The 57,671-nt window shown below is 45.5% G+C and carries 62 protein-coding genes (2 of these 62 only partly in view); 52 read left to right on the top strand and 10 right to left on the bottom strand.

The genetic code is table 11. From position 1 onward, the window contains the following. Positions 1–432, bottom strand: the 5' portion of a protein-coding gene (locus KNQ05_RS03050) for a Cof-type HAD-IIB family hydrolase (protein WP_088837470.1). 345 nt of this gene lie to the left of the window's left edge; 432 of the gene's 777 nt are visible here — the first part of the coding sequence; it begins with the start codon at positions 430–432; its stop codon lies beyond the left edge, outside the window. Between the two features lie 171 nt (positions 433–603). On the opposite strand from KNQ05_RS03050, the gene KNQ05_RS03055 reads away from it, so the two are divergent. Then, complete coding sequence (locus tag KNQ05_RS03055) at positions 604–822, top strand: DNA-dependent RNA polymerase subunit epsilon (RefSeq protein ID WP_088837469.1); 219 nt, start codon at positions 604–606, stop codon at positions 820–822. Further along, positions 819–2,486 carry a ribonuclease J1 gene (rnjA, locus tag KNQ05_RS03060; RefSeq protein ID WP_088837468.1) on the top strand — a complete coding sequence of 556 codons (1,668 nt, stop codon included), beginning with the start codon at positions 819–821 and terminating at the stop codon, positions 2,484–2,486. Before KNQ05_RS03055 ends, rnjA begins: the two co-directional genes overlap by 4 nt. Positions 2,487–2,545: 59 nt before the next feature. Here rnjA and def read toward each other — a convergent pair whose 3' ends face one another. Beyond that, the gene (gene def / locus KNQ05_RS03065; RefSeq protein ID WP_029330958.1) at positions 2,546–3,085 is read right to left on the bottom strand and encodes a peptide deformylase; all 540 of its coding nucleotides are present in this window, start codon (positions 3,083–3,085) and stop codon (positions 2,546–2,548) included. Between the two features lie 378 nt (positions 3,086–3,463). Between def and pdhA the strand changes: the two genes are divergently transcribed. The 4 genes from pdhA to lpdA all read left to right on the top strand — a co-directional run bounded on the left by pdhA (position 3,464) and on the right by lpdA (position 8,336). Next, the gene (pdhA, locus tag KNQ05_RS03070) at positions 3,464–4,546 is read left to right on the top strand and encodes a pyruvate dehydrogenase (acetyl-transferring) E1 component subunit alpha (RefSeq protein WP_026827895.1); all 1,083 of its coding nucleotides are present in this window, start codon (positions 3,464–3,466) and stop codon (positions 4,544–4,546) included. A 3-nt stretch (positions 4,547–4,549) separates the two neighbouring features. Beyond that, a complete protein-coding gene (locus tag KNQ05_RS03075; RefSeq protein ID WP_088837467.1) occupies positions 4,550–5,527 on the top strand; it encodes an alpha-ketoacid dehydrogenase subunit beta in 978 nt (325 codons plus the stop codon). Between the two features lie 97 nt (positions 5,528–5,624). After that, complete coding sequence (locus KNQ05_RS03080; protein ID WP_214804402.1) at positions 5,625–6,920, top strand: dihydrolipoamide acetyltransferase family protein; 1,296 nt, start codon at positions 5,625–5,627, stop codon at positions 6,918–6,920. Between the two features lie 3 nt (positions 6,921–6,923). Further along, positions 6,924–8,336 (top strand): dihydrolipoyl dehydrogenase, encoded by a 1,413-nt coding sequence (gene lpdA, locus KNQ05_RS03085; RefSeq protein WP_088837466.1) that lies wholly within the window; start codon positions 6,924–6,926, stop codon positions 8,334–8,336. 164 nt (positions 8,337–8,500) lie between these two features. Here lpdA and KNQ05_RS03090 read toward each other — a convergent pair whose 3' ends face one another. Continuing rightward, a complete protein-coding gene (locus tag KNQ05_RS03090) occupies positions 8,501–9,988 on the bottom strand; it encodes an aminotransferase class I/II-fold pyridoxal phosphate-dependent enzyme (protein WP_088837465.1) in 1,488 nt (495 codons plus the stop codon). A 132-nt stretch (positions 9,989–10,120) separates the two neighbouring features. Between KNQ05_RS03090 and KNQ05_RS03095 the strand changes: the two genes are divergently transcribed. The 3 genes from KNQ05_RS03095 to KNQ05_RS03105 all read left to right on the top strand — a co-directional run bounded on the left by KNQ05_RS03095 (position 10,121) and on the right by KNQ05_RS03105 (position 11,763). Beyond that, positions 10,121–10,393 (top strand): UPF0223 family protein, encoded by a 273-nt coding sequence (locus tag KNQ05_RS03095; protein WP_029330953.1) that lies wholly within the window; start codon positions 10,121–10,123, stop codon positions 10,391–10,393. A gap of 280 nt (positions 10,394–10,673) precedes the next feature. After that, a complete protein-coding gene (locus KNQ05_RS03100; RefSeq protein ID WP_029330952.1) occupies positions 10,674–10,862 on the top strand; it encodes a hypothetical protein in 189 nt (62 codons plus the stop codon). 121 nt (positions 10,863–10,983) lie between these two features. Beyond that, complete coding sequence (locus tag KNQ05_RS03105; RefSeq protein WP_088837464.1) at positions 10,984–11,763, top strand: inositol monophosphatase family protein; 780 nt, start codon at positions 10,984–10,986, stop codon at positions 11,761–11,763. Positions 11,764–11,780: 17 nt separating this feature from the next. Here KNQ05_RS03105 and KNQ05_RS03110 read toward each other — a convergent pair whose 3' ends face one another. Further along, complete coding sequence (locus tag KNQ05_RS03110; protein ID WP_157898488.1) at positions 11,781–11,951, bottom strand: DUF5325 family protein; 171 nt, start codon at positions 11,949–11,951, stop codon at positions 11,781–11,783. Between the two features lie 185 nt (positions 11,952–12,136). Here KNQ05_RS03110 and typA point away from each other — a divergent pair, with 185 nt between their 5' ends. The 3 genes from typA (at position 12,137) to KNQ05_RS03125 (ending at position 15,545) form a co-directional block, all read left to right on the top strand. Then, positions 12,137–13,984 carry a translational GTPase TypA gene (gene typA / locus KNQ05_RS03115; protein WP_029330949.1) on the top strand — a complete coding sequence of 616 codons (1,848 nt, stop codon included), beginning with the start codon at positions 12,137–12,139 and terminating at the stop codon, positions 13,982–13,984. A gap of 28 nt (positions 13,985–14,012) precedes the next feature. Continuing rightward, a complete protein-coding gene (locus tag KNQ05_RS03120) occupies positions 14,013–14,366 on the top strand; it encodes a YlaH-like family protein (RefSeq protein ID WP_088837463.1) in 354 nt (117 codons plus the stop codon). 126 nt (positions 14,367–14,492) lie between these two features. Continuing rightward, positions 14,493–15,545: a PQQ-dependent sugar dehydrogenase gene (locus KNQ05_RS03125; RefSeq protein WP_157898487.1), complete on the top strand. Its 1,053-nt coding sequence runs from the start codon at positions 14,493–14,495 to the stop codon at positions 15,543–15,545. A 75-nt stretch (positions 15,546–15,620) separates the two neighbouring features. On the opposite strand, the gene KNQ05_RS03130 is transcribed toward KNQ05_RS03125, so the two are convergent. Continuing rightward, positions 15,621–15,824: a YlaI family protein gene (locus KNQ05_RS03130; protein ID WP_088837461.1), complete on the bottom strand. Its 204-nt coding sequence runs from the start codon at positions 15,822–15,824 to the stop codon at positions 15,621–15,623. A 120-nt stretch (positions 15,825–15,944) separates the two neighbouring features. On the opposite strand from KNQ05_RS03130, the gene KNQ05_RS03135 reads away from it, so the two are divergent. Both KNQ05_RS03135 and KNQ05_RS03140 read left to right on the top strand, forming a co-directional pair. Then, the gene (locus KNQ05_RS03135) at positions 15,945–16,397 is read left to right on the top strand and encodes a PNPOx family protein (RefSeq protein WP_088837460.1); all 453 of its coding nucleotides are present in this window, start codon (positions 15,945–15,947) and stop codon (positions 16,395–16,397) included. 39 nt (positions 16,398–16,436) lie between these two features. After that, the gene (locus KNQ05_RS03140; protein WP_088837459.1) at positions 16,437–17,753 is read left to right on the top strand and encodes a PhoH family protein; all 1,317 of its coding nucleotides are present in this window, start codon (positions 16,437–16,439) and stop codon (positions 17,751–17,753) included. 64 nt (positions 17,754–17,817) lie between these two features. Here KNQ05_RS03140 and KNQ05_RS03145 read toward each other — a convergent pair whose 3' ends face one another. Further along, a complete protein-coding gene (locus KNQ05_RS03145; protein ID WP_214765245.1) occupies positions 17,818–18,279 on the bottom strand; it encodes a hypothetical protein in 462 nt (153 codons plus the stop codon). Between the two features lie 122 nt (positions 18,280–18,401). Here KNQ05_RS03145 and KNQ05_RS03150 point away from each other — a divergent pair, with 122 nt between their 5' ends. From KNQ05_RS03150 to KNQ05_RS03165, 4 genes are all read left to right on the top strand, one after another. Further along, complete coding sequence (locus KNQ05_RS03150; RefSeq protein ID WP_029330942.1) at positions 18,402–18,680, top strand: Fpa/YlaN family protein; 279 nt, start codon at positions 18,402–18,404, stop codon at positions 18,678–18,680. 69 nt (positions 18,681–18,749) lie between these two features. Beyond that, positions 18,750–20,027 (top strand): FtsW/RodA/SpoVE family cell cycle protein, encoded by a 1,278-nt coding sequence (locus tag KNQ05_RS03155; RefSeq protein WP_088837457.1) that lies wholly within the window; start codon positions 18,750–18,752, stop codon positions 20,025–20,027. After that, the gene (locus KNQ05_RS03160) at positions 20,014–23,448 is read left to right on the top strand and encodes a pyruvate carboxylase (protein WP_214765242.1); all 3,435 of its coding nucleotides are present in this window, start codon (positions 20,014–20,016) and stop codon (positions 23,446–23,448) included. Before KNQ05_RS03155 ends, KNQ05_RS03160 begins: the two co-directional genes overlap by 14 nt. Before the next feature lie 113 nt (positions 23,449–23,561). Further along, positions 23,562–24,920 (top strand): cryptochrome/photolyase family protein, encoded by a 1,359-nt coding sequence (locus KNQ05_RS03165; protein ID WP_088837455.1) that lies wholly within the window; start codon positions 23,562–23,564, stop codon positions 24,918–24,920. Positions 24,921–25,006: 86 nt separating this feature from the next. Here KNQ05_RS03165 and KNQ05_RS03170 read toward each other — a convergent pair whose 3' ends face one another. Then, positions 25,007–25,888 carry a COX15/CtaA family protein gene (locus KNQ05_RS03170; protein ID WP_029330938.1) on the bottom strand — a complete coding sequence of 294 codons (882 nt, stop codon included), beginning with the start codon at positions 25,886–25,888 and terminating at the stop codon, positions 25,007–25,009. 324 nt (positions 25,889–26,212) lie between these two features. Here KNQ05_RS03170 and cyoE point away from each other — a divergent pair, with 324 nt between their 5' ends. The 9 genes from cyoE to KNQ05_RS03215 all read left to right on the top strand — a co-directional run bounded on the left by cyoE (position 26,213) and on the right by KNQ05_RS03215 (position 33,504). After that, positions 26,213–27,145 carry a heme o synthase gene (gene cyoE, locus KNQ05_RS03175; protein WP_088837454.1) on the top strand — a complete coding sequence of 311 codons (933 nt, stop codon included), beginning with the start codon at positions 26,213–26,215 and terminating at the stop codon, positions 27,143–27,145. 61 nt (positions 27,146–27,206) lie between these two features. Further along, a complete protein-coding gene (coxB, locus tag KNQ05_RS03180; protein ID WP_088837453.1) occupies positions 27,207–28,238 on the top strand; it encodes a cytochrome c oxidase subunit II in 1,032 nt (343 codons plus the stop codon). A gap of 33 nt (positions 28,239–28,271) precedes the next feature. Beyond that, entirely contained in the window at positions 28,272–30,140 is a 1,869-nt protein-coding gene (gene ctaD, locus KNQ05_RS03185; RefSeq protein WP_201302332.1) for a cytochrome c oxidase subunit I, read from the top strand. A gap of 1 nt (position 30,141) precedes the next feature. Then, positions 30,142–30,771 carry a cytochrome (ubi)quinol oxidase subunit III gene (locus tag KNQ05_RS03190; protein WP_088837451.1) on the top strand — a complete coding sequence of 210 codons (630 nt, stop codon included), beginning with the start codon at positions 30,142–30,144 and terminating at the stop codon, positions 30,769–30,771. Position 30,772: 1 nt separating this feature from the next. Then, on the top strand, positions 30,773–31,102 hold the full coding sequence (locus KNQ05_RS03195) for a cytochrome C oxidase subunit IV family protein (RefSeq protein WP_088837450.1): 330 nt from the start codon (positions 30,773–30,775) through the stop codon (positions 31,100–31,102). 131 nt (positions 31,103–31,233) lie between these two features. Further along, entirely contained in the window at positions 31,234–32,139 is a 906-nt protein-coding gene (gene ctaG / locus KNQ05_RS03200) for a cytochrome c oxidase assembly factor CtaG (RefSeq protein ID WP_088837449.1), read from the top strand. Between the two features lie 21 nt (positions 32,140–32,160). Next, positions 32,161–32,622 carry a DUF420 domain-containing protein gene (locus KNQ05_RS03205; protein WP_029330931.1) on the top strand — a complete coding sequence of 154 codons (462 nt, stop codon included), beginning with the start codon at positions 32,161–32,163 and terminating at the stop codon, positions 32,620–32,622. Between the two features lie 13 nt (positions 32,623–32,635). Next, entirely contained in the window at positions 32,636–33,241 is a 606-nt protein-coding gene (locus KNQ05_RS03210; RefSeq protein WP_088837448.1) for an SCO family protein, read from the top strand. Then, positions 33,238–33,504, top strand: a complete 267-nt coding sequence (locus tag KNQ05_RS03215; protein WP_353048584.1) for a hypothetical protein — start codon at positions 33,238–33,240, stop codon at positions 33,502–33,504. Before KNQ05_RS03210 ends, KNQ05_RS03215 begins: the two co-directional genes overlap by 4 nt. Positions 33,505–33,769: 265 nt before the next feature. Here the strand turns inward: KNQ05_RS03215 and KNQ05_RS03220 are convergent, their stop codons facing one another. Continuing rightward, the gene (locus tag KNQ05_RS03220) at positions 33,770–34,120 is read right to left on the bottom strand and encodes a YugN family protein (protein WP_029330928.1); all 351 of its coding nucleotides are present in this window, start codon (positions 34,118–34,120) and stop codon (positions 33,770–33,772) included. Between the two features lie 110 nt (positions 34,121–34,230). Then, a complete protein-coding gene (locus KNQ05_RS03225) occupies positions 34,231–34,998 on the bottom strand; it encodes an ATP-grasp domain-containing protein (RefSeq protein ID WP_251132448.1) in 768 nt (255 codons plus the stop codon). 101 nt (positions 34,999–35,099) lie between these two features. On the opposite strand from KNQ05_RS03225, the gene KNQ05_RS03230 reads away from it, so the two are divergent. The 5 genes from KNQ05_RS03230 to KNQ05_RS03250 are packed head-to-tail and all read left to right on the top strand — an operon-like array spanning position 35,100 to position 37,934. Further along, positions 35,100–35,540, top strand: coding sequence for a YlbF/YmcA family competence regulator (locus KNQ05_RS03230; protein ID WP_029330926.1), 441 nt, complete (start codon positions 35,100–35,102; stop codon positions 35,538–35,540). Positions 35,541–35,565: 25 nt separating this feature from the next. Next, the gene (locus KNQ05_RS03235; RefSeq protein ID WP_088837445.1) at positions 35,566–35,823 is read left to right on the top strand and encodes a YlbG family protein; all 258 of its coding nucleotides are present in this window, start codon (positions 35,566–35,568) and stop codon (positions 35,821–35,823) included. 55 nt (positions 35,824–35,878) lie between these two features. Beyond that, a complete protein-coding gene (gene rsmD, locus KNQ05_RS03240; protein WP_088837444.1) occupies positions 35,879–36,448 on the top strand; it encodes a 16S rRNA (guanine(966)-N(2))-methyltransferase RsmD in 570 nt (189 codons plus the stop codon). Next, the gene (gene coaD, locus KNQ05_RS03245; RefSeq protein ID WP_088837443.1) at positions 36,445–36,939 is read left to right on the top strand and encodes a pantetheine-phosphate adenylyltransferase; all 495 of its coding nucleotides are present in this window, start codon (positions 36,445–36,447) and stop codon (positions 36,937–36,939) included. Before rsmD ends, coaD begins: the two co-directional genes overlap by 4 nt. Next, entirely contained in the window at positions 36,936–37,934 is a 999-nt protein-coding gene (locus tag KNQ05_RS03250) for a SepM family pheromone-processing serine protease (RefSeq protein WP_214765236.1), read from the top strand. Before coaD ends, KNQ05_RS03250 begins: the two co-directional genes overlap by 4 nt. Here KNQ05_RS03250 and KNQ05_RS03255 read toward each other — a convergent pair. Beyond that, positions 37,907–39,058: a tRNA(Met) cytidine acetate ligase gene (locus tag KNQ05_RS03255; protein ID WP_088837441.1), complete on the bottom strand. Its 1,152-nt coding sequence runs from the start codon at positions 39,056–39,058 to the stop codon at positions 37,907–37,909. The two genes, KNQ05_RS03250 and KNQ05_RS03255, sit on opposite strands and share 28 nt — an antisense overlap. Positions 39,059–39,213: 155 nt before the next feature. On the opposite strand from KNQ05_RS03255, the gene KNQ05_RS03260 reads away from it, so the two are divergent. From KNQ05_RS03260 to KNQ05_RS03355, 20 genes are all read left to right on the top strand, one after another. Continuing rightward, entirely contained in the window at positions 39,214–39,738 is a 525-nt protein-coding gene (locus KNQ05_RS03260; RefSeq protein ID WP_088837440.1) for a YceD family protein, read from the top strand. A gap of 45 nt (positions 39,739–39,783) precedes the next feature. Further along, a complete protein-coding gene (gene rpmF / locus KNQ05_RS03265; RefSeq protein ID WP_012370841.1) occupies positions 39,784–39,957 on the top strand; it encodes a 50S ribosomal protein L32 in 174 nt (57 codons plus the stop codon). A gap of 89 nt (positions 39,958–40,046) precedes the next feature. Beyond that, positions 40,047–40,868, top strand: coding sequence for a ketopantoate reductase family protein (locus KNQ05_RS03270; RefSeq protein WP_214765230.1), 822 nt, complete (start codon positions 40,047–40,049; stop codon positions 40,866–40,868). Beyond that, positions 40,865–41,221, top strand: coding sequence for a DUF3397 family protein (locus KNQ05_RS03275; protein ID WP_214765228.1), 357 nt, complete (start codon positions 40,865–40,867; stop codon positions 41,219–41,221). The genes KNQ05_RS03270 and KNQ05_RS03275 overlap by 4 nt, the downstream gene beginning before the upstream one ends. Positions 41,222–41,246: 25 nt before the next feature. Beyond that, positions 41,247–42,806: a bacillithiol biosynthesis cysteine-adding enzyme BshC gene (bshC, locus tag KNQ05_RS03280; protein ID WP_214804406.1), complete on the top strand. Its 1,560-nt coding sequence runs from the start codon at positions 41,247–41,249 to the stop codon at positions 42,804–42,806. A 161-nt stretch (positions 42,807–42,967) separates the two neighbouring features. Next, on the top strand, positions 42,968–43,906 hold the full coding sequence (gene rsmH, locus KNQ05_RS03285) for a 16S rRNA (cytosine(1402)-N(4))-methyltransferase RsmH (protein WP_029330916.1): 939 nt from the start codon (positions 42,968–42,970) through the stop codon (positions 43,904–43,906). A gap of 13 nt (positions 43,907–43,919) precedes the next feature. Further along, a complete protein-coding gene (gene ftsL / locus KNQ05_RS03290) occupies positions 43,920–44,306 on the top strand; it encodes a cell division protein FtsL (RefSeq protein WP_088837436.1) in 387 nt (128 codons plus the stop codon). After that, positions 44,303–46,441 (top strand): penicillin-binding transpeptidase domain-containing protein, encoded by a 2,139-nt coding sequence (locus KNQ05_RS03295; protein WP_088837435.1) that lies wholly within the window; start codon positions 44,303–44,305, stop codon positions 46,439–46,441. The genes ftsL and KNQ05_RS03295 overlap by 4 nt, the downstream gene beginning before the upstream one ends. 106 nt (positions 46,442–46,547) lie before the next feature. Next, the gene (locus KNQ05_RS03300; protein WP_214801897.1) at positions 46,548–47,867 is read left to right on the top strand and encodes a UDP-N-acetylmuramoyl-tripeptide--D-alanyl-D-alanine ligase; all 1,320 of its coding nucleotides are present in this window, start codon (positions 46,548–46,550) and stop codon (positions 47,865–47,867) included. Positions 47,868–47,889: 22 nt separating this feature from the next. After that, complete coding sequence (gene mraY, locus KNQ05_RS03305) at positions 47,890–48,852, top strand: phospho-N-acetylmuramoyl-pentapeptide-transferase (RefSeq protein ID WP_088837433.1); 963 nt, start codon at positions 47,890–47,892, stop codon at positions 48,850–48,852. Between the two features lie 37 nt (positions 48,853–48,889). Continuing rightward, positions 48,890–50,236, top strand: a complete 1,347-nt coding sequence (murD, locus tag KNQ05_RS03310) for a UDP-N-acetylmuramoyl-L-alanine--D-glutamate ligase (protein WP_214765222.1) — start codon at positions 48,890–48,892, stop codon at positions 50,234–50,236. Next, positions 50,233–51,327, top strand: coding sequence for an undecaprenyldiphospho-muramoylpentapeptide beta-N-acetylglucosaminyltransferase (murG, locus tag KNQ05_RS03315; protein ID WP_088837431.1), 1,095 nt, complete (start codon positions 50,233–50,235; stop codon positions 51,325–51,327). The genes murD and murG overlap by 4 nt, the downstream gene beginning before the upstream one ends. 59 nt (positions 51,328–51,386) lie before the next feature. Beyond that, positions 51,387–52,160 (top strand): cell division protein FtsQ/DivIB, encoded by a 774-nt coding sequence (locus KNQ05_RS03320; RefSeq protein WP_088837430.1) that lies wholly within the window; start codon positions 51,387–51,389, stop codon positions 52,158–52,160. Between the two features lie 228 nt (positions 52,161–52,388). Continuing rightward, positions 52,389–53,693: a cell division protein FtsA gene (gene ftsA / locus KNQ05_RS03325; protein ID WP_214765220.1), complete on the top strand. Its 1,305-nt coding sequence runs from the start codon at positions 52,389–52,391 to the stop codon at positions 53,691–53,693. A gap of 43 nt (positions 53,694–53,736) precedes the next feature. Next, the gene (ftsZ, locus tag KNQ05_RS03330; RefSeq protein ID WP_029330907.1) at positions 53,737–54,897 is read left to right on the top strand and encodes a cell division protein FtsZ; all 1,161 of its coding nucleotides are present in this window, start codon (positions 53,737–53,739) and stop codon (positions 54,895–54,897) included. 80 nt (positions 54,898–54,977) lie between these two features. Next, complete coding sequence (pgeF, locus tag KNQ05_RS03335) at positions 54,978–55,751, top strand: peptidoglycan editing factor PgeF (protein ID WP_214801894.1); 774 nt, start codon at positions 54,978–54,980, stop codon at positions 55,749–55,751. Continuing rightward, positions 55,741–56,412 carry a YggS family pyridoxal phosphate-dependent enzyme gene (locus tag KNQ05_RS03340; RefSeq protein ID WP_088837427.1) on the top strand — a complete coding sequence of 224 codons (672 nt, stop codon included), beginning with the start codon at positions 55,741–55,743 and terminating at the stop codon, positions 56,410–56,412. Before pgeF ends, KNQ05_RS03340 begins: the two co-directional genes overlap by 11 nt. Positions 56,413–56,442: 30 nt before the next feature. Then, entirely contained in the window at positions 56,443–56,937 is a 495-nt protein-coding gene (locus tag KNQ05_RS03345) for a cell division protein SepF (protein WP_029330904.1), read from the top strand. Positions 56,938–56,939: 2 nt separating this feature from the next. Next, positions 56,940–57,212, top strand: coding sequence for a YggT family protein (locus KNQ05_RS03350; protein ID WP_088837426.1), 273 nt, complete (start codon positions 56,940–56,942; stop codon positions 57,210–57,212). After that, positions 57,212–57,671: the 5' portion of a YlmH family RNA-binding protein gene (locus KNQ05_RS03355; RefSeq protein ID WP_029330902.1), read on the top strand. It continues 314 nt past the right edge of the window; only the first 460 of its 774 coding nucleotides appear in the window; it begins with the start codon at positions 57,212–57,214; the stop codon falls past the right edge of the window. The genes KNQ05_RS03350 and KNQ05_RS03355 overlap by 1 nt, the downstream gene beginning before the upstream one ends.

Below are 57,671 nucleotides of genomic sequence, written 5' to 3' on the forward strand. Positions count from 1 at the left end.
GATATCGTGCGTCTCGTAAGCTTCTTCATTATAAGCAGGGAGGGGAATATCGAGCGCGCCGAGTGACGTCGCGACGGTATCGTCTGTTTGACGCGTCGTGAAGCCTTGTTTCTCGCCGAGATAAACAAGTGTGTGCCCATTCTCTTTTGCACGTGATGTTAAATGTTTCAAATCATCGACGGGTTGCGGACGTTTATAGATGACTTTATTTTGATGAACGACGATTTGACCGTTGTAGCCAATGACCGTATCGATGCCGAGTTGCTCACGGACGCCTGACAGCATTGCAGGACCACGCCCGGTCGCGATGGCGACGTAAACGCCGTTTTCCTGTAGTTGTTTGATTGCCTGTTTTGTCGATTCCGGTATGAAATGACCATCGTGAAGCAAGGTTCCATCGATATCGAAAAAGACGACTTTTTGATTTGCCATGGTTTCACCTTCTCTATTTAATTGGCTGAATAGCCGTTTACAAATGAAAGTATAGCATAGCGCCTAGGTTCAAGCAGATATCAGTTGTTGAATAAGGATGAAAAAATGAACCGTTTTCGTGTATACTAATCTAAGGACAAAAAACAATGGACTGATAAGGAGTTGCTAAGTATGATTTTTAAAGTATTTTATCAACCGCTTCGTTCGGAAGCACCAGTAAGAGAACGGACAGAGGTTATGTATGTTGAAGGAGAGAGCATTCGTGACGTGCGAACATCGATTGATCATCTCATCAAAGACATTAATGTTGAATTCATCCGCGAAGTAAGTGGAGAATTCCTTGAGTACGAAAAACAAAGTGTTGACTACAAGGTAGCGACGTTCGCATGAAGTTCGTCAAAAACCACCAAGCAGCCGTATTCGCACTCGGCGGTTTAGGAGAAATCGGGAAGAACACATATGTGGTTCAATTCCAAGATGAAATCATCGTCATTGATGCAGGGGTCATGTTCCCAGAAGATGAATTGCTCGGAATCGATTATGTTATTCCAGATTACACGTATTTAATCAAAAATAAAGATAAAGTCAAAGGTGTGTTCATTACACACGGACACGAAGATCATATCGGCGGACTTCCTTTCTTATTAAAACAAGTGAACTTACCGATTTATGCGGGGAAAATTGCCCTTGGTTTAATCAAGGTCAAATTAGAAGAGCATGGTTTATTACGGACGGCGGAACTTCATGAAATTGATGAGGACTCGATCATCAAGTTCCGGAAGACAAGTATTTCATTCTTCCGGACGACACACTCGATTCCAAATTCGTTCGGTGTCGTCGTAAAAACGCCACAAGGCAATATCGTCCATACGGGGGACTTTAAGTTCGACTTCACACCAGTTGGGGAGCCTGCTGACTTAGCGAAGATGGCAGAACTCGGGAAAGAAGGCGTACTTTGTCTCTTATCTGACTCGACGAATGCTGAAGTTGAAGGATTTACAATGAGTGAACGGGTTGTCGGTGAAACGATTTCGGATGTTTTCCGGAAAGCGGATGGACGAATCATCTTTGCGACGTTCGCCTCGAACATTTATCGTCTCCAACAAGTCGTCAATGCCTCAGTCGAAGCAGGACGGAAAATCGTCGTCTTCGGTCGAAGCATGGACAAGGTCATGATGATTGGACAAGAGCTTGATTTCATCAAGGCACCTAAAGGAACAATCATCGAACCGAATGAAATGAAACGGTATAAATCGAATGAAATTACGATTCTTTGTACAGGTTCGCAAGGAGAGCCGATGGCAGCGTTAAGCCGAATCGCGAATGGGACACACCGTCAGATTTCAATCATTCCCGATGATTTGGTCATCTTCTCATCTTCACCGATCCCAGGAAACGTTGTTTCGGTCGGAAAAACAATCAACCAGCTGTATAAAGCAGGGGCAGACGTGATGTATGGTAAGCTCAACGATATCCATACGTCAGGTCACGGTAGTCAGCAAGAGCAACTCTTGATGCTGCGCCTACTTAAGCCGAAGTACTTCATGCCGATTCATGGTGAATACCGTATGTTGAAAAAACACATGTCGCTTGCGATGGATGCGGGTGTTCCGGAAGAGAACTGTTTCGTCATGGATAACGGTGAAGTCTTAGCACTCGATGCCAATGCAGCAGCGATCACTGGTAAAATCCAGGCGAATGCGGTATACGTCGATGGAAAAGGGATTGGAGATATTGGAAACATCGTGTTACGCGATCGTCGTATTCTTTCGGAAGAAGGACTTGTCGTCGTCGTCGTCACACTCGACTCGAAAACAAACCGTCTTGTTTCTGGACCGGACATCATTTCTCGTGGATTCGTCTACATGCGTGAATCAGGCAACTTAATTAAAGATGCCGAGCGCTTGTTGAAACGTTCGTTAGAACAATCATTAACGAACCGAAACACGAAGTGGACAGATATCAAACAAGTCATCAACGATACATTAACACCTTATTTGACTGAAAAAACACAACGTCATCCGATGGTCATGCCGATCATTATGGAAGTTTAACGAAAAAAGCCATTTCCTGAATCAGGAAATGGCTTTTTTGTTTCAAGGCGTGGAAGAGCTCATGTGGCAGGTCCATATTCCTTGAATGGTTCTTTTTTATCGATTCGATCGTAAAACATGATGCCGTCTAAATGGTCATATTCATGCTGGCAAACGATGGCTTTCATACCTTTTAATCTTAATTTTACAGGAATTCCGTTATGATCGATGCCAGTAAGGGTAATACGCATATAGCGTGGCACGTGACCTTCGACTTCACGGTCGACGGATAGGCAGCCTTCACCACCAGTTAAAAACGTCTGTTCGACAGAGTGGCTGATGATTTTCGGATTATAGATTCCGAACTCTAAAAGATCGTCGCCGTCTGGAAGTCGAATCGCGAACATCCGCTTATTGACACCGATTTGAGGAGCAGCAAGACCTATCCCGCTACGCAAATCGTACTTTTCAGCTATTTCATCATCTTGACTGTTAGCAAGAAACTCGCGCATCAAGCGCATCGTTTCTTTATCTTCCTCACTGAGTGGGAAAGTAACTTCCACCGATCGTTCGTGAAGCGTCGGAACTTCTTCGCGTACGATTTCATTCATGGTGATCATGAACAACACCCCTTTCATCTATAAAAATTATAGCACAAGCGAAAGGGGAAATTCATAACTAACACAGTTACAAATAGTTGAATAGTACAGAAGGAGAAACAGAAGGTTTTTGTGAAAGGCGTCACAAATGACGGTCGTAAAAAAAAATAAAACATTTCCTTTGATTTTATAGGCGTTACAGTTTTATACTTGTAACGTAATGAACAAGACATCAAATCGTGTCGAGTCATGTTAATACAGTTTACTCAACTGAATAGGTACACAGATATATGTTCAAGAAAGGTCACACGGGACTTCGATTTTTGAACACTATTGGTATGTGGGCAAATCAGTCAGAGGAATATTTCGCTGAGCACAGTGAAAGGATGAGGTGAAAAGATGAACTTAAACATGTTTAAAAACGTGGAAGAAAACTTTGAAACGTTCCGCATTCTTGACGAGAAAGGTGAAGTCGTCAACAAAGACGCTATGCCGGATCTCTCAGATGAAGAATTAACGGAATTAATGCGTCGTCTCGTATACACACGTATCTGGGACCAACGTGCAATCTCACTCAACCGTCAAGGACGTCTTGGTTTCTATGCTCCAGTAGCAGGACAAGAAGCGTCAATGATCGGAACACAATTCGCACTCGATAAGGATGACTGGATTCTTCCTGGATACCGTGATATTCCACAGATGGTCTTCCATGGCTTCCCACTCTACAAAGCATTCTTGTTCTCACGTGGACACATCACAGGCGGTAAGATTCCTGAAGGTGTGAACGTCTTAATGCCACAAATCATCATCGGCGCACAAATCGTTCAAGCTGCCGGTGTTGCACTCGGTCTTAAGAAAAGTGGTAAAGAGCAAGTAGCAATCACATATACAGGTGATGGCGGTTCTTCACAAGGTGATTTCTACGAAGGAATGAACTTTGCTGGAGCATTCAAAGCCCCTGCAATCTTCGTTGTCCAAAACAACCGTTTCGCAATTTCGACGCCGGTTGAAAAACAATCAATGGCAAAAACAATTGCACAAAAAGCGGTCGCTGCCGGCATCAACGGTATTCAAGTTGACGGTATGGACGTTCTCGCAGTTTACGCTGCAACGAAACAAGCACGTGTCGAAGCACTCAACGGTGTACCGACATTGATCGAAACACTCACGTACCGTTACGGACCACACACACTCGCTGGTGATGATCCGACACGTTACCGTACAAAAGATATGGATGATGAGTATCAAGCTCAAGATCCACTCGTTCGTTTCCGTGCGTTCATGGAAACAAAAGGTCTTTGGAACGAAGACAAAGAAAACGAAGTCATCGAGCAAGCAAAAGCTGATGTGAAAGAAGCACTTGCACAAGCTGACAAAGAACCAAAACAAAAAGTTACTGACTTCATCAACGTGATGGCTGAAAAGTTACCACAAAACCTGCAAGAGCAGCTTGATGAGTATACAGCAAAGGAGTCGAAATAACCCATGGCACAAATGACGATGATCCAAGCGATCACTGACGCAATGCGCGTCGAGATGAAACGCGACGAGCAAGTTCTCTTGTTCGGTGAAGACGTCGGTAAAAACGGTGGGGTATTCCGTGCGACAGAAGGTCTTCAAGATGAATTAGGCGAAGACCGCGTCTTCGATACACCACTCGCCGAGTCAGGTATTGGTGGTCTTGCAGTCGGGTTCAGCTTGACTGGTTTCCGCCCAATCATGGAAATCCAATTCTTCGGTTTCGTTTTCGAAGTGTTCGATTCAGTAGCAGCTCAGCTCGCGCGTCTACGTTACCGTTCAGGTGGTACGTACAGTGCACCAGTTACAATCCGTTCACCATTCGGTGGTGGCGTTAAGACACCAGAACTTCACGCGGATAACTTAGAAGGATTGATGGCTCAGTCACCAGGACTTAAAGTCGTCATCCCGTCAACTCCGTACGATGCAAAAGGTCTTTTGATCGCGTCAATCCGCGATAACGACCCAGTCGTTTTCCTTGAGCACATGAAACTCTACCGTTCATTCCGTGGCGAGGTTCCTGAAGGGGACTACACGGTCGAACTCGGTAAAGCAGACATCAAACGTGAAGGTACAGACGTTACAATCGTCACGTACGGCGCGATGGTCCACGCTTCACTTAAAGCAGCTGAGGAACTTGAAAAAGAAAACATCAGCGTCGAAATCATCGACTTGATGACAATCAGCCCAATCGATATCGATACAATCGTTGCGTCAGTTAAGAAAACGAACCGTGTCGTTGTCGTTCAAGAAGCTCAAAAACAAGCAGGTGTGGCTGCAATGGTCGCAACTGAAATTCAAGAGCGTGCAATTCTTGATCTTGAAGCACCGATTCTTCGTGTAACGGCTCCAGATACAATCTTCCCATTCGCACAAGGTGAAGACGTCTGGATTCCAGACCACAAAGATATCGTTGAAAAAGTAAAAACAGTTTACAATTTCTAAGCGTGATTCGGAAAAAGGAGAGGGGAAATTCTCTCCTTGCTTCCGTTTTAAAGATAACAATTGACTAGAAGAGTGAAATAAAAGGAGGCATATTCAAATGGGTTTATTTGAATTCAAATTGCCGGATATCGGTGAGGGTATTCACGAAGGCGAAATCGTAAAGTGGTTCGTAAAAGCGGGCGACACAGTAAAAGAGGACGACGTTCTTCTTGAAGTTCAAAACGATAAAGCGGTCGTTGAAATCCCGTCACCAGTTGATGGTACAGTCAAAGAAGTAAAAGTAGACGAAGGTGTCGTTGCTGTTGTTGGTGACGTATTAATCTCATTCGACGTCGAAGGTGAAGGTTCAGCTCCTTCTGAAGAAGCAGCTCCTGAACAACCTAAAGCAGAAGAAAACGCAAAAGATGTCCAAGACACGGATCAAAAAGTCGAAGACAAGCCGACTGAAGTTCAAATCCACAAATCAGAACGTGTCATCGCGATGCCTTCTGTCCGTAAATATGCACGTGAAAAAGGCGTCGACATCCGTGAAATTCAAGGTTCTGGAGACAACGGTCGCGTCGTTAAAGAAGACATCGATGCATTTGCAAACGGTGGTCAATCTTCTACTGCACCAGCTTCAGAAGAAAAAGCATCTGCACAAGCATCTGCTCCTAAAGCTGAAGTGAAACCGTATGTTGCTGCTCAACCTGAGCTTGAAACACGCGAAAAAATCAAAGGTATTCGTAAAGCGATTTCGAAAGCAATGGTCAACTCGAAACATACGGCACCACACGTAACACTTATGGACGAAGTCGATGTAACGAACCTCGTGGCACTCCGCAAAAACTTCAAAGAAGTTGCTGCAGCACAAGGTACGAAATTGACTTACCTTCCGTTCGTCGTTAAAGCATTGACTGCGGCTGCTAAAAAGTACCCGACTATCAACGCTTCAATCGATGATGCTAACGAAGAAATCGTCTACAAAAACTACTTCAACATCGGTATCGCAGCGGATACAGATAACGGACTTGTCGTACCTGTCGTCAAAGACGCAGATCGCAAATCAATCTTCTCACTCGCTGATGATATCAATGATTTAGCTGGTAAAGCACGTGATGGTAAACTTTCTGGTGAAGAGATGAAAGGCGGATCGATCACAATCACAAACATCGGTTCTGCTGGCGGACAATGGTTCACACCTGTCATCAACCACCCGGAAGTTGCAATCCTCGGTATCGGCCGTATTGCTGAAAAAGCAGTCGTTAAAAACGGTGAAATCGTTGCAGCACCAGTACTTGCACTTTCATTCAGCTTTGACCACCGTCTCATTGATGGTGCAACAGCACAAAACGCGCTTAACCTAGTTAAACGCTTGTTGAACGACCCACAACTTCTCATTATGGAGGGATAAGCAATGGTAGTAGGTGAATTCGCACAAGAAACAGATTTACTCGTAATCGGGGCCGGCCCTGGTGGTTATGTCGCTGCAATCCGTGGCGCACAACTCGGACTTAAAGTAACAGTCGTCGAACGTGAAAACGTCGGTGGTGTTTGCTTGAACGTTGGATGTATCCCGTCAAAAGCGTTAATTACAGCTGGACACAACTTCCAACATGCAAAAGGTTCGGACTCAATGGGGATCACATCTGAGAACGTTGCAGTCGATTTCTCGAAAGTTCAATCTTGGAAACAATCAGTCGTTAACAAATTAACGGGTGGTGTTGGCGGCCTTCTTAAAGGTAACAACATCGAAACAGTCGTAGGGGAAGCATACTTCCAATCTGAAGATACAGTTCGTATCATCAACGAAGATTCTTCAACACCTTACAAATTCAAAAAATGTATCATTGCAACAGGTTCGACTCCAATCGAACTTCCAGCGTTCAAATGGTCTAAACGTGTCCTTTCTTCTACAGGCGCATTGAACCTTCCTGAACTTCCGAAAAAACTCATCGTCATCGGTGGCGGATACATCGGAATGGAGCTTGGTACAGCGTATGCTAACTTCGATACTGAAGTTGTCATCTTAGAAGGAACAAAAGACATCCTTTCTGGTTTTGAGCCGGCAATGACACAAGTCGTTAAGAAAAAACTCAAACAAAAAGGCAACATCACAATCCACAACGAAGCACTTGCACAAAGTGTGGAAGAGACAGAAGACGGCGTTAAAGTAACGTTCGAAGTGAAAGGTGAAACACAAACAGTTGAAGCGGACTACGTCCTCGTCACTGTCGGTCGTCGCCCGAACACTTCTGATCTCGGTCTTGAGATGGCTGAAGTTAAACTTAGCGAGCGCGGACTTGTCGAAATCGATGATCAGTGCCGTACGTCTAACGAAAACATCTACGCAATCGGGGACATCGTTCCTGGACCACCACTTGCGCACAAAGCATCTTTCGAAGCGAAAATCGCTGCTGAAGCTGCTGCTGGACACCCGGCATACCTCGACTATAGCGCGATTCCTGCGGTTGTCTTCACAGACCCAGAACTCGCAACAGTCGGTTATACAGAAGCACAAGCGAAAGAAGAAGGTCTTGATTACCTCGCTTCTAAATTCCCTTATGCTGCAAACGGTCGTGCCCTTGCACTCAACGAGCCAGACGGCTTCTTGAAAATGATCACACGCAAATCAGACGGTCTCTTGATCGGTGCTCAAATCGCTGGTACAGGCGCATCTGACATGATCGCAGAGATGGGACTCGCAATCGAGTCTGGAATGACTGCTGAAGATATCGCACTCACAATCCACGCACACCCTTCACTTGGTGAAATCGCGATGGAAACTGCTGAAGTTGCAATCGGTAGCCCAATCCACATCATGAAATAAGCTTTAAGCCCTTAAGCGGGGAGCCGACCGCTTAAGGGCTTTTTTTCATTATCATATGCAAGAGGCTAAGGTATGGTCTTGGTAAAATAAAAAGTACGGGCGAAGGATTTGATATCCTGCGCCCGTACTTTTTTGAGAAGCTGTAACGTCTGCTTTCGTTTGAATCATCGAATGGCATTCGATTGTTGAATGACTTTAATTGTTTCGAGTGAATGATCCTCAAGCCCTTGGACAGGAAGACCCGCTTCGATATTTTCTTTAATATACGCTAAGTTATCCGTCGTAATCATCTCACCTGGAATGAAGATCGGGATGCCCGGCGGATAGACCATCATGAATTCCGCAGAAATCCGTCCTACGGCTTGCGCGAGCGGAATCGTTTCCGTTTCTTCGTAGAAGGCATCGCGTGGACTTAATGCGAGCGCAGGTATGTCCGGCAACATGATAGAATGTGAAGTTGTTTTCGCACCTGTATCACGGTACCGCTCAACGAGTTCAGTCATTCCAGTCAGTAAGGCGTCAATCGTTTCCTCAGAGTCGCCTGAAGTGATGATTAAGAGGATGTTATTCAAATCTGATAGTTCGACTTCAATCCGGTGTTCTTCGCGTAAGAACTCTTCGACGAGGTGACCAGAAATACCGAGTCCTTTGACCGAAATCAATACTTTAGTCGGGTCGAACGCGAATGTCGCACTCGAATGTAAGTCCGATTCACCGAAGACGGCGAGGTAAGGCAACTTAGCGAGACCCATTCGCATCCGTGTCGATAGTTCAAGTGCGCGTCGGTTCATTGCCTCACCATTGATCGCGAGGTGGCGCCGTGCGCAATCGAGTGAAGCGAGTAACAGATACGATGTTGAAGTCGTCGTCAACATCGAGAGGACAGTCTGGACTTTATCGGGCGAGACCAGACCTCGGCGGACGTTCAAGACAGAACTTCCTGTGAGTGATCCACCCAGTTTGTGCACACTCGTAGCGGCTAAGTCAGCCCCTGCTTGCATTGCTGATAGCGGCATATCATCGTGGAAGCCGATATGGACGCCGTGTGCTTCGTCGACGAGGACAGGGATCCCTTTCCCATGAGCAAGCTTGACGATGCTCTCAAGGTCGCCTGCGACACCGAAGTACGTCGGGTTAATGACAAGTATCGCCTTCGTATCAGGATGAAGACTGAGGGCACGTTCGACGGCACTTGGTGTGATACCGTGAGCAATTCCAAACATTTCATCAAATTCAGGGTGAATGAAAATCGGGTGCGCTCCAGAAAGAACGATAGCCGACATGATCGATTTATGGACATTTCGCGGAACGAGGATTTTATCGTCCGGACCGACGACGCTCATGATCATTGCCATGATTGCCGTTGACGTTCCTTGGACAGAGAAAAACGTTTCATCTGCATGGAATGCTTGTGCCGCCAATTGATGGGCATCTTTGATAATCGTTTTCGGATGATGTAAATCATCGAGTGGAGCGATGTTGATTAAATCGATATCGAGTGCATTTTGACCGATGAACGATCGAAATGCAGGATCCATTCCTTGCCCATTTTTATGACCAGGAATATGAAATTGAATTGGTTGACGTTTCGCATGCGCGAGTAGCGCATCGAATAAAGGTGTATCGAGCTGTGTTAAGCTTTTTGTTTGCACCAGATTTCCCCCCTTAAAACCGAATAAAAAAACAATCAAACAAGCTAACTATAACAAGTTTTCATAACGTTGCAACTGTTTTATCTTCGATTTCATTGTAAAATAAGAATCGTGAAGAAAGGATGTGTCAGGATGGCTCTTAATTATCCCATCAACCCAGACTGGTCGACGAAGGAAATCGTCACCGTCATTGATTTTTTTAACATCGTTGAAGAAGCTTACGAAAAAGGTGTGTCACGTGAAGAATTTATGCGGACATATAAAGCCTTCAAGAAAATCGTGAATGCGAAGTCGGAAGAAAAACAACTCGATCAATTCTATTTCGAAGAAACAGGTTGCTCCAGTTACCGTGCGGTCCAACAAGCAATCAAACAAGACGAACCGATTTTACGAATGAAAAAATGAAGAATGATTAAGAGAGAAAGGCGAGGATCCCATTCGGAATTCCTTGTCTTTTTTTAGTGTGCATCCTACATATATCCTGAAAGGGAAACCGATTAGTTGTTTAGAATAAAGAAAAATGGGTTATATATTACATACAAGACGATATCGTTAAACTGTAATTTTTAAAAATAGATGCTTTACATCTAAGTTGAATCGTACTATTATAGATTCAATCCACTAATTAGTCGCAATTGTCTGATAATTAAAACGTTCATTTATCTCGCGAAGGAGTGTGGTTACTGTGAAACAAGTAATAGAAGCATACAAGAGAAAAGATGCAGAAAAACGCATTCCGGTATTGCGTCTCGAAATTGATTATGAGCTCGCAACATTGCACGATGCAATCGTAGAAAGTGATGCAGAAGCGGTTGGTGCCAGTAAAGAGCGTCTCGAAAAATACCGCCAAGAAATGGTGTTATTAGAGGCATGATTCAGTAAACGATAAACTAAAAATCAAATAAATTAAATCAATCAACCAGCGAAAATTTTCGCTGGTTTTCTTTTTTTGTTACTATGGAAAAGACAGGAATCATATAAAAGGAGTGAGGCGCATGCAAGGCATAGAGTTACATGCTATCGATTTAATGAAACGAGCGGGTAAATATATCCGTCAGATGATAGACCATGCGTATCATATCGAAGAAAAAACGAATAAAAGTGACTTAGTGACGGAGATTGACAAAAATGTCGAAGATTTATTAATTGAAGGTATCCTGAATCAGTATCCAGATCATCATATATATGGAGAAGAAGGGCGTGCGGCGCGACCTGAAACATTGGGTGGCACGATTTGGTTCGTCGATCCGATTGACGGCACGATGAATTTCATTCGCCAAAAACGCTTATTTGCGATTTCGATTGCCATCATGGTAGAGGGCGAACTTCAGTATGGATTTGTGTATGACGTCATGGCGGATGAGATGTTTCATTGCATTAAAGGACAGGGCGCATTCGAAAATGGAATTCGATTAGCGCCAATTGAAGAGAAGCCGGTTAGTGATGCGATCATCTGTATGAATGCAACGTGGGTGACTGCCAATCGAAGAATTGATGCAGCATTGCTAGCGCCACTCGTAAAAGACGCTGTTGGGGTTCGGGCAGTCGGTGCCGCCTCGCTTGAACTCGCTTGGGTCGCCGCGGGGCGTGTTGACGGCTACATTACGATGCGAAACATGCCATGGGATTACGCAGCTGGACAACTGTTGATTGAGGAGCTTGGAGGGCGCGTCGGGACGATTGAAGGCGACGCGATGACTTTCCAAGAACAAACGAGTGTTCTTGCAGGGAGTCGAACGTTCGTCGCAGACGTATTAACATATGTAAATAAATAAAACGCCCGTAAGGACGTTTAAGACTGTCTCCGAAGGCGGGCTTTCAAAACAAAACCGACGCCCATCGAAACAAATACTAGAAGTAGCGAGATGAAGACCATCAGCATGTTTTGTTCAGCGATGAAAATCCCGATCGCTGCCATCGAACCTACTGCTAATACTGCCAACAATAAAAAGACGAACCGCATATCATTTCCCCCTCGTTTTACGTGAGTACGTATTTAGTTTAGCGTGAAACGGGGTCAATGAAAAGGCTTTCGCTATAAGCTTGAATCATAGTCATTGCCAACTGCCACTCAACCTGTGCTATACTCTTAAAGTTGACCGAAAGTAATGTTGGATTATTTAAATGAATAGAAAGAGGTACACACTTATGACAACTTTAGTAAGAACTGATTTACGCAACGTCGCGATCATCGCCCACGTTGACCATGGTAAAACGACACTCGTCGATGAGCTTTTAAAACAATCTGGGACATTCCGTGCGAATGAACTAGTTGAAGAACGCGCAATGGACTCAAATGATATCGAGCGTGAACGCGGAATCACAATCCTCGCGAAAAACACAGCAATCGATTATAAAAATACCCGCATCAACATCGTTGATACACCAGGTCACGCCGATTTCGGTGGAGAAGTTGAACGTATCATGCGTATGGTAGATGGCGTTATCCTCGTCGTCGATGCACGTGAAGGCTGTATGCCACAAACACGTTTCGTATTGAAAAAAGCACTCGAGCAAGGATTACAACCAATCGTCGTCGTCAACAAAATCGACAAGCCGATGGTTCGTCCACTCGAAGTCGTCGATGAAGTCGTCGATCTTTTAATCGATCTTGGCGCAGACGAAGATCAACTCGAATTCCCAGTCGTTTATGCATCGGCAGTCAACGGCTCAAGTTCATTTGAACCTGAACTTGATAAACAAGAAGATACAATTACGAACGTTCTTGATTTGATTCTTGAGCACACACCAGCACCTGTCGATAACAGCATGGATCCACTTCAGTTCCAAGTTACGATGCTTGATTATGACAACTACCTTGGTCGTATCGGAGTTGGTCGTGTCTTCCGTGGAGAAATCAAAGTCGGCGATAGCGTTTCGCTTTCTAAACTTGATGGATCAATCAAAAACTTCCGTGTAACGAAATTATTCGGATACTTCGGCCTTAAACGCGTTGAAATCGAAGCAGCGAAAGCTGGAGACTTGATCGCAATCGCAGGTATGGAAGATATCAACGTCGGTGAAACAGTGTGTCCAACGTCACACGTCGATCCACTTCCATTGCTTCGGATTGATGAGCCAACACTTCAAATGACGTTCATCGTCAACAACTCGCCATTCGCTGGTCGTGAAGGGGATCTCGTTACTTCACGTAAAATCGAAGAGCGTCTTGAAAAAGAACTTGAAACAGATGTTTCGCTTCGTATCGAAAACACAGATTCTCCTGACCGCTGGATTGTTTCAGGTCGTGGTGAGCTTCACCTTGGTATCTTGATCGAAAACATGCGTCGTGAAGGTTACGAAATTCAAGTTTCGAAACCACAGGTAATCATCAAAGTTGAAGATGGCGTTAAAGTCGAGCCGTTTGAGCGCGTCGTCATCGATACTCCTGAAGAGTATACTGGTGGAGTCATGGAATCGATCGGTCTCCGTAAAGGTGAATTGACGAACATGCAAACAATGGATAACGGTCAAACGAAAATGGAATTCATCGTTCCTTCACGCGGTTTGATTGGTTACCGTAACGAATTCTTATCTGCAACACGCGGATACGGCATCATGAACCACACATTCGAAGAGTACCGTCCGTTCATCAACGCAGACATCGGTGGTCGTCGTAGTGGTGTTATGGTTTCGATTGAAACAGGAAAAGCGACTGCTTACGCAATCTCTGCTCTTGAAGACCGTGGAACGATCTTCATCGAGCCAGGCCTTGAAGTATATGAAGGAATGATTATCGGGGAATGTAACCGTGACGTCGATCTCGCTGTTAACGTTGTTAAAGCGAAACAATTGACGAACATGCGTGCATCTGCGAAAGATACGACAAACGTTCTTAAACGTCCACGTGTCTTCTCACTTGAAGAATCATTAACATTCTTGAATGAAGATGAGTACTGTGAAATTACACCGGAATCAGTTCGTCTTCGTAAACAAGTGTTGAACAAGAACGAACGTGAAAAACAAGACAAACGTCGTCGTCTTGGAAAAGACTGAGTTCTTAACAATGTAAGGGGGACTGGCAATGTCTGCACAACCTGCCGTTGCTTCTGATTTCTCGAAATTCGATATTCCTGCCGTCGCCAGGTTTCTTGGCGTCGGGAGTGATCCGAATAACTTAAGTGCGGGTTTCAATGCATTGATGATTACGGTCGTCATTTTGACGCTCGTCGTGTTTAAGCTAGGTTTTGCAAAGGAATTAGCTTGGTGGAAATCGCTGATCGTCTATCTTTTATTAGCTGTCTTTTCAGCGGCTTTAACACTCGTCTTTTGGACGTGGCCGATTCCTGAAGTATTGCTTGCGATGGTCGCCATCCTCGGGATTTATCGTTTCCGGATGTGGCGTGTCAAACGCGATCGAGAACAGACTGCATCTTAAATTCATTTGATTCGTTTAAAAGTCCGTCTTCCTTGTGAAGGCGGACTTTTTGTTTTATCGTTCAATCGGTAAATAAAGGAATAGAAACGAGAAAGTCAGGGGAAAAACCTTTAAGGAGTGATGAAAATGAATAAATGGAGCTGGCTCGCCCCGCTGAGTCTTACGATGTTATTAGTCGGTTGCGCGACTGATTCAAAGACGGAGGAGTCGAGTCAAACAGATGCTAAACAAGAGACTGAAGAGGGAGCCGACATCATTTTCGAGTCCCTGCAGGCACCTTGGAATGTCGAGATGTCAGGGGATACATTTTATATTACAGAACGAGATGGAAAAATCGTCGAAGGAACGCAAGGGGATTATTCGCGAACAGCCCCACGTCTGACGGAAGAAGTCGTGGCGGAAGGGGAAGGTGGACTACTTGGAATGGCCCTTGATCCCGACTTTGAAGAGAATCAGCTCGCTTATGTATACCATACGTATGAACAAGCAGGTGAGCTACGGAATCGTGTCATTTCAATCGAACGGAAGGATGGGGACTGGACGGAGAAAAGCATTTTACTGGATGGCATTCCTGGGTCCTCGATTCATAATGGCGGTCGAATCGAGATTGGGCCGGATGGTTACCTGTACGTCACAGCAGGAGATGCTGCAGTTCCCGAGAACGCGCAGAAGCTGTCCTCTTTGGCCGGAAAAATTTTACGGATGGACTTAACGGGAGAGCCGGTTGAAGGGAATCTGGAGGGATACGTCTATAGTTATGGTCATCGTAATCCACAAGGTCTTGTTTTTGTCGGAAATCAGCTTTTTGCGACCGAACATGGTCAAAGCGGACATGATGAAATCAATAAGATTGAACAGAAAAATTATGGATGGCCGTTGATTGAGGGGACGGAAAAACAACAAGGATTAGTCACACCGTGGTATGAAGTGGGAAATCGCTCCGTTGCACCAAGCGGGGTGACGGAACTTGATGGGAAGTTGTATTTCGGTACGTTGGTCGGGCAGAGCCTTCGCTCGATTGAAGAGAGCACGAAGCAAGTCGAACAAGTCGTAACGGATCGTGGACGCATTCGTGACGTCACGACAGATGGAACTGCACTATATTTCCTTACGAACAATACGGACGGCCGTGGAAATCCTGGGAAGAATGATGATGTTTTTGTCCGCTTCGACCCGTAAAGATATGAAAAGCTCCTTCGACATCATCCGGATGTCAGAGGAGCTCAAAGTTACTTCAGCATAGAAAGTAAGCCGTCACCATCTTTTTTTAGCAGACGCCCACGTCGGATATAAGTTAAAGTTCCCGGTTGCTTCGCGCGCAATCGTCCGTTGCTCGATACGCTCATTGCATTCATCGCACAAATAGATGCGAACCGGTTTGTTACGTAAGCGTTTTGCTGCGAAGGACCAGTCGTCGATCGTTTCGCGTTTATCGCAGATAGTACATTTTACACGCATTTCGAGGTCCTCCTCTTTTTTTACTAGTATACCATATTAAAAGATTATTCAGATGTAAAAAAGGGAATTGAACAACATGACTCGAAACTAAGTCAGTAAGATAAATAGGGGGGTGACACCATGGCAAATAAAATGGAACATCGTCTGAATCTAAAGCAACTCGAAGCGTTATCCGATTTACCACTCGTTTTTTTAATCACGCACGATCAATCGAAAAGTTGGCCCATCACTCATGCAATCAGTTGGGTTTATGCAAAAGATGAACAAACGGTCCGATTTGCGATTGAAGCCGATTCGCATATCGTCAAGACGTTGGCAGAGCATCCTGTTTTCACATTAATTTTCTTTGCCGATCAATCTGCCTATAGCTTGACGTGTACGGAGGTTAAGCGCTGGGATCCGGCAGCCGAAGTGCCATTAAAGCTTGCATTTTACGAAGGAATGGTAGAAGAAGTACGCGATATTTTATTTTACGGAGCCGCTGTATCCAATCGTCCTCGTATCGAGAAAACGTATGACGAAACGGCAGCGTTACGTCTAGATCAACAAATGCATGCGATTCTAAAAGCGTAACATTCATCAAAACTCGACTCTAAAGGGGCGAACGATGGAATGAAAAAAATATACGTGCTCGATACTAATGTCATGCTCCACGATCCATTATCTTTATTTCAATTCCAAGAACATGATGTCGTCATACCGGCAATCGTCTTAGAAGAGCTGGACGGGAAAAAACGAAATATGGATGAAGTCGGGCGGAATGCTCGAGAGACCGCGCGGATTTTGGACCAATTAAGGGAAGCGGGGCATCTTCATGCAGGGGTCCCGCTCGGAAATGGCGGCATCCTTCGTGTCGACATCGGCGACACGATCAGTGACGTCTCACCGTTCACACATGAATCGAATGACAATAAGATTCTCGAGTTGGCGTGGTCGATTCATCGAGAGCAGCAGGAACTACAGAGTGGACGTGACGTCATTCTCGTCTCAAAAGATATTCTCGTTCGTGTAAAGGCAGATGCGTACGGACTTGTCGCAGAAGATTACTTGACGGATCATATTGCGGATTTGACAGGGTTATATACGGGTTTCATTGAAGCAGTCGTCGACCAGGAATACATCGATGCCTTTTACGAAGACAAACGACTCTCAGTGGATATCTTGAATGAAAAAGTTTATCCGAATCAATTCGTCATTTTAAAAAGCAATGTATCGAAAGCTTCAGCTTTCGCTGTCGTCGATCAGGAATTGCCTATCATCCGGGCACTTTCGCTTGATATCAATCAAGTATGGGGTGTCGTCCCCCGTAACGTTCAACAGCGCATGGCGTTCGAATTGTTACTTCGGGATGATGTTCCGCTCGTTACACTCGTCGGCAAGGCAGGAACGGGGAAAACATTGCTCGCACTTGCGGCCGGGTTGTTGCAAGTCGAAGATGAACATCGTTATAAAAAACTAGTCGTCGCGCGTCCTGTCGTTCCGATGGGAAATGACATCGGCTATTTACCGGGTGAGATGGAAGAGAAGCTTCGACCATGGATGCAACCGATTTATGATAATTTGGAGCATTTGTTCAATACGGGTTCGGGTGATGAACTTGGAAATATCCTAGCGGGCATGAAATCGATTCAGCTTGAGGCATTAACTTATATCCGCGGGCGGAGTATGCCGGGACAGTTCATCATCATCGATGAAGCACAAAACTTAACGAAACATGAAGTGAAAACGATTTTGACTCGTGTCGGGGAAAACTCGAAAATTGTTCTCGTCGGGGATCCGCAACAAATTGACCATCCGTATCTCGATGAATATTCAAATGGTCTATCCTATGCAGTTGAACGGTTAAAAGGTGAACAAATGACAGGGCACGTCAAACTCGTCAAAGGGGAACGGTCGAACCTCGCGCGTCTTGCGGCCGACTTGCTTTAAAAAATAAAACTGCCCTCTTTTCCTTCAGTCGTTAACGTTAGAAGGAAAAGAGGGCAGTTTGCTATTAGATGACAGTGATCCGATTGACCGAACGGACGACTTGATCTTGATAAAGTAAATGAACGGGACCATCGGTTAAGACTTTCCCGTCTTTTGAAAATTGTAAGTAGAGTTGAGGCAGTACCTCGAGTGGGAGTTCGACGGTATCGATTCCTTCAAAACGTAATTGTGAGGCATCGTTTAGTACTTCGGCATTTGTGATGAATGGAAGGAGTGGCATCGCGAACGTCCCGCGGAGTGCGTCATCTTTTTCTTCGCGCGTCATCGGTTTATTGTGATCGGTCCGACTCCCTTCCGTAATCCCCTTGTCCCAAGCAGCCCCCATTTTCGCATAGTATGCTTCAGCGGCATTATGCTCTGTCTCTTGTCCGATTTGTTCGACCGCAATCTTACGATCGTCAAAGATCCAGACGGTTGGATCAATCGTTAATGTGTACCGTACCTTACCTGTGATTGGAAAAATCATCTCTATTCCCCCTAAATGTGTGAATGCTACAAATCCATTATACCGAAACGTTGAATTGTTAGCGAAAGTAAGGTAAAGTTTATCTATAACAGGAACGCGTCATTTGATGAGGAGGGATTGGATTGTCAACTGAAATCGGGACAGTTCATCGCCAGCGCGCTCTTGAGCTACTAGAAGCGGATGCCCATAAAATCCGCCGGTTGATCGAGGTCCAGCTTGCGAATTTAACGATGCCACAATGTCCTCTTTATGAGGAAGTATTGGATACACAAATGTTCGGATTGTCACGCCAAATTGATTTTGCCGTTCGTCTTGAACTGATTGATGCGAGTGAAGGGAAACAATTACTCGAATCACTTGAACAGCAACTATCTGACTTACATGATGCGGAGACGTGCTGATTTTCTACTCAAACGTGAAATGCGGCGTTTGGGTATTTTTTTTTAGAACTAGAAAAGGGACGTGTACATATGCAATCGAAGTTTAAAGAAAGACGAGCATTTTTTGACTTTCGCTTGTTCTTTACGATGTTGATTCTGATGGCAATCAGTACGGTGATGGTTTATAGCGCTAGTGTTTGGAACGGTGGCGATTATGCGAACACTTCGTTTTTCGAGAAACAACTGATGTTTGACGGCTTGGCAATCGTGGCATTTTTATTTGTTGCGCATCTCAATCATGAAGTGCTTCGAGGTCCGATTTTTCGTTTAGTCTTGTATCTCATCACATGGGTGATGTTGATGGCGACGTTGTTTTCTGAACCGTTGAACGGGGCACGAGCGTGGTTGAACTTTGGTGTTTTTTTGATTCAACCGATCGAGCTCTGTAAATTCGTCTTAGTCGTCGGGTTAGCGAATTACTTTGATCAAAAACAAAAAGGGACGTTGAATGGCGTAATCGGAATCGTTCATCACTTCATCCACCGTCAAATCTCTCCCTCTTCCGCGGGCAAGCGGATGTTACTTAGTTTGTCTGATTGGATTTTAATTCCGATGCTCGTCTTGCTGGCACCTTATGCAATCATCATCCGGATGCAACCCGATGATGGGGGATTGTTCATCTTGTTGTTGATTACGGCAATGATTTGGTTTGCTGTCGGATTACCGAGTGGTTACATCACATTAGGGTTCATCGCAATACCGTTAGTTGGTTTCTATGCGTATAATAATTTTTCAGAGAATCAGCTGAAACGAATTCATGTCATCTTTAACCCGTTCCTCGATGCGGAGGGAAAAGGCTATCAATTGATCAATTCGGTCATTTCAATTGCCCATGGAGGCGTGTTCGGCGTCGGGTTAGGGAACAGTTTTCAGAAATATGGGTATCTACCTGAACCAGAGACCGATTACATCATGTCAATCATTTCGGAAGAACTTGGATTTGTCGGCGTACTTGTCGTCCTTGGATTACTGTTTTTCTTAATGTTTCAAGGTGCGAGAATCGCCCAAAAATGTGTTTCGCTGTATTCAAGCATGATGGCGATTGGTATTTCTTCCATCATCTTCATCCAGACAACGATCAATATCGGTGCCATGTCAGGCTTGTTCCCGGGAACCGGGGTCACGTTACCATTCATCAGTTACGGGGGGTCTTCGTTACTCGTCATGAGTACGATGCTCGGTGTGCTGGCGAATATTTCCATGCAAAATAAACATCGAATAGCGTATCATAAAGAAGTGCAAGATGCACGGACGATGAGCGCAACGAGTTCATTAACAAAAGGGGGAGCATCAGTTGACAAAAATTAAAAAGATTCTTGTAGCAAACCGTGGTGAAATCGCAATCCGAGTATTTCGGGCAGCAACCGAATTAGGCATTCGGACAGTTGCGATTTATTCGAGAGAAGACATGGGATCGCTTCACCGTTATAAAGCAGACGAAGCATATAGGATTGGTGAGGGGAAGAAACCAATCGAAGCGTACCTAGACATTGAAGGTATCATCGCAACTGCTAAAAAAGCAGAGTGTGACGCGATTCACCCAGGGTATGGTTTTCTGTCTGAAAACATTGAACTCGCAAAACGTTGCCGTGAAGAAGGCATCATCTTCATCGGTCCACAAGAAGAACATCTTTATAAATTCGGTGACAAGGTACGAGCGCGTACGACAGCAATCGAAGCCGGCTTACCAGTCATTCCGGGAACGGACGGTCCGATTTCAACGATGGAAGAAGCCTATGCTTTTGCTGAAAAAACAGGTTATCCATTGATGGTTAAAGCTTCTCTTGGTGGAGGGGGACGCGGTATGCGCGTTGTCCGGACAGAGGAAGAGCTGCCGGAAATGATTGAGCGTGCGAAATCAGAAGCATTAAAGGCTTTCGGATCAGACGAAATATACATTGAGAAATTAATTGAACGACCGAAACATATCGAAGTCCAAATCATTGGCGATGCCCATGGTAATATCATTCACTTGTTCGAACGTGATTGCTCTGTTCAGCGTCGACATCAAAAGGTTGTCGAAGTGGCACCATGTGTCACGCTTTCCGATGCAGGACGGAAGAAAATTTGTGACGCGGCAGTAACGCTAATGAAACACGTCGGGTACGAGAATGCAGGAACAGTCGAGTTCCTAGTGACGCAAGATGAATCGTTCTACTTTATCGAAGTTAACCCGCGTGTCCAGGTCGAGCACACAATCACGGAGATGATTACAGGCGTCGACATCGTACAAACGCAAATCCGGGTGGCAGAAGGTGAGTCGCTTCATAGTGAGCTCGTTGGAATTCCGGTGCAAGAAGAGATTCAGATGCTTGGTTTCGCGATTCAAAGCCGGATTACATCGGAAGATCCAGAAAACGGCTTTTTACCCGATACGGGAAAAATTAAAGCTTACCGCTCACCCGGCGGTTTCGGAGTCCGTCTTGACGGAGGGAATGCTTACGTCGGTGCAGAAATCTCACCATACTATGATTCACTGCTCGTTAAAATCTCAACGCACGGCCTGACGTACGATCAAGCTGTCGCGAAGATGAGCCGAAACTTAAGTGAGTTCCGGATCCGTGGAATCAAAACAAACATTCCGTTCCTAAGCAACGTCTTGAAACACCATGCATTCATCAGTGGTGACTACAACACGTCCTTCATCGATGATACGCAAGAATTATTCATCTTCCCGAAACGGCAAGACCGTGGAACAAAGTTATTAACGTATATCGGCGAAGTTTCTGTCAATGGATTCCCTGGTATCGGAAAAATCGACAAACCGTTAGCACGTGACGTTCGGATTCCGAAAGATTTACCAACGACGTATCAAGCGGGCACGAAAGCGTTACTTGATGCAGAAGGGCCGGTTGGTGTTGCGAATTGGTTGAAAGCACAAGAACAGGTCTTGTTGACAGACACGACGTTCCGGGATGCACACCAGTCGTTACTTGCGACGCGGATGCGGACGAAAGATTTAGTAGCGATTGCAGAAGCAGAAGCAAAACTCTTGCCGGAATTGTTCTCGGTCGAGGCGTGGGGTGGCGCGACGTTCGATGTAGCATATCGTTTCTTGTCAGAAGATCCTTGGACTCGTTTAATGAAATTACGTGAACAAATGCCAAACGTCTTGATTCAAATGCTATTACGTGGTGCGAATGCAGTCGGTTATAAAAACTATCCGGACAACGTCATTCATGCTTTCGTCAAGGAAGCGGCCCAAGCAGGCGTTGATGTCTTCCGAATCTTTGATAGCTTGAACAATCCGGAATCAATCCAATTAGCAATTGACGCGGTCTTACCGACAGGGAAGATTGCAGAAGCAGCCGTCTGTTATACAGGCGATCTGTTCGATGCGAATCGTCCGAAGTATCACTTACCGTATTACGTCAAGTTAGCGAAACAATTGGAAGCAAGTGGCGCGCACATCATCGCAATCAAAGATATGGCGGGTCTGTTAAAGCCGGAAGCAGCGTATGCGTTAGTCTCTGCTTTAAAAGATGCAGTCGATTTACCGATCCACCTCCATACACATGATGCGAGTGGGAACGGAATCTACACGTATGCCCGTGCAGTCGATGCCGGTGTTGACGTCGTCGATGTCGCTGCTTCGAGTATGGCCGGCTTAACGAGTCAACCAGCAGGAGGAAGTTTAATCCATGCGCTGAGTGGACACCCGCGTCAGCCACTTGTTTCAGCACAGAAATTCGAACAAATTTCAGATTATTGGCAAGATGTTCGTCACTTGTATAAAGCGTTCGAACTCGATATGTTAGCACCGAATCCAACCGTTTACGACCATGAAATGCCGGGCGGTCAATATTCGAATCTTCAACAACAGGCAAAAGCAGTAGGACTCGGAGATCGTTGGTCGGAAGTCAAGAGTATGTACGCCCGCGTCAACATGTTGTTTGGTGACATCGTCAAAGTAACACCGTCGTCTAAAGTAGTAGGAGATATGGCCTTGTTCATGGTCCAACATCACTTGACAGAAGAAGACGTCTTACATCGTGCGAGTGGGCTCGATTTCCCGGATTCAGTCGTCGAACTGATGAAAGGTGAGCTTGGCACACCTCCGGATGGGTTCCCGAAACAAGTGCAAGATGCGATCCTCAAAGGTGTCGCACCATTAACAGAACGTCCAGGGAAAATGATGGAGCCGCTTAACTTTGATGCCATCAAACACGAATTGTTTGAAAAGCTCGAACGACCGATTACTGAATTTGATGCGCTTGCGTACGCGCTTTATCCGAAAGTATTCATGGATTATAGTTCATATGTCGCACGTTATGGAGACGTCTCGGTCCTTGATACGAGTACATTCTTCCACGGCATGCGACTCGGTGAAACGATCGAAGTCGAAATCGAACGTGGTAAAACGTTGTACCTCAAGTTGATTCAAGTCGGACAGCCGAATGATCACGGTGTGCGAATCGTTTACTACGAAATGAATGGTGTTCCGCGTGAAGTTGAAGTCAAGGACATTAGCGTCAAGGAAAGTTCGTCCAGTCGTCCGAAGGCGGACCGGTCGAACCCGAAACAGATTGGTGCATCGATGCCGGGAAGTGTCCTGAAAGTTCTTGTCGAACCAGGAGCACGTGTCCGTAAAGGGGAGCAATTGCTCGTCACGGAGGCGATGAAAATGGAAACGACGATTCAAGCACCGGAAGACGGAGAAATTAAAGCCGTCCATGTCAACGAAGGCGAAGCAATCGCAAGCCAAGATTTATTAATTGAATTCATCTGATTCGTAGCGTGGTGATTCGATAACTTTAAAATAGAATCGATGAAAAACAGGCAGACGCATGGCGGCTAGCCTGTTTTTCTTTTTAAGCAGTATTATCGGAGGAGGAGCTAGGAATGAATATCATCTGTTGGATTAGAAGTGACTTTCGACTTCAGGATAATCAAATGTTGGCGAAAGCGGTAGAATACCTCGAGCAGGACGATCAAGCGACCGTGGAATTTGTTTTTTGGCTTAACCCGGACTATATCGGTTCTTACGAAGCGAGACAACAGTATTTCTTTCAAGCGCTGGAGCACTTTTCGGATAACTGTAAAACAAAGGGCTTGCCGATTCGTTTTATTGAAGGGGACGAAGCGAAGTTCTTAGAGGAAACAGCTATGGCAGACCATTTAATTTTTAACGCCGAATACGTCGAACCGTTTAAAACGCGCGATGATGCGATTATTAAAAAACGTCAGCGTCAACAGACGGATCGTGTACTTGATCGTCATTTGTTGCATCCGCATGCAGTCAAGAAAAATGATGGTGGCTATTATAAAGTGTTCACACCATATAAAAATGCGTTCTTAAAAAAAGATCTTCCAGAACCAGTCCAAGTGAATCTCGATCGTCTGCAAGCCCAGTATAAAAAACACCAAAATGACAACTCGTTCATTGAGGAGTACTTTAAACAGGCTCAATCCGAGGTTGATTTTCAGGTGGGTGAAGAAAATGCGCAGGACCGTTTACATCAGTTCATCTCGAGCGGACTCGAACAGTACGAAGAAAATCGGGATATCCCGTCAATCGACGGAACGAGTCGGATGTCACGTTACCTGCGGACGGGAGAAATCAGCATTCGGACCATTTATACGCAGGTTGAGCAAGCAGCTGCTTCAAAAGGAAAACAAACCTATTTGACGGAATTAATTTGGCGTGAATTTTACTATACAATTTTGATGCACCATCCAGAGTCAAAACGTCTACCGGTAAACGAGCAGTATAATGACATTCAATGGGAAGACGACGAGACGGGGTTTGACGCGTGGAAAAAAGGTGAGACAGGTTATCCCATCGTTGATGCGGCGATGCGTCAGCTGAACACAACGGGCTGGATGCATAACCGGCTCCGGATGATTGTAGCCTCCTTTTTAACAAAAGATTTGTTAGTCGATTGGCAAAAGGGTGAACAATATTTTCAGAAGAAGTTAGTCGACTATGAAGCGGCTTCGAACATCGGGGGATGGCAGTGGGCAGCATCTGTCGGAACGGACGCCGTACCATACTTCCGTGTCTTCAATCCGACGACCCAATCGAAAAAATTTGATGCGTCTGGTGACTTCATTCGTCGATATGTACCAGAGATTAAGGACTTGCCGAATAAATTCATTCATGAACCAACAGACCAGCAACGTGAAGACTATGATTACCCAAAACCAATCGTTGAGCATGATATGGCACGTAAACGGGCGATTGCTCGCTTTAAAAAGTAATAAACTACGAACGCGGTACCGACATAAAAAAGATGGAGCATCACAGTGAAATGATGCTCCATCTTTTTTTGACTTGTCTAATATGCTTAACGATCTTGCCTTGTCCGGAACGCGTGATACGTCATGTAAGACAGTACACCAAAGTAACATGTAATCAAGAACGCGTGTAAAAGTGGAACGTAAGTCGCGTGTCCGCCTAAAACGATCCAGGCACCTGTCGCAACTTGGCAACTGATGAAGAACGTAGCAAACGCCATCCCTTTTTGTGTCGTCCGATGCTTTAAGCGAATCGCGACGAAGTGCACATATAACGTATAGAAGAATAATAAGCCAGCCATAATGCGATGAATCATTTGGACCCATGACTCGTATGTCATCGTTGGTTGCGAACAGACGGGCCAACCGACACAGGCATACGTTGCGCCGACGTGACGGACATATGCGCCCGTATAGACGACGATCAGCGTGTAAATCAGCAGGCCGTACAGGAGTTTACGTAAGAATGCTGGGACCGTTTCCCTGAATTCTCGTCCTGGACGTTCCATGATTAATAGCGTCAAAATGAGCAAAGAAGCGAAGGAGATAAGCGAAATCCCGAAATGGAGCGCCATGACGAGGTCAGACTGTTGCCAAACAACAGCGCCTGCTCCAACGATGGATTGAATCAACATGAAGATAAAAGCAAGAAAGGCAAAAATCTTCGTATCGAGACGCTCTTTGAAAGCGACGAGTGTCCATAAACATAATGCGATGATTAATAGTCCGACGACACCGGTTACGGCGCGGTGGCTGTATTCAATCATCGTTTCTACACTAGGGTTAGTCGGAATGAGCTCTCCGTGACAGAGTGGCCAGTCTGTTCCACAGCCGTTCCCTGAATCAGTCTTTGTGACTGTGCCCCCCATCAACAATACGATCATCATCGTGAATGTGACGAATGCCGAAAAAATCGAAAGCTTTCGATTCAAGACACGGACACCACCTTTCTAAAATATACAATATACAGTCATGCGCATAGCAATAGTATCGCATAAAAAATATCGAAACGCTTGCAATCTTTTAGAAGAACGCTATTCTAATATTAGGTAAATATGGTGAACTGTGAGGTTAATCACATAGATTTCACATTTTGTTCATTATGTCGAAAGTATTTTCATGCGTCACGACCCTGAATATGTGGTATCTTTTATAGAGAAAAGGACGTTTCGTGGCGTGTCTGTGTTATTTCTGTGAAGAAAATACGTGTCTCATGCGTGCAGAGAGGATACAGGCGGTTAGAAGGAGGAAACAACATGGCGAAAGTAAATGGGGAGACGCTTGACATCATGATCGAGCAAACGGATCAACCGACGTTCAAGGACTATGTCACCCTAGCAAAGATGGGAATCGTTCGCGCGAATCTCATCACCGTCTTCGCAGGATATGTCGTGGCAGCATCGTATTTAACCGATGATGTCCTGTTATACCTGTGGCAGACGAAGTTGACATTATTGTGGACACTTCTTGGAAGTGGCCTGGTCATTGCCGGAAGTTGTTACCTCAACAACTACATTGACCGAGACATCGATTACAAGATGGAACGGACGATGGGGAGACCGAGTGTGACCGGCAAGATGGATGGACAGCGCATATTGGCATTAGGACTTGGAATACTTGCGACGGGAACGGTGCTTCTCTTGATCGTTAACCATGTCGCGGCAGTGTTCGGATTGATTGGATCATTCGTCTACGTCGTCATCTATACGATGTGGCTCAAACGAACGCATACGATCAATACGGTCGTAGGAGGTATTTCAGGAGCAGTGCCACCGATCATTGGATTTGCGGCAGTCACTCCAGCACTTCATATCGATGCCTGGATTTTATTCCTCATCATGTTCGTCTGGCAGCCGCCTCACTTCCTTGCACTCGCAATGAGACGGACAGAAGAATACCGTGCTGCAGGTATTCCAATGTTACCGGTCGTTAATGGTTTTGCCATCACGAAACGACAAATTGTGTGGTGGATTGCAGTCTTAGTCCCATCATCACTACTCTTGGCACACTATGGTATCGTCTACACGATTGTCATGGCGGCGTTAAGCGGTTACTGGCTTTACATGGGACTGAAAGGTCTCAAAATCAAAGAAAAACAAGCTGAAATTAAATGGGCATCGAAAATGTTCTTCTTCTCGCTCTTTTACTTCACAGCTTGGATCGTGACGGTCGTACTCGTTTCTCTCTAAAACGATTTGACATATTCACGTACACCATTACAAGAAAAAAATTGGGGAAAAGAAAGTGGGGATGGTTGTGAAAAAATCAGGAAAAATGCTCTTCCGGCTTCTTCCGATCGGTTTGATGGCATTATTGTTATCAGGTTGTGGAATTCCGGAATTGTCCGCGCTTCAGCCTCGCGGGGAAGGCGCAGAAATGCAACTTGAGATCATCAAGCTCAGCTTATGGGTAATGTTGTTCGTCCTTGCGATTGTAGCGGTCATCTATGTTTACGTACTTATGAAATTCCGTCGTAAATCGGGAGATAACACAGTTCCGAAACAAGTCGAAGGAAATCATACGCTTGAAATCATTTGGACAGTTATTCCAATCCTTCTCTTGGTTGTTCTCGCTGTACCGACAATCAAAACGACGGTTGAATTAGCCGATGCGAAAGAAGCGAAGAAAAACGAACAAATCAACGTTACGGCAAACTTGTACTGGTGGGAGTTCGAATATCCAGACAAAGGTGTTTCGACAGGACAAGAACTTGTCATCCCGGTCGGAAAACGTGTTGCTGTCAACTTGACTTCTAAAGACGTCATTCACTCATTCTGGGTGCCGGCACTTTCTGGTAAAACAGATACAAACCCAGGGCTCGATAACGAGATGTGGTTACAAGCACAAGAAGCGGGCACATACTACGGTAAGTGTGCGGAGCTTTGCGGACCTTCTCATGCATTGATGGACTTTAAAGTCATCGCACTCGAGCAAGATGATTATGATGCATGGTTAAAAGACATGAAAACTGCAAAAGAAGCAGAAACAAAACAACTCGATGCTAAAAATGAAAAAAATTGGACGACGGGCGAACAAGTTTACGCTCAAAACTGCCTCAGCTGTCACGGTGGCGGGAAAGTCGCGCCAAGCTTAACGAACTTTGGTGACCGTCAACGTATCGCAGGATACCTCGATCACGACAAAGAAAACCTCGAGAACTGGATTCGCGATCCGCAAAAAGAAAAACAAGGGACAAAAATGCCTGGTTTCTCTGAAGATCAGATTAGCGATGAAGAATTGAGTGAACTTGCAGACTACCTATTGGACAAAAAGCTCCAATAAAATTAAGGGGGAATCATAGTGGGGACACATACTATGGGTATGCCGAAGAAAAAAAGCGGCATCATGGACTGGCTAACGACAGTCGACCATAAAAAAATTGGGATTCTCTACATCATGTCCGGATTGTTCTTCCTTCTGGTCGGTGGCGTAGAAGCCTTAATGATTCGTTTTCAATTGATTAAACCGATGAACGATTTCGTCAGCGGTGAGTTATTTAACCAGTTGATCACGATGCACGGTACGACGATGATCTTCCTGGCAGCGATGCCGATGTTGATCGGTTATATGAACGCTGCTGTGCCGCTTCAAATCGGAGCACGTGACGTTGCGTTCCCGTTTTTGAACGCACTTGGTTTTTGGTTGTTCTTCTTCGGTGGCGTGCTCTTGAACTTATCATGGTTCTTCGGCGCAGCACCGAACGCAGGATGGACAGCTTACGCACCACTATCGACAGTCCCGGAATCACTTGGTGTTGATTTTTATGCACTCGGGTTACAGATTTCTGGTTTCGGTACACTTATGGGGGGGATTAACTTCCTCGTTACGATATTGAACATGCGCGCACCAGGTATGAAACTGATGCGGATGCCTTTGTTCACATGGACGGCGTTCGTTGCATCAGCTTTGATCGTCTTCGCATTCCCTCCGCTTACGGTCGGTTTGTTCCTCTTGACGTTTGAACGTCTTTTCGGAGCTCACTTCTTCGACCCGGCAGCCGGCGGTAACATCGTCATTTGGGAACACCTCTTCTGGATCTTCGGGCACCCGGAAGTATATATCTTGATTTTACCGGCATTCGGTATTTTCTCTGAAATCATTCCTACATTCGCACGTAAACGTCTCTTCGGTTACACGACGATGGTCTTTGCGACAATGTTGATCGGTTTCCTCGGATTCATGGTTTGGGTTCACCACATGTTTACAGTGGGTCTCGGACCAGTCGCAAACGCAATCTTCGCTGTTGCGACGATGGCGATCGCTGTACCGACCGGTGTGAAGATCTTCAACTGGCTGTTCACACTTTGGGGCGGTAAATTGACGTTCCCGGTTGCGATGCTTTATTCGGTCGCATTCATCCCATCATTCCTTGTGGGTGGTATGACAGGGGTCATGCTTTCAGTTGCTCCTGCCGATTATCAGTATCACGACAGCTACTTCGTTGTTGCCCACTTCCACTACGTTATCGTTGGTGGGGTCGTCTTCGGTCTCTTTGCGGGTCTTTACTATTGGTTCCCATTGATGTTCGGAAAACAGCTCAACGAATTCTGGGGCAAGATTCAATTCTGGTTGTTCTTCATCGGCTTCCACTTGACGTTTTTCCCGCAACACATCCTTGGTCTTACAGGTATGCCACGTCGTGTCTTCACGTACTTACCAAACCAAGGCTGGGAAACAATGAACTTACTATCATCGATTGGTGCAGGCTTCATGGGTGTATCAACAATCGTTCTTGTTGTTTCAATTGCAGCGGCATTGATGTCGAAAGAATATGTGAAACGCGATGTTTGGGGTGACGGTCGTACCCTTGAGTGGACGCTTCCTGTTCCGACTCCAGAGTACAACTTTGCACAAACACCACTCGTCAAAGGACTCGACACGTACTGGCTCGAAAAAATGGCTGGAAATAAAACAGTTTCCGTATCGGAAGAAGTCGGCGATATTCACATGCCGAATAACACGATTTTGCCATTCGTCATGTCAGTCGGCTTGTTCCTTGCAGGTCTTGGATTCATTCTTCGTCTTGACTACGGAACTGTCGGTCTTGTCATCGCCTTGATTGGTCTTGCAACGACACTCTTCGCGATGTTCCTACGTTCTTGGATTGACGATGAAGGATACTACATCCCGAAATCGGTCATCGAAGAAGATCTACGCCTTGAAGCTGAAAAGGAGGCGAAGTAAGATGGGTCATCATTCAGTACCAAATAACCCAGTGACTGGTATTCCAGATCATGTTGAAAAAGCAACACTTGAGGGTAAGAATAAATATGTAGCTTTCTGGTTCTTCCTTGGAGGAGAGACGACATTGTTCGCCTCTCTCTTCGGAACATACATCGGATTGCACAACTCAGGCGCAAAAGAAGGATTACGGAGTTACGACATCTTTGAGATGGAACTCGTCTTCATCATGACGATGCTTCTTCTGACGAGTTCATTGACAAGTGTTCTTGGGATGATGGCGATGAAACGGAATGACGTTGCGAAAATGAAGATGTGGCTCATTATTACGCTCGCTCTCGGTCTAGCATTCCTCGCTGGTGAGATTTATGAGTTTAATCACTATTACCACATCGGTCATACGTTTACGTCAAGCGCATTCGGTTCGGCGTTCTACACACTCGTCGGGTTCCATGGAGCGCACGTCTTGTTCGGTCTTCTCTGGATTTCGACCTTGCTCATCCGTAACTGGAAACGCGGCATCACAGTCGTCAATGCACCGAAGTACTATGTTTCAAGTCTTTACTGGCACTTCATTGATGTCGTCTGGGTCTTTATCTTCTCAGTCGTCTACCTCATGGGGATGGTGAAATAAGATGGAAAAACACGAACCACAAGTTACACGTAACCAGTTAGAATTAGAAATGAAAGCTGATCGTAGCCGCGAAATGCAGCTACAATTGATCAGTTTTGGACTGATGATTTTCTTGACGTTGATCGCTTTCGGCGCAGTGATGGCAGAGCTTATGCCACACTGGGCTGCAGGTGGATTCCTCGTCATCATGGCAATCGTCCAAGTCTACCTTCAGTTATATATGTTCATGCATATGAATAACAAAGGGAACACATGGATTAAAGTCATGATGGGACTCGGTATCTTCGTTGCCTTAACAATCGTCGCGACACTTCGCCTTTTAATTTGGTAAAAAATTGTGACCATTCTGCTAACGTTTAGCAGGATGGTCTTTTATTTTGGAATCGTTTTATGAGAAACCTTTACAATGAAATAGGGGAACGGTAATCTTAGTTTGTAGGAAACAGGAACGGGGTGAGAAATATGTTAGGCAATTTAAGGGGTGCTTTATCGCAATTCGATTGGACTGTCTTGTGGAGCCCGTATTACGCGTTACTCTTGATCGGTCTTTACGTATTGTATGCATTCATTACTGAAAAAATTAGACGACCAGACGAGGCAGAAACGACGTTAGCTCAAAAGTTCATGATGCTAGCGGCTTTATTCGTCTACTATATTGGCTTTGGTAGTCCGCTTGATGTGTTAGCGCATATTACGTTCTCTGCGCACATGCTCCAGATGGTTTTCGTCTATATGGTGGCGCCGCCACTGTTGATGCTAGCAATTCCGGGTTGGGCATTTAAGCGATTGTTCGGCGTCCCGTATTTAGGGAAGGCATTACGCTTCTTCACATTGCCATTGATTGCGCTCGTCGTGTTCAATTCCTTGTTTACGTTTTACCATATGCCGTTCATCTTTGATTACGTCTTGACGAACTATACGGTCCACCGTTTGTTCCACGGGACATTAATCTTCCTCAGCATGACGATGTGGTATCCAATCATCGCACCTGTCAATGAGGAGGATAGTCTGTCCGATTTGAAAAAGATGGTCTACATCGTTGCGAACGGCGTGCTGTTGACACCAGCTTGTGCGTTCATGATCTTCAGTCAGAGCTTCCAATACGATGCGTATCAAGACCCAGCGACATTCGCGAAAGTCTTGGCTTACTGTCTGCCGAATAATGATGTGAGCGGCTTGAACATGGAACGCCTATTTGGGACAACGAAAGATTTACTCGAAGATCAACGGTTCGGAGGCGTCTTGATGAAACTTGGACAAGAACTCGTCTACGGGATCTTCTTCGGTTTGACCTTCTTCACGTGGGTGAGACGATCAAAAAGTACTGCTGTCGATGAAGGCATGTCCTTCACGCCAAAAGCGGATTAAGTAAATGGAGGAAGTCTGAAAATGAGTTATTTGCCGTTGATTTGTGTTTCTTTGATTGTTCTCAGTGCAATATTTGTAGCAATCGGTTGGTTTTTGATCGCGCAGACACGCCGGAATATGGGGGCGCATAAAGTCGTGATGAACATTGCGGCAGCGCTCGCGTTACTGTTCTTCATCATGTACGCGCTTCGGACGATCTTACTCGGGAATACTGCTTTCGGGGGACCGGATACGGTTAAACCGTACTACACAGGATTTTTAATCTTTCATATTTTACTCGCCACATCGGGTGGTATCTTAGGCTTAATCGCTTTGTTCTACGCCTATAAACAAAACTTTGCCCGTCACCGTAAAATTGGTCCAAAAGCATCGGTCATTTGGTTTTTGACGGCAATCACGGGAGTCCTTGTCTATTGCCTGTTATACGTTGTGTATGAGCCGGGCGAAACAACAAATGTATTTCGTGCGATTTGGAATCATTAAGGGGGGGTTCGCTTTGAAAAAAAATAGTTATTTGACGGTAGCCGCCGTCGTTTTGATTTTAGTCGCCGCTGCAGGGGGGTATTATTATTTCTTTATGAAAGAAAAGCTACCTGTGATTGCTGAACCGACACCATTTGAATTAACGAATGCCGTCAACGGGAAAACATTTGATTCAGAAGATGGTAAAGTAAAAGTATTGACGTTTTTCTACTCGAATTGTCCAGACATTTGTCCTTTGACGTTAAATGACTACCGGAAACTCGAGAAAAAATTACGGGCGGAAAATCTATATGGATCCGATGTCGAACTTGTCGCCGTGACGGTCGACCCTAAAGTTGATACGCCGAAGGTCTTGAAGAAGTATGCGTCTAATTTCGAGGCGAATCCTGAAGGCTGGAAGGTTTTAACGGGGGATGAGGTCGTCATTGATCGTCTGACACGCCAGTTGAACTTCTATTATTCAAAAGCAGAAAGTGGTCTTGTCACACACGGGACACAAATGTTCATTCTCGATCGCGACAATAAGGTGCGTGCGATATCTTCAATGGCGAAGACACCTGACGAGCCGGTCGATCTCGAGGAAGTCATGACATCCGTCAAACAACTTGCGAAGGAGTGATCATTTTGGTTGAAGAATATCAGAATAAAGGTGAAGTGACGGTATCAGTACAAGCAATTGAAGAGTTATTGTTGTGTGCCGTCATCGAATTTGGTGTCGTTTGTACACGGATTAAACGTTTGCCGACGGAAGGGATTTCGTTTAGCTTGAAGGTTACCGCAACGGTGCAACAGTTACCTGCCCTCTATATGGGTTTGCGAGAACAAGTCCGCTTACAACTCGGAGACGGGGTAGTCGACTACCTCCAACTGGTCACAAAATGAGACATATAAAGGCCCCTTCCACGTCTGGCGGAAGGGGCCTTTACTTTTAGGCCTGGACAAGGAGTAGGGGGACCAGCACACAACACACGATTTTTTTGGTAACAGACTTTTTAGCGACTGTTCCGTGAAGAATGCCTTGAAGTCTCTCGTGACACGTCGACTTGAAAAAGCAATCAGACACGGACTCGGCAGCGCAACGAATCGCCTAAAGAAAATTTTTAGATGAAAAAAACCGCTCCTTTTAACAGGAACGGTCGGATAGAACTTATTTTTCGAGTGTTTCGAGTAACCCTGTCAAGCGACGCTCACAATCTTTAACGATTTCAGGTGGGAACTCTTCATCATACTCAACACCATGTGGATAGTAGTGTTTTCCGAGAAGTGGTGTCATCATGCGAACGATCGCGTGGCGATCTTCAATTTCACCTTGAATTGCATAAACTGGAATCCGGAGATAGAAGACCTCTCCTGTTGATTGTTTTTCGTACTTCATGTCATACATCGCACGTTCGTAATCCCATTGTCCTTCACGGACGAAACGGTGGTGGTCCATGATTGTCTCAAGTAAACCAAACTTAATTTCTTTGCCTTCGATGCCGTATTTCTCAAACTTCATGTTTGAATCCCCCTATACCCCAGTTTGCTAGTAGATACTAGTCTTTCCAAACTATCATACCATAATGAATGATTCGATAAAGTAAAAGTTGTGAAGTCAATTTGAAGAATTCATGAATTCTTATATTTTCGTTCGACATATTCTAAAATCGTATCCGGTGCATGAATTCCTAGATGGTTCAGGCCTTCTCCACCAAAGAAGACGTTGAACTCGAGTATATAAATTTTTCCGTCGCGGAAAATCAAATCAAAACCGGCATGATCGATATCGAGTCGTTTCGCGAGTGCGAGAACAAAATCGAGTGCTTCTTGTGGGATGTTCTCGAAATCAAGGACCCCACCCTGGGCGACATTGTTTAAAAATTGCGCACCGCCGACACGCCAGTAGGCAGCGAGAACTTGATCACCGATGACGACGACACGAAGGTCTTTTTCGTTCGGGATATATTCTTGGACGTAAAACGTCTCATGGTGATCGGTATACTTCTTCCAGTCGATTTCATCCTTAATCAGGTGAACCCCTTGGCCCATCGAACTGCGGACAGTCTTCGCGACGAATGGGAACGAAAATTCATCTAAAACACGCTTCACGGTGAATTCATTTTTTCCGTAAATACCGGTCCGAGGAATATTGTCCGGAATCACGGTTTTAAAAATACGCGTCATCTCGATTTTATCGTGCCCGAGATGGAATGTCGAGGCGGACGGGAAAATCGGTTTTTTCATTCCGTAGATGATGGAGTGGATCTGCCAATATTCGGGGAACAAGACGACGTCCGCTTTGGCGATTTTATCGAGCGAATCAAAATGGTAGTCTGACTTCGCGTGATCGGTTTTAATCCCGATCGTCCGAAACATATTAAATGATAAAAATTGCATACAATTCATTCCTTCCTTCTGAACAAAGTATACACAATTCAGCGTGCTAGGAGCGAGATAAATGTTATGATATGATGGTGAAGTCAAGGAGGAGATTCGTTGTGATTTATTCTGATAAAACGATAGACCTCATCAACGCTGCGGAAGAACTGACATCCGCTCTTTTGCATAGCGAAACAGGTCAAGCATATATAAGTGCCAAACAAGCACGCGCAAATTCAGCACAAGCACAAGACGTCATTCGGGATTTTAATCGAATCAAGGAAGAATACGAGCTTGTTCAACGTTTTGGTCGATATCATCCAGATTACCAAACGATCACGAAAAAAGTACATGAAGTAAAGCGGGCGCTCGATCTGCAAGAAGAGGTCGCGACGTTTAAAAAAGCAGAAAAACAATTAGAGACGTTACTCGGACAAATTAGTCTGAAACTTGCCGGGGAAGTGTCACCTCAAATTAAGGTTCCGACGGGTAATCCATTCTTCGATCAAGGATGTGCAGGTGGATGTTCGACCGGAGGTAGTTGTAGCTGTAGCGGCTAATGCCGAACAAGGGAGGAACGGTGTTGTGATTAAGGATCGAATTGGACTGATCGTCTATGTCAACGCGATGAAAGCATCGCGTCAATTGCGCCGATTTGGAAACGTCTATTTTACATCGAAGCGAGAAAAATATGTTTTTTTATATGTTGATTTGGAGCAGTATGAACGTTCGGTCGAAACGATTGCTGCATTGCCTTTCGTCGATTCCGTTCTTCGTTCGGAGCGACCATTCATTACCGAAACATACGCAAATAAAAAAGGTAAACTGCAAGAAGAAGTATAAACGTTGGAGCGATGAGGACATCCTCGTCGCTCTTTTTTGAAGGGAAGGAAAAGTCATGCGAGTCATTTCTGGAGAACGAAAAGGTACTAAAATTAAAGCGGTACCGGGGGATAATACACGACCGACGACCGATAAGGTCAAAGAATCATTATTTAATGTCATCGGACCTTATTTTAACGGGGGACGTGCACTTGATCTCTTCGCGGGGAGCGGTGGCCTTGGAATCGAGGCATTGTCACGTGGATGTGAAGAAGCGGTATTCGTCGATCAGCACTTTAAAGCGGTTCAGACAATTAAAGAAAACTTGATGACGACTCGATTGGCTGAGAGAAGTCGTGTCCTAAAAAAAGATGTCTCCGTTGCTTTGACGGAACTCGCATCAGAAACGCCATTTAAACTAATCTTTCTCGATCCACCCTATGCCAAGGAACGACTCGTCGAACACGTCACGTACATAGAGCAACACGACATGTTGACGGACAATGGCGTCATCGTCTGTGAGCATGGGTCAGAGATTGAATTACCTGATCGGATTGGTCGCCTTGAAGTTGTGAAAAGGATGCGGTACTCAACGGTCATCTCAATCACATTATATGAAATTATCGAACTGGAGGAAGAAGTATGAAACGTATCGCCATCTGTCCGGGGAGCTTTGACCCGATCACGAACGGTCATCTTGATATTATCGAGCGTGCTGCACCCATCTTCGACGAAATCATCGTCGCGGTATTAAATAACTCGTCGAAGCAACCTTTATTTTCGGTTAAAGAACGTATGGAATTGATTTCTGAGGTGACGGAGCACTTACCGCATATCAAAGTGGATTCTTTTAACGGTCTGCTTGTCGACTATGCAGCAGAAGTAGGGGCGACGGCAATCGTACGCGGGCTACGTGCTGTATCCGACTTTGAATATGAGATGCAGGTGGCCTCAATCAATAAGAAGATGAATGACCAGATTGAAACCTTGTTCATGATGACGAGTAACCAATATTCGTTCCTCAGTTCCTCAATCGTCAAAGAAGCTGCAAAGTATGGTGCTTCCGTCGCCGGTCTTGTGCCACCGCCCGTCGAAGAAGCGTTACGTCAAAAGTATGCGAAAGGAGAATTGAAATGAAAGCATGGAAACCTGCGCTCGCTGCCATCGTCGCGGCGATGATCGTCTTCTTTGTTCCATTGCCCTATTTCATCTCATATCCTGGAGACGCAACATCGACAGAACAAATCATTGACGTATCGGGTGCGGAAAAAGAGCCGGGCGATCTAATGATGTTGACCGTTGCGCAACGGCGGGCGACACCGTATTTTCTAGTCGAGAGTTTATTTTTACCTTTTTCTGAAACGTCGGATGTAAGTGACTATTTATATGACGGTGAATCTGACGCACAATACGAGAACAGACAACAACTTTACATGGAAGAAGCGCAACATAATGCAATGATTGAAGGATATGAACTGGCTGATAAAGAAGTCGAGGTCGACTTTGAAGGCGTTTATGTCTCTGGCATTATTTCTGGCGGTCCTGCTGACGGGAAGTTACGTGCCGGGGACCAGATTGTTGCCGTTGATGGAGCACCGTTAAAATCAATGAGCAGCTTTATGCAGACAATTAGTTCGAAAAAAGCAGGGACAGATGTGAAAGTGACATTCGAACGGGACAAAAAAACGAAAACAACGACGATCAAGGTCGGGAAACTAGCGAAGAACTCAGAGCAGGTCGGGCTCGGTATCTATGAACCGCTTCCGATGTCAGACGTGCAGACGGATCCGAAAGTCGAGTTTAACTTAGAAAATGTTGGTGGACCATCGGCCGGGATGATGTTCACGCTTGAGATTTATGATCAATTGACAGATGGTGATTTAGCGAAGGGACATACGATTGCTGGTACTGGAACAATTGAAGAGGGTGGGAAAGTAGGACCAATTGGTGGAGCTTGGCAAAAAGTCGTCGCAGCAGACGAAGCGGAAGCGGAAATCATGTTCGTCCCAGCCGGTTCGAATTATGAAGAAGCAAAACCATCCATCAAAAAACTCGGGACGAAAATGAAACTCGTCCCGATCAAAACAGTTGAGGATGCACTCGATTATTTAGAAGAGTTACCAGAAAAATGAGCAAACCGACGATGTTCCTCTAGTTGGTCATACCGAGCCAAGGGAACGGCATACGCTGCCGTAACTTGGCTCTCTTTTATGAGCCAAGGGTGCGCCTCGAATGTGCTGATGACTCGAATGTGTTGCTTGATTTGCCGTAGCGCTTGTCTTCCTTTGTCATTAAAGGCAAGTGGTCGCACGTAATCGATTTGGTCAAATGCAACCGAATCGATTTCTTCCGTCATCGTCGAGGTCAGTAAATAAATGAGTGTGCGCTGTAAACTTGTCCGCGTATAGCGGCGTGTTTTGATGAAAGTCATGAAGTCGTCGAAAGTCGAGCTGTAGCGGGCGCCTTCGACGAGACGAGGTGCCAGTGACGTATCAATGCCGTTAAATTGCATGAGAACGCCTAGAGGCGTCGATAGAAGCCGGTTCCGGATAAAGGGATAGTAGAGATCAAATGAAGCAAAAGTCGCCCCTTGGAGTACGCTAGCGCTTTCTTTTGGAAGTCCTGTCAATTGGTGCGTTTCATCGTAGTGGGCACGGATTGCTGTCGCGCTCATGATATCGCCGACTGACAGGTCGTGGTAGCCACTTCCGATACGCTTTGTCGTATGTAAGGAGATGTTTGATGCAGCACGGGCATAATAATAACCGAGTGTGTTATTCGGCGTCGTCAAGTCGAGCGTCGTCGTCAATGCGCGGAATGCCTGGCTCGCTGCCATCGCGGAAGATAATCCGTTTGATAAGCCTTCTTTGACGAGTCGCTGGTACGCAGGAGTCTCTTCATTTTTTTCAGATGCTGCTAAAAGGAAAGGGGTGATGTCTCCACATTCACTCCCGAATGACAAAGACGTAGCGCCGATCATTTCGGCGATCGTGACGCCTCCTTGCGCAAAACGGTCGGCGCGTTGGACGGAAAAATAAAACGGAAGTTCTAAGACAAGGTCGATTTCGCCGCTTGCGACGGCCGCTCGTGCACGTGTCCACTTGTCACTAAAAGCAGGTTCCCCGCGCTGCATGAACGTTCCGCTCATGATGGCGACGATCAAATCGGCATCGGTTTCCTCGCGTGCGATTTTGGCTTGATAGAGGTGTCCGTTATGAAACGGATTGTACTCTGAAATAATTGCTGTCATCTTCATGAAACTTTCTCCTTTGCAAACGGAATTAAGTGCGGTAATATGGATGAAGACGTCCGAAAGTGTTCGTTCTCTAGCGATTTCAGTGTAAAGAAAAAACATTGACAAAACAAGATGTCCTCTCTATAATTCATATTGTTGCAATTGAGGTGATTCGGATGAAATGGTCCCTGATGCAATTGAATAAATTGCGCAATCTGGGTCAACTTCAGGTTAACGAGACGATCGAGCTTCCTGAGCTCATCGCCCTCCATCCGGATATCCGGGCGGTGCAACCTGTGCACATTCGTGCAAATGCATCGTTTACATCGAATCAATTAATATTCAATCTCCGGATTACTGGCGAAATGACGCTTCCGGATGCCCGGACGCTAAATGACGTCGCGTACCCGTTCGAGATTGAATCCATCGAGTCGTTCCTGCTCGAAGTTGATGCTGCTCCGGTTGATTCGGACGATATCAATTTACCGAACGGGAATACGGTCGATCTTCGACCACTCGTGCAAGAATTGATTTTACTTCATGTGCCAGTGCAAGTGCATGGGGATGATGAAGAAAATCAGTTGGTTCAAGGGGAAGGTTGGACGGTTCTTTCAGAAGAATCTCCAGAAGAAGCTGAACCAAAAATTGATCCGCGACTTGCGGGTCTCGCTCAGTTCTTTAAAAAAGATCAGGATTCCTAATTTTTTGATAAAGACGAGTGTATTTTTTCAAGGAGGTGGACAACGATGGCAGTACCATTCCGCAGAACGTCGAAAACACGCAAACGTCTTCGCCGTACTCATTTCAAACTCCGTGTACCAGGTATGGTCGAGTGCCCAAACTGTGGTGAAATGAAACTTTCACACCGTGTTTGTAAAGCATGTGGCTCGTACAAAGGTAAAGAAATCGTCAGCAAGTAAGCTGAATGATCGGTATAAAGACGACCTGTAAAATCGAGAAAATCGGTTTTACAGGTCGTTTTTTTGATATATAAAGGAGTGATTCGACGATGAGCAGAATAGGAATCATCGGAGCCGGTGCTGTTGGGTTATTACTTGCTTCCTACTTAGCAGAGCACCATCAAATTACGTTATATACGAGACAGTTAGATGACGGGACAAAGCGAATCCTACGAGACAATCAATGGAGTCCGACCGTAAAGGTTCGACCGATTGCGCATTTCGAGTCACAAGACTTGGTGTTCGTTACGACAAAGTCGTATGATATAAAAAGTGTGATTCCTTATCTAGAACACGAGAAAAATCCAGTCGTTTTTTTACAAAATGGAATGGGACATCTTGATGCAGCACGTGCTCTGCCGCAAGCAATTTTCGGGGTCGTTGAGCATGGCGCGATGAAAACAGGTCCTTACGAAATTTGTCATACGGGAAAAGGGCGCATTCGATATGGGAATCATGTCCTGTCGATGCTGAAGCGAGATGCGTTGCAGTTTGAGCACGTAACGAATATTGAAGCAGTCATGGTGACGAAATTATTCATGAATGCTGTCATCAATCCATTGACAGCTTATTATGGGGTTGAAAATGGGCGATTACTCGATGAACCGTATGCATCGAAAGCACGTGCCGTCTTTGCAGAAGTGCGTAGTGTCTTCCCGAACCACCCGATTACGTATGATGAAATCGAACAGATTTTAAAGCGTACGCGTCTCAATCGCTCGTCGATGTTACGGGATGTGGAGCAAGGACGAATGACGGAAATCGATCCAATCGTTGGGTATGTGCTAAAGCAGGCGACGCAACCGACACCGTTGTTAGCTTATTACTTTCAGGAAATTAAGCATCGAGAACAAGAGGGGGATTCGTTGTGACGGTTTTTATCATCTTTCCACTGTTCAGTTTAATTGTCCTTTACTTATTATTCCTGTTGTTGTTTCGGACGCATGCCAAGGCCGTCCGGGTCGCGCTTGATCTCGGGACGTTCATCGTATTGTATGCGATTCATGTTTCGTTAATCGCATTGACGGGGCATAACTACATGGGTTGGTTGTTGATTGCGGTATTGTCAGTGTTTGCATTAAATGCGTTATGGCAACGGATTCGACAAGTCGACATCGATTATGTCCAAATGATTCGACATAGTTGGCGAATCATCGTCTTGATTGCCCTTCCTGTACATCTCATACTGTTTGGAATTGGAATTCGTCAACTAATGATTGGTTGATCAAGTTAGAAAGAAGGGATTTTGTTTGAAGGTACAATCATTTCACGCCTTATATGAAGACAACTCGTTGATGCATAGAGCGACGGGTGAAGACTTTTCTAAATATGTAGACCACATCGGAGAAGAAGGGATGCAAGCGCGGAGCCAACGTCTTCGAGAGCGTCAGTATCCTCATCTCAGTCCACTCGTCGATGAGTTGATTCGTCAAAATCCGCAGATGACTGGAATGATTCGACAGCGTCTCGAACGTTTACGGACGGGTGAGGCACAAGTCGTCATTACTGGGCAGCAAACCGGTATCTTCGGGGGGCCTTTATATGCAATTTACAAACTGTTAACCTGTCTAAAGGTCGCGAAGCAAGCGGAAAATCAATTGGGGTTACCGGTTGTTCCGATTTTTTGGCTCGCGACCGAAGATCATGATTTTGATGAAATCAATCATATCTATGCACCGACGGCAGAATATCAACCGCGAAAATTGACGGTTTCACCGCAAGATACGATTCAGCGTTCCGTTAGTCGGATGACGCTCGATCAAAAAGTGGTCAAACAAGTCTTACGCCAAGCCTTGAGCGTCGACCAAGAAACACAAAATACAAAGGAACTTGTTTTGCTGGTGGAGCGGTTGATTGATCAAGAAACGACATATGGCGGTTTTTTCTCAGCGCTACTCGGAGAATTAGTGAATCATGATGTCATCTTTTTTGATGCCGATGCAAAAGCAGTACGCGAACTCGAAATTCCATTCTTTGAGCAGTTGATTCAAGACAACAAAGAAATTCGTCAAGCGTTGTCAATCGGGATTCAGCAAACGACGGACTTACCGGATACCTTCTTGAATGAAGAAGCAGCGCATCTGTTCGTCGAGGACATCGGACGGGATTTATTGTACCCGGGAGAAGACTTTGTAACGAAGCAGGGGAAGACTTACACGGAACTTGAGTTACTGGCGTTGCTGTATGCAAGTCCTGAGCGTTTTTCGAATAGTGTCGTCACACGACCGTTGATGCAGGATTATCTGTTCCCGACCCTCGCCTATATCGGAGGACCTGGTGAGATTGCCTACTGGACACGTCTTCGACCATTGTTCCATCACTTTGATTGGACGATGCCGCTGCTCATTCCACGAATGGGCGCCGTCATGTTACGGGCGCGGGACGAAAAGCTGCTTCGCCGGTATGACTTGTCGCTAGAACAAGTATTATCGCATGGTGTAGCGATTGAACCGTTCGATGCGACGAAGATAAATAGTCAGCTGCATTCGTCGCATATTTTAGGTACTGCACTCATTCAAGAAATTGAACAGGTCGAGCGGGCAACTTCTAAAAATTTATCAGCGACGAAAAAGCTGAATAAACAAATTCAACTCGCAATCGATACGCTCGTTACGCAAGAGCGGCGGAATTACGATCGCCTCATGCGAACAAAACGCTCACTCCAGTATCAACTTCTTCCGAATGGAGCGCCTCAAGAGCGCATGCACTCCATCTTGCCATGGCTCAATCGCTACGGTTTAGATTTAATTCAAAACCTGCGTGTACAATATGAGCAGACAGATGCTGAACAATTGGAAATTTTGCTTTAAACCTGCTGAAATGAGCAGGTTTTTTTGTTTTTTTAGCGAAAGATACCTAAAAGTGAAATAAATCAAGAAAACTGTCTCATTTTCGTAACGTTTTAAATAAGGAATGTGATACATTGAAAAAGAGTAACGTCCATCTTGGACACTGAAAGGTGAGGCAGGGCATGTTTGAACATGAAACGGTATTAAAATGGGAGTCCATTAAAGGGCTAGATATTAAACCTGATGGAGTATATGTAGATTGTACATTAGGTGGAGCAGGACACAGTGAAGAAATCGTGAAGCAATTGACGACAGGTCATCTCTATGCATTTGATCAAGATGACGTCGCGCTTGCCCATGCGGAAGAACGTCTCGCAGCGTATGCCGGTCGCTTTACGCTGATTAAGAGTAACTTCGTTCACTTGCAAGAAAAGCTAAATGAGTTAGGTGTAACTAAAGTAGATGGTATTTTGTTTGATCTCGGTGTATCCTCGCCCCAGCTGGATGAAGGGGAACGTGGTTTTAGTTATAACTTTGATGCGCGTCTCGATATGCGAATGGATCAAACGTCATCGTTATCGGCATATGAAGTCGTCAACGACTGGCCATATAATGATCTCGTTCGGATTTTCTTTACATACGGAGAAGAAAAATTTTCGAAGCAGATTGCACGGAAAATTGAAAAGGCACGTGAAGAAGGTCCAATCACGACGACGTTCGAACTGGTCGAACTCATCAAGGACGCGATTCCAGCGCCTGCCCGTCGAAAGGGTGGGCATCCGGCAAAGCGGACGTTCCAAGCGATTCGGATTGCTGTCAATGATGAATTGAATGTCTTCGATCGAGCGGTGTATCAGGCGATTGATTTGCTGGCTGTTGGTGGTCGTCTTTGTGTCATCACGTTCCATTCACTTGAAGACCGCATGTGTAAACTAGCATTTAAAGAAAAATCATCGTTACCTGAGCTTCCACAAGGATTGCCGATGATTCCAAAAGAGTTTGAACCAGAACTTCGCCTCGTCACACGTAAGCCGATTACAGCAGGAAATGATGAGCTTGATGATAACCGTCGTTCACGTTCTGCTAAGTTACGGATTGTTGAAAAAATGAAGGAAAGTTGAGAGGAGCATTCAGATGGCAGAACCACTTCGTAAACCAGTCCAATCGCTAGAACCTGTTCGTCAGCGCCCAGTTCAAGAACCGACGAAAACGGAAGACATTAATCGTCGCGTCGCCGTCCGTCCGAAGTATCGCCTGTATCCCTTTGAAAAATTCTTATACAGTGCAATGATTGGTGGTCTCGTCTTATTCGGTAGCGCGACGATTGGGGCACACAATGATGCTTATAACGTCAGTCGAGATCTTGCGAAGGAAAATCAAGTGACGCAAGAGATGAAGAAGGAAAATGAACGTCTTCAACTTGAAGTTACGAATTTAAGCTCTCCAGAACGGATCTACAAGATTGCGAAAGAACAAGGTCTTGATATGCGAAAAGGGAACATCAAGGTGATTCCTAAATGAATCCACTTAAAAAGTCCCGTGTGAGAGTAGCCATCATCATGATGATATTTGCTGCTCTCTTTTTTGTGTTTATTGGCCGGTTTCTTTATTTGTCGACAACTAAAAAGTTTCACGGAGAAGATATGATTGCCTACGCGGAAAAGAAACGCTGGGAAGCCGAGTCGACGCTCTCGGCAGAGCGAGGGGAAATTTTTGACCGTCTCGGTTCACCGATTGCGATCAATGTACCCTCTTACCACCTTGTCGCAGTCTACCGGTTAGGCGGCGTTCAAGATCCGGATGCGACAGTCGTTGACTATAAGAAGACGGCGACAGGGCTCGCGCCGATTCTTGGTATGACGGTCAAAGAGCTTGAGACGTATTTGATTGAAAATAAAGACCGCTCGCAAATCGAGTTCGGAAAAAAAGGGAGTGATTTGACGCTTGATCAAAAAGAAAAAATTGATAAGCTCGACCTTCCCGGAATCCGACTGATTGAAGAGCCAAAACGATATTATCCAAACGGTGTTTTTCTATCCGATACGCTCGGATTCGTTCAAAAGATGACGGAGGATAACGGACGCGTCGTCTTAAAAGGACAGATGGGGATCGAAAAACAATATGATGATGCGTTACGGGAGTCAATTGGGTCCCGTGTCTTTGAAAAAGATCGAAGTGGCGGTGAATTGATTCAAGGTGGATCGCGTATTTCAAATGAGCCGAAAGATGGCTCGAACTTATACTTGACGATTGATCACCGAATTCAACAAGCGCTCGAAAAACAAATGCAGAAAATGTATGACGAATACAAACCTAAAAATGCGACAGGTGTCGTCATGGATGCAAAAACGGGTGAAATACTCGCGATGACGGATCGACCATCATTCAATCCGAACTTGCGGGATATGACAGATTTCACAAACTTTGCCGTTTCCTCACGGTTCGAACCGGGTTCGACGATGAAGATCTTTACGCTGGCGGCTGCGATTGATGCCGGTGTCTTTCGGCCGAATGAACCGTATAAGTCAGGTAACTACAACTATAAAGGCACAGTCATCAAGGATTACAATGATGTTGGTTGGGGGACGATTCCAATGATTGAAGGAGTCTATCACTCGTCGAATGTCATGTTCTCGATTTTGACAGCTGAAAAGCTAGGCATCGAGCGGTATAAAGAATACTTTAAGAAGTTTCATTTTGATCAAAAGACGGGTATAGACATCTCGGGAGAAGTAAACAGTCAGTCCGATTTATCAAAACCGTTAAATACGGTCATCACGTCGTGGGGACAATCGACCGCCGTGACCCCGATGCAATTGTTGCAGGGAGCGACGGCAATCGCTGGAAATGGTGAAATGGTCAAACCACACATCATCCAAAAAGCAGATCACGTCGATCAGGCTCCTTACAAAGCAAAAACGGAAGTGGTCGGCAAACCGATTTCGGCTGAAGCGGCGAAGGCGACGCGGGAAGCACTCGATGGCGTCGTCAACAGTAAGCTTGGAACGGGACAAATGTATAAGTTGGATGATTACCGCGTCATCGGTAAAACAGGGACAGCGCAAATTTCAGAGAACGGGAAGTATATCCAAGGAAAGTTCATCCATTCCTTCATCGGAATGGCCCCGAAGGATGATCCTGAACTCATCATGTACATTGCAGTCGATCGTCCATCGAAAAATGAATCATCGGTCTCGGGTCCAAGTATCATGAGTCCAGTTTTCAAAAGCGTCATGAATACAGCACTCCAGTATCGGAGCATCCAACCCGAAACACAAAAAGAGTCAGTCGATGTCAAAGCAAAAATAACACCGAGCTATATTACAAAAACCGCTGCCGAAGCGAAGGCTTTAGCGAAGGAACAAGGTGCCGTTCCGATTATTTTAGGTGACGGGGCACAAGTCGTCTCGCAAATCCCGTCGCGTGGTCAGGAATTCGTCAGTGGTGAACGTGTCCTTCTTAAAACGGATGATACGTTCAAGATGCCTGATTTGACCGGCTGGTCGCAACGAGATGTCAAAAAGCTCGTCAGTTTGTATGATTTGAAGTTAGATGTGATTGGTAAAGGTTTTGTAACCAAACAATCAGCCCGAACTGGTACACTAGTGAAAGAAAATGGAAAGTTGACGGTTGAACTCGCTGAACCAAACGATTAAGGTAAAAGCGGTCCCTAATTTTCTGCAGGAGAACGAGGACGAACAGGAGTCATTCGTTGACTTTTGAATTCGTCCTCTTTTTCTGTAAATGAGTGGAGGAAATGAAATGGTGACGATAACAGAAATCGCAAGTTGGCTCGGATTAGATGTGACAGACAAAAGATCGCTTCGCCACTTTGCGACGGATTCGAGAAGTGAACTGACAGAAGGATTGTACGTTCCGATACAAGGCGCGCGCGTCGACGGACATTCGTTCATCGATGGAGCAATCGACCAAGGAGCCATCGCGACGTTATGGAAAAAAGGAATCCCGCTTCCGGACGCAGACATCGTCGTACTCGAAGTCGAAGACCCGTTAGCCGCGTTGCAACATATTGCAACACGTTACTTGAAACTCGTCTCACCAAAGGTAGTGGCGATTACGGGGTCCAATGGTAAGACATCGACAAAAGATATGGTCGAAAGTGTATTGAAAACGACGTATCGGACGCATAAAACATCAGGTAATTTTAATTCAGACATCGGCATGCCGTTGACGATTTTGATGATGCCTCGTGACACGGAGGTAGCGGTGCTCGAGATGGGAATGAGCGGCTTCGGTGACATCGAGTTCTTATCACAATTAGCAGAACCGGATATCGCACTTGTAACGAATATCGGTGAGTCTCATGCGGAACATGTCGGGGGGCGTGCAGGAATTGCAAAAGCCAAATTAGAAATCACAGCAGGTCTAAAGCCGGATGGTCATCTATTCCTTGACGGAGACGAAGCGTTACTTGCTGGTGTTACAGGTGAGCGGATTGGTTACCACCACGCAAACACATTTGTCATCGAGCAAGCAGAGGCGACCTTCCTCGGAACGACGTTTCAATTTGCCGGAGCAACATTCCGTATTCCGATTCTTGGAAAACATCAAGTGCGCAACGCGGCTTATGCGATTGCGACAGCACGTGCACTCGGGGTTGCGGACGAGGTGATTCAGGCAGGGCTGGATGAAGTGAAATTGACACCGATGCGGATGGAACGTCTCGTCTATCACAAGACAGCCATTATCAATGATGCTTATAATGCAAGCCCGACATCGATGAATGCGGCAATCGAGACGGTTGCAGAGCTTGACGGTTATCCGACTCGCGTTGTTGTCTTAGGAGACATGTACGAGCTTGGGGACCAAGAGCGTGAATTGCACGCATCGGTCGGTAAGCGGATTACACTTCCAGTCTCACATGCTATTCTTGTAGGAGAGAAGGGACGGTATATCGCGGAAGGCATTACTGATCCGTCGGTAGTGGTCGAATTCGCAGAGACGGTCGATCAGGCGGCTACGTTGCTTCGTCCGTTGTTGGGTGAACAAACGATTGTGTTGCTTAAAGCTTCTCGTGGAGTAGCGCTTGAGCAGATTTTAACGGATTTAAACAAAATTTAATTCTTAAAAGTAGGTGTTTGCAATGATTACATTATTCATCAGTTTAATTGTCGCTTTACTCGTGGTTCTTCTTGTCATGCCAAGAGCGATTCCTTTTTTACACCAGTTGAAATTTGGACAAGAAATTCGAGAAGAAGGACCGCAGTGGCACCAGGTCAAGTCCGGAACGCCAACGATGGGTGGAATCGTCATTTTACTCGCAATGATTGGAAGTTTGATTGCGGCGATGATTACGGGAGACTTAGAAGCGAATCACTTGTCACTCTTGTTCTTGACGCTTGCTTATGGTGCGATCGGATTCATCGATGATTACATCAAAGTCGTCAAAAAACGTAACCTTGGATTGAACTCGAAACAAAAATTAATTGGACAAATCGTTGTTGGATTATTATTTGTATGGTTGAGTGGTGGGTTTACGAGCGAAGCGACTTACTTAGCGATCCCGTTTACGTCAATGACGTTTGATTTCGGCTTGCTTTATCCACTTGTCGCGTTGTTCTGGTTAGTCGGATTCTCGAATGCCGTCAATTTGACGGACGGATTAGATGGTCTCGTATCCTTTACAGCAATCCCGACATTCCTGTTCTTTAGTTTGTATGCGTGGTTCGTTGCAGATGAAGTAGGGGTCGCGTTATTCGCGATGTCAGCAGTCGGTGCATTGATTGGATTCTTATTGTTCAATGCCCACCCTGCGAAAATCTTCATGGGGGATACAGGTTCGCTCGCACTCGGAGCAGCACTCGCCGGGTTATCCATCCTCTTAAAACTTGAATTGCTACTTGTCTTAATTGGAATCGTGTTCGTTGTTGAGACATTATCTGTGATTTTACAGGTGATTTCATTTAAAACGACGGGAAAACGTATCTTTAAGATGAGCCCAATTCATCATCATTTCGAGATGGTCGGTTGGAGTGAATGGCGGATTGTCGGTACGTTTGCTTCGATTAGTTGTATCGTAGCGTTCATTGCCTACTTGCTTGTTTAATTGAAATTTCCGGATGAAGAAAGTGAGCGATTTTAAGATGAAGAAGTCTGATTGGGTCAACAAAAAGGTCTTAGTGCTCGGAACGGCTAAAAGTGGTATCGCAGCGGCTAAGTATTTGGTCGAAGCAGGGGCAGATGTGACGGTGAACGACGGTGGAACACCCTCGGGAACAGATCAAGATACTTTGCTGAAACTCGGTGTCAAAACGACTTTCGGCGAGCATCCGCTCACGTTACTTGAAGGAGTAGAGCTCATCGTCAAAAATCCAGGGATTCCGTATCAGATTCCGCTCTTGCAAGAAGCACTGGTGCGACAGATTCCAATCTGGACGGAAGTCGAGCTCGGCTATCATGCGACGAATGCGCAATGGGTAGCGATTACAGGGTCAAACGGGAAGACGACGACGACGACGCTTGTCCACGAATTATTGAAACAGCAGACGCGTCCGGTACACTTGGCGGGAAACATCGGCTTCCCGGCGATTGAGATTGCGAAAGAAGCGGAAGATGATGCAATCATCGTGATTGAACTTTCGAGTTTCCAACTGATGGGAATGCACGCCTTTAAACCAATGAGTGCGGCTTTCTTAAACTTATCAGCGGCTCATCTTGACTATCATGGTGATCTTGAATCCTACGCGGAAGCGAAAGCACGAATTTTCCGTAACATGGATGCGAATGACCGCCTTGTCGTCAATGCAGACGATGATGTCGTCATGCGCTTAAGTGATCAGGCAAAAGCAGAGCGGTTGCGTTTTTCACGTAAGAGTCCAGCTTATGCTCGTGTCGAGCAGGACATGATTATGGTTGGTGAAACGCCGATCTTACCGGCCGCTGAACTGGCTTTAGGTGGGGGACACAATCTAGAGAACGTCTTAGCAGCATTGACGTTAGTAGAACCATTCAATATTCCGTTACAAGCGGTGCAGGACGTCTTACGGACATTCGGTGGCGTCGCGCATCGTACAGAGTACATTGGCGAATTCAAGGGACGTAAAGTCTACAATGATTCGAAAGCGACGAACAACGTAGCGACGGAAGCAGCACTATCCGGTTTTAAAGCTCCAATCATTTGGTTATGTGGCGGACTAGAACGCGGTGCTGATTTAACACCACTCGTAGAGTCGATGACACAAGTCAAGCATGTCGTCGGTTTGGGCGAGACGGGACCACGTTTTGCGGAACTGGCACGTCAAGAAAAGATTGATGCAACGGTCGTCAGCGATATGGCGCAAGCAGTACAGGCAGCATTTGATGTCTCACAAGCCGGGGATATCATCTTATTATCGCCTGCGTCAGCGAGCTGGGATCAATATAAGACGTATGAAGAACGTGGCGAACATTTTGTTCGCGCCGTCGAATCGATTGGAGGAGATGCTAAATGAGAATCGTCGTATCAGGTGGTGGAACCGGAGGGCATATTTATCCGGCGCTCGCGATGATCCGCGAAATCGAGCGACGGATGCCGTGTGAAGTGCTATACATCGGAACGGAAAATGGGCTAGAAGCAGATATCGTCCGACGCGCAGGAATTCCCTTTGAATCGATTGAGATTTCAGGTATTCGCCGTTCGTTATCATTTGAAAACGTTAAGACGGGAATCCGTTTCTTAAAGAGCGTGACCCGTGTCCGGAAAATGTTGCGAAAGTTCAACCCCGACATCGTGGTCGGGACAGGTGGTTTCGTTTGTGGACCGGTCCTTTATACAGCAGCGAAGATGGGGTATAAAACACTCGTCCATGAGCAAAACAGTTTACCTGGTATTACGAATAAGTTCCTTGCTCGGTACGTCGATCGTGTCGCGTTATCGTTTAAAGGATCAGGTCACCATTTCGGTAAAAACGAAGCGAAAACCGTTTTAATCGGTAATCCCCGGGCTTCCGAAGTAGCTGATTTGCAAGTCGACCCGGTCATTGAACGGCAACGTTATGGTTTTGAAGAAGGGCGCCCGTTAGTCGTCGTTTACGGTGGAAGTCGTGGAGCGCCAGCAATCAACCAAGCAATCATCGAGATGATGCCGAAGTTCATTCAGATGGATTGGTCGATGTTGTTCGTGACAGGTCAAGTTCATTTTGAAGAGATTACTCGCCAAATCGGAACGGTCCCGGAGCGGATTCAGTTACGTCCGTTTGTCTATGATTTACCGAATATCTTAAAGGCGAGTCAACTCGTCATTTCACGTTCGGGTGCGAGCACGTTAGCGGAATTGACGACGCTCGGATTACCGAGCATTCTCATTCCGAGTCCATACGTCACAGAAAACCATCAAGAAGTAAATGCCTCGTCCCTCGTCGAAACAGGAGCAAGCTTGCTCGTCCGAGAAGCTGAACTGACAGGAGAAACGTTATTCGATGCTTGTAAAACGGCGATTGCGAATCAAGAAGCGATGTCGCAGGCCGCATTCGCTTTAGGGATGCCGAATGCATCGAGTGATTTAGTAGACGAGTTGAATCGCTTGATTCAACAAAAAAACTAAACAGTTGCAGGAATAGACCGATAAGGAACTGAAATTAATCAAGTAGAGGAGGAATGAACGTGAAGGAGCGACAACCGGTAAAAGATACGGATGCCACTGTCAGTAGTCTAGAAGATAAGATTCCTTATATCCGTGAACAACGCCGGAAGAAAGCAAACCGACGTTTAATCTATGTCCTCATCCTGATCGGTCTATTGATTGCTGTCGTATTTTATCTTCAGTCCAGTTATTCGCGGGTAGCGACACTTGAGATTGACGGTGTCGTCAATGTCAAAGAAGAAGACATCATTCAGGCGTCACGGATGAAGGTGAAGGAGACACATGCTTTCAATGTGTCAGAAGAAGCTGTGCTAGAGCGAATCGAAGATGTACCAGGTATACGGGAAGCAACGATGACACAGAGTTTTCTCCATAACTATCAAGTTAATGTCGTGGAGGAAAAAGAAATTGCTTACGCGAAAGATCAACCCGGAGACCGAATCGTCTTAGCAGATGGAACAATCATCCCTGGAAAGTCGAAGGAAGAATTGTTCGATGCACCGATTTTAACAGGCTTTACAGATCAGTCCCTTGAACGGTTGACGAAGGAACTCGTCAAAATCGAACCAAAAGTTCGGAGTCGGATTTCGGAAATCGTTGCAAACGATAAAACCGATAAAGGGGGATTGAAGTTATTCATGACGGATGGCAATACCGTCTTATTGAGTACTTCAGCTTTTTCTAACTCGTTGAATGAATATGTCAAAGTGATTTCAGCCTTACCAAAAGGAAAAACAGGGACGATCACGATTGACGGGGGAATCTATTTCAAACCATATAAAGTAAAAAAATAGAAAATTCCTAGTCATGAGTCAGCAGATTGACAAACGTTTGTTTTCATTAGTAAATAAGTAGGCGTATCGTCATCAAATCGTAATCTATTAGATGGGTAAGTTAGACAATAACTTCTTTTCGTAGGGTTTTATATAGTGTAGACTTAAACGAGAAGAAGTTTATCTTGTTTCCTGAATATATATAGGGACAATCAGTATGAGTATTATGAAAGTGGAGGTGTCACTCCCATGGAAACGAAAGGTACGATTGCCGCACTAGACATTGGAACATCGGAAGTGAAACTCATCGTCGGTGAACTACTCGGTGGGACACTGAACGTGTTAGCGGAGGGTTCTGCACCATCTGCCGGTGTCAAACGTGGCGTCATCGTCGATATCGACCAAACAGTCAATGCCATTAAACAAGCGGTCGCTGAAGTGGAACGGACACTCGGTGAACCGATTGGTGAAGTATATGTAGCAATTTCTGGAGAACACATTCAAGTCAAGGATTGTCAAGGGATGACTTCAATTAAAGGCGAAGACAATGAAATTACGGATGACGACGTCAAAGACGTCTTACACTCCGCAATGGTCATGCGCATTCCGAACGAATTAAGTGTTGTCGATGTACTACCGAAAACGTTTACGGTCGACCAACAAACAGAAATCACGGATCCACGTGGTATGATCGGTTATCGTCTAGAAGTGACAGGGAAGTTGATCATTGGAGCGAAGACGATCCTACATAGCATTAAACGTTCAATCGAACGGGCTGGTCTAGAGCTTGCAGGATACGTACTTGAAAGCTTAGCTGTTTCAAGAATCGCGGCATCAATCGATGAACTGGAGCTTGGCGTCGGCATCATCGATATTGGACATGAGACGACAACATTGTCGATTTATGAAAAAAACGATCTCGTTTACTCGACGACGTTACCTTATGGTGGCGATCATCTGACACGTGACTTAACGTATAAGATGAATTGTAAGTACCAAGATGCAAAACTTGCGAAGGAAGAATACGGAGTGGCGCTTGAATCGTTAGGGGATCCTGAAGAAAAGGTATCCTATGTAACGATTAATGGGGAGCATCGTTTTGAGCCGCAACCTGAGATCGGTTTCGTTTTAGAGGCACGCCTCGAAGAAATCTTCGAGATGATTCAAAAACGGATGACGCAGGCTGGCCATCCACAAATGAATAGTGGCATCATTCTCTGCGGTGGAAGTTCTTCGCTTCCTGGAATCGATCAGCTAGGGAAACGGATTTTCAACCAGAACGTCAACGTCTACCAACCGGCCAGCTTAGGCATTCGTAATCCGAAGTACGCTGTGGCAGCCGGCATGTTACGCTATGTACTCTCAAGAAGTACGGTTTCGAAATCAGGATTTGATCGTGCGGACGAGAAGGAAGTCGTGGCGCAAAATCGTGAACAAGAACAATTGCTTACGAACCCGACACCGTCTCCAGTACGCGAAGAACGAACGCAACAGGAACAACCTCCAAAAGAGCGTAAATCATTCAGTAGTTTCTTTGAAAAGTTTTTTGGTTAATGACTAAAATACAATGAGTATAAAAAATTAGGGGGCCCCTTTTATGTTGCATTTTGATGAAATGATGGACCAAGTAGCTAAAATTAAGGTCATCGGTGTAGGTGGCGGTGGTTCAAACGCCGTCAACCGAATGATTGAACATGGTGTACAAGGCGTAGAATTCATCGCCGTCAATACAGATGCACAAGCACTCAACATGTCGCAGGCAGATGTGAAGCTCCAACTCGGTGCAAAGCTGACACGCGGTTTAGGTGCAGGTGCGAATCCAGAAATCGGTAAGAAAGCGGCAGAAGAAAGCCGTGAACAGTTGACAGAGATTTTGTCAGGTGCTGATATGGTCTTCGTTACTGCAGGTATGGGTGGCGGGACAGGAACTGGTGCTGCGCCAGTCATCGCTGAAATTTCAAAAGAAATCGGCGCATTGACTGTCGGTGTCGTAACGAAACCGTTCATGTTTGAAGGACGCAAACGGATGCAACACGCTGTATCGGGTGTGCAAAACTTTAAAGAAAAAGTCGATACGTTAATCGTCATTCCGAATGATAAATTACTTGAAATCGTTGATCGTAACACGCCGATGCTCGAAGCATTCAAAGAAGCGGATAATGTGCTTCGTCAAGGGGTTCAAGGGATCACAGACTTAATCGCTGTCCCTGGTTTAATCAACTTAGACTTTGCAGACGTTAAGACAATCATGACTGAAAAAGGATCTGCCTTGATGGGCGTTGGTGTTGCGACAGGCGAACACCGTGCAACGGAAGCTGCGAAGAAAGCCATTTCAAGTCCATTGCTTGAAACATCGATTGAAGGTGCAAAAGGTGTCTTAATGAACATCACAGGTAGTGCGAACCTCAGTCTATATGAAGTAACGGAAGCTGCTCAAATCGTTCAAAGTGCAGCAGATGAAGAAGTAAACTTGATTTTCGGTTCTGTTATCAACGATAACTTAGAAGATGAAATCATCGTTACCGTCATCGCAACAGAATTCGAAAACGAGCCACTCGATTTCGAGATTCCATCTGCTCAAGAAATGATGAAAAACTTACTCAAGAAAAAGCAGGCGACTCCAACTCCTGCTGCGACTGAGGAGCCGAAACCACAAGTCGAAGAGACACCTGTCAGCTCGAATCCAGAACCAGCAAAAGGGTCAGATGTTGAAGAAACGATGGACATTCCATCATTCCTTCGTCGGAACAATCGTTAATCGATTTTTTCCAAGACACGACTGCTAGACAAAGAGGTGTCGCGTAAGCGGCACCTCTTTTTTGAAAGGGATGTGAAATGATGTTTGGTCAATGGATAAAGTGGGATACACCGACCGGTACAGTGCGTGCGGCATTCACTACAAAATTTTCAGCGCCGCATGGTATTGGCAATCTTGGATTGCATGTCAATGACGATCGCGATGGTGTCATTCAAAACCGGCAAGTCATCGCCCGTCAACTTGATTTATCGCTCGAAAATTCAGTTTGGGCAGAACAGGTTCACGGGAACCATGTCGAACAAGTGACGACGCTAGATTCTGGACGAGGCGCACTGGATTATGGAACAACGATCGAGGGTACAGATGGATTGGTGACGACGGATGCAAATGTATTACTCGCCATGTTATTCGCGGATTGTGTACCGCTCGTTTTTTGTGATCCGACGACAGGAATCATTGCGAATACGCATGCCGGATGGCGTGGAACAGTCGCGAATATCGTTGAAGCGACTGTCGCCCGAATGGAAGCGGCGGGGGCAGACCGTTCCTCGATTCAAATGGTCATCGGACCCTCGATTCGTGAATGTTGTTATGAGGTCGACCAACCCGTCCTTGAAGCGATTGATGGGCTTGGTCTTGAAGATACGCCCTACACAATGAAAGAAAACGGAAAAGCGATGCTTTCGCTTCAGCAGACGAATGCTGCATTAGCAGAGCGAAGTGGATTAGGTGACATCATTGATGCAGGAATTTGTACGCACTGCCAAGCAGATGACTATTTCTCTTACCGTCATGGGGACCACCAAGGTCGTTTCGCGAGCTTGATCGTAAAGGAGTCATTACATGTCGATTAATGAAAATGTTCAACTTGTCCAACAAAAGATGCAACAAGCGAGTGAAAAGAGTTTTCAAAAAAAGCAGGTACAACTGATTGGCGTGACGAAATCAGTTTCAAGTCAAGTTGCCTCTGAGCTGTTAGAAGCAGGTATAACGGCGCTAGGTGAAAATCGTCCGGAGGGTTTGTCAGAAAAACAAGCAGCACTTGGGCGTGAAGCCTGTGAGTGGCACTTCATCGGGACACTGCAGTCGCGAAAAGTACGTCAAATCATCGATCAAATCGATGTGCTTCACTCACTCGATCGTTTGCATTTAGCGGAAGAAATCAATAAACGTGCAAAACGTCCTATCGATTGTTTTGTTCAAGTCAATGTCTCGGGTGAAGCTTCGAAACAAGGTATTTCCGCAGAAGACATCCATTCCTTTCTACATGAAATCGGTCAATATCCAAAAGTTCGTGTGATTGGACTCATGACGATGGCACCATTGACAGAAAATCAAGAGGAAGTGCGGTCCGTTTTCCGCGCATTACGCGTCTTACGAGACGAAGTAGCAGCACGAAACCTGTCTTACGCTCCCTGTACGGAATTATCGATGGGGATGTCGTCTGATTATGAGATTGCGATTGAAGAAGGGGCGACACACGTCAGAATCGGAACGGTCCTGGTCCAATCATAAAACGTAGAAGAAGTTGAAAGGAGAATCGAAATGGGATTCAAATCGAAAATGCAACATCTGTTTCTTGGGAACACAGACGATTTAGACGAACTTGAATATGAAAATGATGCTACAATAAATAAAGGTAGAGGTACTGCAGAGCAAGAGTATGAAGAGTACTACGAGGAATCTACCCCGAGTGTTACTCAAAAGGAGGACCCTGTGCGTCAATCGAATATCGTTCCGATTCATACGAAAAAAGCAAAATCACAAGTCATTTTAAGTGAGCCGCGTGTCTTCAATGAAGCACAAGAAATTGGGGAGCATCTCCGTCAAAATCGTGCGGTCATCGTTAATATGCAACGCATGTCAAAAGATCAATCACGGCAAATGATTAATTTTCTTTCAGGCGTCGTCTTTGCACTCGATGGTACGATTACGACAATCAGTCAAAACACGCTCCTCTGTGTGCCGAACAACGTCGAGCTCGCGGGTAGTATTTCAAATCTACTTGGAGAAGATGATATCAATCATAAGGGGTGGTAAACATGGATTCACAAGTTATGTACGCGATTGGGCGTACATTGAGCACGTTACTTCAATATTATAGCTATGTCATGATTGCTTATATTTTACTTTCATGGTTCCCGAACGCACGAGAGTCAAGATTCGGACAAGTATTAGCGATGTTAGTCGAACCGTTCCTCGCGCCTTTCCGACGGATCATCCCGCCCATCGGAGGTATGCTTGACATCTCACCAATCGTTGCCTTTTTAGTGTTGAACTTAGCACAGTCAGGCATTCGAGCAATCTTCTTCTAATGAGCGTCTATGATCACTATCGCGGACATGAGCGGGAGTTCGTCGATCTTGTCTTAAACTGGATCGATCATGTCGAAGCGACCTATACGTTTAAACTGACAGATTTTCTTGACCCACGCGAACAGCAAATCACACGTGAACTCGTCGGAACGAAATGTGCCCTCTTTTTTGAGGGCGGTTTCGAAGGGGCAGAGCGACAGCGGGCACTAATTGCGCCTGATTACTACGAACTTGATGCGAGCGACTTTGATATTGCCATCTATCGTATTCATTATCCTACAAAATTCGTTGAACTATCGCATCGACAAGTAACAGGTACGCTCTTAAACGTCGGTCTGAAACGCGGCAAGTTCGGTGACGTCGTCATTCAAGATCAAGTCGTTCAGTTCGCAGTCGCAGAAGACGTTGCTTCTTATATCGAAGTCAACGTCGAGCGGGCAGGGAAAACGAAAATTCGTT

Origin of the sequence: Exiguobacterium sp. s125 (assembly GCF_018618605.1) — a bacterium.
Lineage (GTDB): Bacteria > Bacillota > Bacilli > Exiguobacteriales > Exiguobacteriaceae > Exiguobacterium_A > Exiguobacterium_A oxidotolerans.

Bases quoted from the DNA above. Each gene is read 5' to 3' on its own strand.
- KNQ05_RS03055 (WP_088837469.1), top strand. From the start codon at position 604: ATGATTTTTAAAGTATTTTATCAACCGCTTCGTTCGGAAGCACCAGTA.
- rnjA (WP_088837468.1), top strand. From the start codon at position 819: ATGAAGTTCGTCAAAAACCACCAAGCAGCCGTATTCGCACTCGGCGGT.
- def (WP_029330958.1), bottom strand. From the start codon at position 3,085: ATGATCACCATGAATGAAATCGTACGCGAAGAAGTTCCGACGCTTCAC.
- pdhA (WP_026827895.1), top strand. From the start codon at position 3,464: ATGAACTTAAACATGTTTAAAAACGTGGAAGAAAACTTTGAAACGTTC.
- KNQ05_RS03075 (WP_088837467.1), top strand. From the start codon at position 4,550: ATGGCACAAATGACGATGATCCAAGCGATCACTGACGCAATGCGCGTC.
- KNQ05_RS03080 (WP_214804402.1), top strand. From the start codon at position 5,625: ATGGGTTTATTTGAATTCAAATTGCCGGATATCGGTGAGGGTATTCAC.
- lpdA (WP_088837466.1), top strand. From the start codon at position 6,924: ATGGTAGTAGGTGAATTCGCACAAGAAACAGATTTACTCGTAATCGGG.
- KNQ05_RS03095 (WP_029330953.1), top strand. From the start codon at position 10,121: ATGGCTCTTAATTATCCCATCAACCCAGACTGGTCGACGAAGGAAATC.
- KNQ05_RS03105 (WP_088837464.1), top strand. From the start codon at position 10,984: ATGCAAGGCATAGAGTTACATGCTATCGATTTAATGAAACGAGCGGGT.
- KNQ05_RS03110 (WP_157898488.1), bottom strand. From the start codon at position 11,951: ATGCGGTTCGTCTTTTTATTGTTGGCAGTATTAGCAGTAGGTTCGATG.
- typA (WP_029330949.1), top strand. From the start codon at position 12,137: ATGACAACTTTAGTAAGAACTGATTTACGCAACGTCGCGATCATCGCC.
- KNQ05_RS03120 (WP_088837463.1), top strand. From the start codon at position 14,013: ATGTCTGCACAACCTGCCGTTGCTTCTGATTTCTCGAAATTCGATATT.
- KNQ05_RS03125 (WP_157898487.1), top strand. From the start codon at position 14,493: ATGAATAAATGGAGCTGGCTCGCCCCGCTGAGTCTTACGATGTTATTA.
- KNQ05_RS03130 (WP_088837461.1), bottom strand. From the start codon at position 15,824: ATGCGTGTAAAATGTACTATCTGCGATAAACGCGAAACGATCGACGAC.
- KNQ05_RS03135 (WP_088837460.1), top strand. From the start codon at position 15,945: ATGGCAAATAAAATGGAACATCGTCTGAATCTAAAGCAACTCGAAGCG.
- KNQ05_RS03140 (WP_088837459.1), top strand. From the start codon at position 16,437: ATGAAAAAAATATACGTGCTCGATACTAATGTCATGCTCCACGATCCA.
- KNQ05_RS03145 (WP_214765245.1), bottom strand. From the start codon at position 18,279: ATGATTTTTCCAATCACAGGTAAGGTACGGTACACATTAACGATTGAT.
- KNQ05_RS03155 (WP_088837457.1), top strand. From the start codon at position 18,750: ATGCAATCGAAGTTTAAAGAAAGACGAGCATTTTTTGACTTTCGCTTG.
- KNQ05_RS03165 (WP_088837455.1), top strand. From the start codon at position 23,562: ATGAATATCATCTGTTGGATTAGAAGTGACTTTCGACTTCAGGATAAT.
- cyoE (WP_088837454.1), top strand. From the start codon at position 26,213: ATGGCGAAAGTAAATGGGGAGACGCTTGACATCATGATCGAGCAAACG.
- coxB (WP_088837453.1), top strand. From the start codon at position 27,207: ATGGTTGTGAAAAAATCAGGAAAAATGCTCTTCCGGCTTCTTCCGATC.
- ctaD (WP_201302332.1), top strand. From the start codon at position 28,272: ATGGGTATGCCGAAGAAAAAAAGCGGCATCATGGACTGGCTAACGACA.
- KNQ05_RS03190 (WP_088837451.1), top strand. From the start codon at position 30,142: ATGGGTCATCATTCAGTACCAAATAACCCAGTGACTGGTATTCCAGAT.
- KNQ05_RS03195 (WP_088837450.1), top strand. From the start codon at position 30,773: ATGGAAAAACACGAACCACAAGTTACACGTAACCAGTTAGAATTAGAA.
- ctaG (WP_088837449.1), top strand. From the start codon at position 31,234: ATGTTAGGCAATTTAAGGGGTGCTTTATCGCAATTCGATTGGACTGTC.
- KNQ05_RS03205 (WP_029330931.1), top strand. From the start codon at position 32,161: ATGAGTTATTTGCCGTTGATTTGTGTTTCTTTGATTGTTCTCAGTGCA.
- KNQ05_RS03220 (WP_029330928.1), bottom strand. From the start codon at position 34,120: ATGAAGTTTGAGAAATACGGCATCGAAGGCAAAGAAATTAAGTTTGGT.
- KNQ05_RS03225 (WP_251132448.1), bottom strand. From the start codon at position 34,998: ATGCAATTTTTATCATTTAATATGTTTCGGACGATCGGGATTAAAACC.
- rsmD (WP_088837444.1), top strand. From the start codon at position 35,879: ATGCGAGTCATTTCTGGAGAACGAAAAGGTACTAAAATTAAAGCGGTA.
- coaD (WP_088837443.1), top strand. From the start codon at position 36,445: ATGAAACGTATCGCCATCTGTCCGGGGAGCTTTGACCCGATCACGAAC.
- KNQ05_RS03250 (WP_214765236.1), top strand. From the start codon at position 36,936: ATGAAAGCATGGAAACCTGCGCTCGCTGCCATCGTCGCGGCGATGATC.
- KNQ05_RS03255 (WP_088837441.1), bottom strand. From the start codon at position 39,058: ATGAAGATGACAGCAATTATTTCAGAGTACAATCCGTTTCATAACGGA.
- KNQ05_RS03260 (WP_088837440.1), top strand. From the start codon at position 39,214: ATGAAATGGTCCCTGATGCAATTGAATAAATTGCGCAATCTGGGTCAA.
- rpmF (WP_012370841.1), top strand. From the start codon at position 39,784: ATGGCAGTACCATTCCGCAGAACGTCGAAAACACGCAAACGTCTTCGC.
- KNQ05_RS03270 (WP_214765230.1), top strand. From the start codon at position 40,047: ATGAGCAGAATAGGAATCATCGGAGCCGGTGCTGTTGGGTTATTACTT.
- rsmH (WP_029330916.1), top strand. From the start codon at position 42,968: ATGTTTGAACATGAAACGGTATTAAAATGGGAGTCCATTAAAGGGCTA.
- ftsL (WP_088837436.1), top strand. From the start codon at position 43,920: ATGGCAGAACCACTTCGTAAACCAGTCCAATCGCTAGAACCTGTTCGT.
- KNQ05_RS03295 (WP_088837435.1), top strand. From the start codon at position 44,303: ATGAATCCACTTAAAAAGTCCCGTGTGAGAGTAGCCATCATCATGATG.
- KNQ05_RS03300 (WP_214801897.1), top strand. From the start codon at position 46,548: ATGGTGACGATAACAGAAATCGCAAGTTGGCTCGGATTAGATGTGACA.
- mraY (WP_088837433.1), top strand. From the start codon at position 47,890: ATGATTACATTATTCATCAGTTTAATTGTCGCTTTACTCGTGGTTCTT.
- murD (WP_214765222.1), top strand. From the start codon at position 48,890: ATGAAGAAGTCTGATTGGGTCAACAAAAAGGTCTTAGTGCTCGGAACG.
- murG (WP_088837431.1), top strand. From the start codon at position 50,233: ATGAGAATCGTCGTATCAGGTGGTGGAACCGGAGGGCATATTTATCCG.
- ftsA (WP_214765220.1), top strand. From the start codon at position 52,389: ATGGAAACGAAAGGTACGATTGCCGCACTAGACATTGGAACATCGGAA.
- ftsZ (WP_029330907.1), top strand. From the start codon at position 53,737: ATGTTGCATTTTGATGAAATGATGGACCAAGTAGCTAAAATTAAGGTC.
- pgeF (WP_214801894.1), top strand. From the start codon at position 54,978: ATGTTTGGTCAATGGATAAAGTGGGATACACCGACCGGTACAGTGCGT.
- KNQ05_RS03340 (WP_088837427.1), top strand. From the start codon at position 55,741: ATGTCGATTAATGAAAATGTTCAACTTGTCCAACAAAAGATGCAACAA.
- KNQ05_RS03345 (WP_029330904.1), top strand. From the start codon at position 56,443: ATGGGATTCAAATCGAAAATGCAACATCTGTTTCTTGGGAACACAGAC.
- KNQ05_RS03350 (WP_088837426.1), top strand. From the start codon at position 56,940: ATGGATTCACAAGTTATGTACGCGATTGGGCGTACATTGAGCACGTTA.